We start from the raw sequence: 52,032 nt of genomic DNA, 5'->3' as shown, positions 1-52,032 counted from the left end.
AGTGCTCGACCGGTAAATAGAAGAAGTTTCTAATGCCCGAGCTAAAGGAAAAAGTGCTCGACCGGTAAATAGAAGAAGTTTCTAATGCCCATTGCAAGGTTGCCTGGCTACTAAAGGATAAGGACTTTTGTACTCATATGTACGACTAGGTCTATCTGCGCTCCGCTAAATCTACACGTCTTCTTGATCGGGGATGACCAAGACACTTGCGCTTTTTCTTATTTCCTTGTTTGTTTATTGATGTTCGCTTTTGGGATTATGGAGAAAGTTAGAGTATAATGTGAATGATTAGGAAAAAGGAGGGCTTTTACATGAAATACATAAACATTGCCAATACAGATTTAAAAGCATCCAATATCATAATGGGAAATATGCGCTTGCCTCAACTTTCCTTGGTTGAAGCAGAAGAGCTGATACGTACAGCCATGGACGAAGGGATTAATTTCTTTGACCATGCAGATATTTATGGCAAAGGAAAAAGCGAAGAGATCTTTTCAGAAGCTATTCAGATGAATGCAAGCATCCGTGAAAAAATGATTATCCAAAGTAAATGTGGGATTCGTTCCGGCTTTTTTGACTTCTCAAAAGAGCATATCATTTCGTCCGTAGACGGGATATTAAACAGATTAAATACGGAATACCTGGATCTTCTTCTTCTTCATCGTCCCGATCCATTAATGGATCCTGTCGAGGTAGCGGAAGCCTTTGAAGAGCTATATACGAATGGAAAGGTAAAGTACTTTGGTGTGTCAAACCATAATCCAGCTCAAATGGAACTACTGCAGAAGTATATTCCTTATAAGTTGGTGGTAAACCAGCTCCAATTTAGCATTGCACACACACCAATGATTGATTCTGGAATTGCCTTAAACATGAATATTGATCAGTCAATCAATCGCGATAGCAGTGTTTTAGAATATTGCCGTCTTCATGACATTACCATGCAAGCTTGGTCCCCGTATCAACACGGCTTTTTCGAAGGATCATTTTTAGGTGATGTTGAAAAATATCCTGAGTTAAATCAGGTAATTGATACGATTGCTGAAAAATACGGAGTGACCAATACAGCTATCGCAACAGCATGGATTACACGTCATCCAGCTCATATCCAAGTTGTGCTTGGAACAACCAAAGTAGAACGGATGAAGGAGGCATGTAAAGGCTCCGATATCCGCCTAACAAGAGAAGAATGGTATTCCATCTACAAAGCAGCAGGGAATATCGTACCTTAATATAAGGCTATGTTAAACAACATTGTTGATTTTTATTCCCAGTTGATTGGAGCGGAAATCAACAGACACCTTTAACAAATTCTAATATAAAAATAAAACGTAGGGCGAAGATATCTTCGTCCTATTTTTTGTTCTTTCATACTGGTTGAAAAAAAGTGAAACTTTTTAAATAGGTTACCGTATACTTACTAGGAATATTTTACATAAGTGGAAATAGGGGGTTATGAAATGGAATTACAAAATGAGGTTAATGTACAGAAAGAGAAACCTAGTCTGTTTGGAATGTTTACGAATCCGGTGCAACAGTTTGAGAGAATTAGGGAAAATCCAAAAATATGGGTACCGTTGGTGATTGTTAGTATTCTTTACGCTATTGGAACCATCTTTATGGCTTTTTCCATTGATGCTTCAACGTTAATTGATCAGGGTCTCCCAGAAGATCAAGTAGAAATCGTATTAACCATTACTAAAATTACGGTTGCAATTACTGGTATCATTTCTCCCATCTTTGGCGTGCTGATTAGCAGTGCCATCCAATTGGCCATAGCTAAGATTGCTGGTTCATCTGTTACCTTTAAGCAGTTATTTTCCATGAATACTTTTATTATGGTCATCGGGGCTGTTGGTCTAATTTTAAATATGGCAATTAGGTATGCGATAGGTGGAGATGTTGAAATATATGTTACTAGTTTAGCAGGATTGCTCAATCAAGATAAGGCCGGTTTCTTTGGCTCAATTGAAGTATTCGGTATTTGGACATTAATTATAACGGCCTTGGGGCTTCACAAAACAGGGCAATTCTCCAAGGGGCTTGCATGGACCGTTGCGATTGTTTTCTTCTTAATTGGGATCGGCTTTGGTTTAATCGGAACCTTGTTACAAGGGGCACCGAAACTATAATTAACCAATTTTAATCTTAAAAATTATACCTTTTGATTGAAGGGAGAACAGGATAAGGGAGAAGTCCCCCTCTGGTGATGGGGGCTATCCTTTTGTCCGTATAAAATGAAAAAGAAAATATGGATTACCATAGGTGTTGTCAGTCTTATTGTTCTTATGATTGCAGTCAGCGTCTACCGTCAGGTTTTTGCCAAAGGGCCATCTGTAAAAGTGACACAAATATCCCAGGAAGAAGTATCATCATTATTGATGATTCCGGGTACAGTAAAGCTTGAAGAGGAACAAGTGGTCTATTCCTCACCAGAAAAAGGAGAACTGAAAGAACTACTAGTGAAAGAGGGAGAGATAGTAAAAAAAGGGTCCGTCTTAGCTAAACTTCAAAATCCACAGCTTGACTTGGAAAGGGAACAAAATAAATTAGCCATTGAATCGGCCAATTTAAAAATCTCCCAGATTGATAAAAAAATTAAGCAGCTCAAGGAAAAAGAAACAACATTAGCTAAACAGGTCGGAAAAGAGGAAGCAAAAAAACAACTTGCTCCAGAACTTGAGCAGGCAGAAATGGAAAAAAAGTTAGCCAATATTGAGCTAAAGCAAACCTCCCTGCAAAAAGATTTACTTAGTAAGCGCCAAGGTGATTTGGAGATTAAGAGTACAATAGATGGAGTAGTTTTATCAGTGCAAGACCCAAACACGAGTAGCAGGGACGCATCGAATCTTGAACCACTTATACATATCGGAAAGCTTGAAGGATTAACCGCTGCAGGCCTCTTATCTGAATACGATTCATTAAAAGTAAGCAGCGGTCAAAAAGTAATTTTACGTTCGGATGCAGTTCCAGGGCAAGAATGGCAGGGCCAAATCACTACGATTAGCATCCTTCCACAACAAAATCAATCTGGGCTACAAACCGGTAGTCAGGCAGTGCAGTATCCTGTAACGGTTAAGATCTCGGGCGACACAACAGCATTAAAACCAGGTTTCCAGCTTATTATGGAAATCGAAACTGAAAAGAAGATGACCATGGTCCTTCCAGTGAACTCCTTACATGATGACGGTGAACAGCCATATGTTTATCTTGTAAAGGATGGAAAAGCGCGTAAACAAAAGGTGAAAACAGGTATCACTTCTGGAAAGAAGATTGAAATCCTTAATGGGGTTTCGAAAAGTGACAAAGTCATCGTTCAAGGACCTGAACAATTGAAGGATGGGCTGGAAGTGAAGGTCAAATGATTCACTTAGAAAATATCACACGATCGTTTATGCTAGGGAAAGAGAATGTACATGTATTAAACGGAATCAGCATGACAATTGAGCCAGGTGAATTTGTTGCTATTATGGGCCCCTCCGGTTCGGGCAAATCAACACTGATGAATATTATCGGCTGTTTGGATAAGCCAACAGAGGGTGAGTACTTTCTTGCAGGGGAAAATGTATCCCACTACAACGACAAGGAATTGGCGAGGGTAAGAAATCAGTCAATCGGATTTGTGTTTCAGCAGTTTCATCTTTTACCAAGATTGTCTGCTTTAAAAAATGTGGAGCTTCCAATGATTTATGCAGGGATCTCCAAAAAAGAAAGGCAAGCCCGCGCGGAAGAAGCATTGATCAAAGTAGGATTATCTGACCGTATGAACCACCTGCCAAATGCGCTATCTGGTGGACAAAAGCAACGTGTGGCCATTGCAAGAGCGATTGTAAACCTGCCGAAGCTCATTTTAGCTGATGAACCGACAGGGGCACTTGATTCGAAAACAAGCGAAGATATCATGGCTCAATTTAGTAAGCTAAATGAAGAAGGCGTAACGATTGTTGTAGTAACACATGAATCTGAGGTCGCTCAATATGCGAACAGGACGATCATGGTAAGGGACGGTTTACTGCAATCCCCCTCACAATTTGATAGGGGGCTGATGTAATGAGTTTTATGGAAAATTTAATCATGGCCTTAAGCTCGCTAAAGGCTCATAAAATGCGAAGTATTCTTACCATGCTTGGAATTATTATCGGTGTTGCTGCCGTCATCATTGTAGTTGCGATTGGGCAAGGCGGAGAAGCGATGCTGAAAACACAAATCACTGGTTCTGGAAATACAATTGAAATGTTTTATCAACCATCTGATGAAGAATTGCGGGCAAACCCCAATGTGTTCCTGCAAGCTCCATTCAAACAAGAAGATATTCGTGCGTTGGAACAAATCCCAGAGATTAAGAGAGTGGTAGCATCAAGCACAAAATTGTCACAAGCAAGATTTCAAAAGGAAACGGCCGATGTTTCCACAACCGGGATCAATCAGTCATTTTTAAAATTAAACAAATTAAAAGTAACAAAGGGCCGAAACTTCACTACCTCTGATTTTCTCGGTGGAAGAAGAGCGGGGATTATCAGTAACAAAATGCAGGAAGAACTCTTTAAAGGGGACAATCCTGTTGGCAAAATCATTTTGGTTGCCAATCAGCCAATTGAAATCATCGGTGTTCTAGAAAAGCCGAATGGACTTCTTTCTTTTGGGTCAATGGAGGTTTACCTTCCCTTCCAAACATGGAGAAATATGTATGGCAGCAGTAATTATACCCAAGTAACACTCCAAGCTGCATCTGCTGAACAGCTACAGGCTGCTGGTAAAAAGGCTTCCAGACTGTTAAATAAGATGCATAATACGGAAAAATCGTATCAGGTCATTAACATGGAAGAAATTGCTCAAGGAATTGGGCAAGTAACGAAAATTATGACCTTAATTATCGGAAGTATTGCCGGTATATCCTTATTTGTCGGTGGAATTGGGGTTATGAATATCATGCTTGTATCTGTAACGGAAAGAACCAGAGAAATAGGGATTCGAATGGCACTTGGGGCAACGCGAGGCCAGGTCTTAACTCAGTTCCTCATTGAATCCATGACACTCACCTTTATCGGGGGAATTCTAGGAATATTTCTCGGTTGGGGCACGGCAACCATTGTGAGTTTCTTTGCAGGCTGGCCATCCTTAGTTTCCTGGCAGGTAGTATTAGGTGGAGTGATGTTTTCAATGGTAATAGGTATCATTTTTGGACTGCTCCCAGCAAACAAGGCCTCCAAGCTTGATCCGATTGAATCGCTAAGATATGAATAAACCTAATTAAAAAAGTCTGCATATTAGTGTGCAGACTTTTTTTGATGAATATCTAAACCAAATGGGACTATAGATTTGCAGAAAAATAGTAGTGTGTTAAAATGTTTTTATGGAATATTCAGTTAATATTTCACCGTTCTTTCCCAAATTAATAGTTTAGAAGGAGTCGAGTTGAGAATGAAGAGTGCGAGCGTAGAAAATAAAGGATACTTTGGAGAATTTGGTGGAAGTTTTGTACCTGAGGATTTACAGCAGGTCATGAACGAATTAGAGGAGCAATTTTTACTGTATAAAGATGATCCTGAATTCATCGATGAGTTCAACTATTACCTAAAAGAGTATATTGGCAGAGAAAACCCGTTAACCTTTGCGGAAAATTTAACGAAACAAATCGGTGGAGCGAAAATTTATCTCAAAAGAGAGGATTTAAACCACACAGGCGCTCACAAAATTAATAATGCCATTGGGCAAATTCTATTAGCCAAACGGATGGGTGCAAAACGTATTATCGCGGAGACAGGTGCTGGACAGCATGGCGTAGCCACTGCTACTGCCTGTGCGATGTTCGGGATGGAATGTATCATATATATGGGAAAACTGGACACGGAGCGGCAGGCTCTTAACGTGTTCCGAATGGAACTACTAGGAGCAAAAGTGGTTGCAGTTGAAAAAGGCCAGGGGCGCCTTAAGGATGCTGTCGATGAAGCATTAGGTGACTTAGTGCAAAATTATAAACATACTTTTTATTTATTAGGTTCGGCTGTTGGTCCTCACCCTTACCCATCAATGGTGAAACACTTTCAATCTATTATTAGTGAAGAATCCAAACGTCAGATACTTGAAAAAGAAGGAAAACTACCAACAGCGATTCTTGCCTGTGCAGGTGGTGGCAGTAATGCGATTGGTGCGTTCGCTCATTATATTGAGGAACCATCTGTTCGATTAATTGGAGTGGAACCAGCGGAAGCCCCAACCTTAACAGAAGGGGTTCCAGCTGTCATTCATGGCTTTAAATGTTTAACACTATTGGATGAAAAGGGAGAGCCGAAACCAACTTATTCGATCGCTGCTGGCCTGGATTATCCTGGTGTAGGTCCAGAGCATAGCCATTTAAAAACTAGCGGAAGAGCAGAATATGTGACGGTTACGGGGCAAGAGGCGTTAGAAGCGTTTCAACTGCTTAGTAAAACGGAAGGGATTATACCAGCATTAGAAAGCTCCCATGCTGTGGCCTATGCCATCAAACTGGCAAAGAATTTATCTCCTGAAGATGTGTTGATTGTAAACCTATCTGGCCGCGGAGATAAAGATGTGGAGCAGGTATTTAAGATGTTAAAAGATAAATAAATGGAAAGGGCGAGGTAGCAAAATCCTCGTCCTTTTCTTCTGGAGGAACCATATGGAAGGCTTAGTATTTGAAAAGGGATATAAAGAGAATGAAGCGTTAAGAGACAGCTTTAATGAACTGGCCTTAAATACATTTGGAATTGAGTTTGAAACTTGGTATCAACATGGCTACTGGACAGAAAAATATCAGCCATACTCCTTTATTCACCAAGGGAAAGTGATTGCGAACGTCTCCGTTAATCTCCTAAACTTGGTGATTGGTGGAGAGAGTAAGCGAGCTATTCAAATCGGAACGGTTATGACACATCCGGATTATCGTAATCAAGGGCTATCGAGAAAACTTATGGAACTGGTTTTGGAAGATTTTAAATATGTCGACCTTGTCTATTTGTTTGCCAATCAAACGGTGTTGGATTTCTATCCTAAGTTTGGGTTCAAAGCTATGGATGAAATCCAGTTTTCAACAAACTACGATTTTAAGCCTGCGAACCAATCGAGGGTAAAGAAATTAGATGGCACCAACCCAGAAGACTTATCTTTTATCTATACCTTAGCTGCAAATAGAAAAAGCATTTCAAAGACCTTTGGAACCATAGGCAGTGAGGAACTTTTATTGTTTTATAGCATAATGGTATTTAGTCAGGACCTCTATTATTTAGAGGACGAAAAGGTCTTGGTTATTTTTCAAAAAGAAGATGATACCATTCACCTTTATGATATAGTTTTTACTGAGGAAGTAGATATTCAATTAATTATCAACCAGATTGCCTCACCAGAGAGTAGAAAAATCGTTTTTCATTTTCATCTAGACAATCAAGAGTCCCTTCTTACGAATGAAATATACCAATCTAGTAATGTTCTTTTTGTAAAGAATCTTACAAACGTTATATTGCCTGAAAAATTCAAGCATCCGATTACATCTCAGGCGTAACTCTGTAAATATTGATAGGAAGTGTAGTATGTTGATAAATAAAAATTTTGTAGCTCAAAAAATCATCATCACAGGAGCAAATAGTGGTATTGGCTATGAAGCAGCAAAAGCTTTAAGTAAGAGTGGTGCTGAAGTTATTTTAGCTGTAAGGAATGAAGAAAAAGGCAAGGCTGCGGCAGAGTCTATTGTGAAGGAAGTAGCTCAAGCAAAGGTTGCAGTTATTCGACTCGATTTAGCCGATTTAGCTAGTGTTAGAGATTTTGTGGAAAATTATAACAAACGATATGATTCCTTACATATTTTGATAAACAATGCAGGGGTAATGGTACCGCCATATGGTTTAACAAAAGACGGATTTGAATTGCAATTTGGAAGTAATCATTTAGGACACTTTGCTTTAACAGGCCTATTACTACCTTTACTTAAGAACACTCCACAATCACGAGTAGTGTCACTCAGCAGTATTGCCCATAGAGGGGCATCCATTGATTTTGATAACCTAGATGGATCAAAAGGCTATAAGGGTATGAAGTTTTACGGGCAGAGCAAGCTTGCTAATTTACTATTTGCTAAGGAATTAGACTACAGGTTAAAGGAGAATGGTCTTCCAACGATTAGTCTTGCTTGCCATCCGGGTATTTCCTCAACAAATTTATTTAAAATAGGGAAAAGAGAAGCCCCGGGGTACTTGAAAGCATTAATGAAGGTATTTTTTCAACCAGCGGAAATGGGGGCTCTGCCAACGATCTATGCAGCAACAGAATCCAGTTTGGCTGGCGGAGAATACATAGGGCCTGATGGCAGAGGAAATAGAAAGGGACAACCAACGATAGAAATTCCAGCTCCTGGTGTGTACAATACGGAAACCATGAAGAAGCTTTGGGAAGTATCCGAAAGATTAACTGGAGTAACGTACGATTTTTCTAAATAAAAACTTTAAGCGACATGAAGTCCCCTATGACTGCTAAATGGGGGCTTTTTTTCATGTAACAAAGAATTGAATCACAATGCAAAGAATATATATAACCAAGCATGTACTCTATTTTTAATAAAAGGGGAGCCCTATGTTCAGAAAAAGAGTGAACTATTACATAGATAATAATCGGTCGAGTAGCATTTCCTTTTATAAACGGGGCTGTTCTATTTTTTGCGGAGCATCGCTAGTTGCCATATCCTTGCAGCTATTTCTAGTGAAAAATTATGTGATCGATGGAGGCGTAATTGGAATCAGCATTATCCTTTCTCATATTACTCGTCAAGAGGTGGGATTGTTTCTGCTATTATTAAATACTCCTTTTTTCATAATTGGCTATTCTTACCTGGGTAAAAGGTTTCTGGCTTTAAGCCTATTCGCTATTCTCATTTTGTCATTGGGAACCTATGTACTAGAGCCGTATCCGGCTCTAACACATCATCCTTTATTAGTGATTATTCTAGGTGGAATTATCTTAGGTTTAGGAGTGGGGATCACTATACGATTTGGTGGATGTTTAGATGGGACTGAGGTACTCGCCATTCTATTCAGCAAACGTTCCCGGTTTTCAATTGGACAATATATCCTATTTCTAAATTTTTTCATATTCAGTAGTTCTATTTTTATTTTTGGATTAAAGGAAGCTATTTACTCATTAGCAACTTTTTTTGTCGCCTATAAAACCATTGATTTTTCAATTCAGAATACATAAGTAGACTTTCAAGAACTTTGGTAAAGCTTAAAGCCGAAGTTCTTTTTTATTTAGATGATAGCGTTCAAATAAATTTCATAATTTCTTGTTAAGGTTTTGTGAACAACAGCTTGCTTTCTGACAATATTCGACGGCTTTCCTTTTTGATTTTCCTGAATCTCGTGTGGAAATGAAATGTTTACCTATTATTTATGAAATATCAACAAGTGCAAATGAGGAAAGGTGTCGAGATTCGTGCGTTTACAAATTTTCCATTCCTTACAATAATTTAGGTGTAATAAAAAATAAAATGATGAATAAGGAGGCATATGTATGATGTATCAGGAAAAACCTTGGTTGAAGCTTTATGACCCTAGAGTGGAGGAACATGTAAGTGTAAAGCACGAATCACTCTACGATTTCTTAGAAAGTGCTGTCAATCGTTTTGGGGACAAACCTGCGTTCACCTTTTATGGAAAGGTATTCAGTTTCGATGAAACAAAAATGATGGTCGACCGGCTAGCTGCTGAATTACATAAAGAAGGTTTAAAGAAAGGTGACAGGGTGGCTATTATGCTGCCGAACTGTCCACAATACGTGTTCACCTTATTTGCTATTTTCCGCTTAGGCGGGATTGCGGTCCAAGTCAATCCAATGTATGTAGAAAGGGAAATCGCCTACGTATTGGATGACTCTGGAGCCAAGTTCATGGTTGCGCTAGATGCCTTTTATCCAAAAGTAAAGAAGGTTCAATCTGACACCTTCTTGAAAAAGGTGATAGTGGTCAGCTTTGGTGGGGAACGGAAAGACCTAGCTGAAGGGGATCATTATTTTGATGAATGCCTTCAAGCTGATGCTGAGATTCCATTAATCGAAATTGATCCACATGAGGATGTTGCCGTTTTACAGTACACAGGTGGAACAACAGGTGTGCCTAAAGGTGTCATGCTTACACACTATAACTTGCTAGCCAACTTTAATCAGGTTTGTGATTTTATTTATAACACATGTGAACAGATTCCTGAGTCGTTTAAAATGATTACGGTTCTTCCGATGTTTCATGTCTACGGCCTTTCTAGTGTGGCGCTGTGTGGTATTAGAGAGGGGGCCAATCAAATCATCCTTCCTCGCTTTGACGTGAAGGAGATAATAGAAACCATTAAGCGGGAGAAGCCATTTATCTTTGCAGGAGTTCCGACCATGTATTTTGCATTAAACAGTCAGCCTGAATTATTAAAGGACTGTGATTTAAAGGAATTGTGGTATGTAGGCAGCGGTGGTGCACCACTACCGGTTGAACAAGCAAAAACTTTTGAAAAAATAACTGGCGCTACACTAAGGGATGGATATGGTCTCTCTGAAGCGGCACCAACCATTGCGTTTAATCCACCATTTATACCTAGGAAATATGGCAGTATTGGTATTCCGGTTCAAAGTACTGTAGTGAGAATTGTTCGGGAGACGGAAGACGGGGCAATTGTAGATGTTCCTGTCGGTGAAGCGGGAGAATTAATCGTTAAGGGCCCGCAGGTTATGAAGGGGTATTGGAACCGTCCAAAAGATACAGAAGATGTGTTGAAGGATGGCTGGCTGTTTACCGGAGATATTGCTAAAATGGATGAAGAAGGGTATCTTTATATTCTTGATCGAATGAAGGACATGATAATTGCAAGCGGTTACAATGTTTATCCACGAGAAATTGAAGAAGTTCTTTACCAAATGGAGGGCGTAGAGGAAGCGATTGTAATTGGTATCCCTGATGATTATCGTGGGGAAACGGTTAAGGCGTTCATTAAGCCGATTGAAGGATATACGCTATCAACGGAGGAAATTCTCCAGTATGCTAAGGATAACCTTGCTCCATATAAGGCACCAAAAGAAGTGGAAATCCTTTCCGAGCTGCCAAAATCCTCTGTTGGTAAATTACTCAGACGAGTCCTTCGGGACGAAGAGCTTGCTAAAGTGAAAGCTTAATAGAGGGAAGTGTAACAGAAATGCCCGATCACTATTTGAGTTCGGGCATTTTTCTTCATTATTTTAAGAAGTCTAGCACTCTATCATTTACAAAATCATTCGCTTCGGTAACATAAATGTGACCTGCCCCTTGGATCGTTAGGAATTCTGCATTTGGGATTTTTTCTGCTAAGGTGACACCATTTTCATATGGTACCAGTTTATCTGCATCACCATGGATGACTAGGGTAGGAACTTGTATCTGGTCTATTTCATTGTAGGTATCATGGGTGAGACAAGCCTGAAGCTGTAACATGTAAGCATATGGCAGGATTGGGATCTCAATGCGTTTTTGGATATCTTCAGCTACCAACTCACGGTGTTCTTCCAAGAAGGACTGACTATATAGAATCGGAGCAGTAGCCCAAGCCATTTCTTCTGGTGTTGCAATGGAAGAGCCTCTTGAAAGCATGAGCATGCTGACATCTGCACCTGGTTGTACATGATTAACACCGCCCGATGTGGTACAGCCAAGAATCAGTGACCGAGTCCGTTCAGGGTACTTAATAGCCAATTTTTGAGCAATCATGCCACCCATGGAAATGCCGTATATATGGGCTGATTCAACCCCAGCCGCATCTAGGACGGCTCTAGCATCTTCTGCCATAAGATCAATTGAATAAGGCGTATTTGGTTTATCACTTAATCCTACCCCTCGGTTATCAAAAATGATCACTTGGTAGTGCTCACTTAGAGCAGGCAGTGTCCTAAACCAGGACTTGGAATTGAGTGATAACCCCATAATTAGTAGTAAAGGTTCACCTTGACCATGAACCTCATAGTAAAGATTGATTCCATTTGCTTTTGTAACAGGCATAGTTTACTACTCCTCCTTGTTAGATAATGGTAAATTATATGAGAGATTATGCCAGCAAAGAACAAGAGTAAAGGAGGAAAAAATTCCCCCTCTCTTAACTTACTATTCTATGTTTTTTCAAAAAGTTGCGAACGATTCTGTTAAAAGTCTCTTTTGACTCTAACTTGGCAATATGTCCCGTGTTTTTGAATATGACAAACTCCGAGTGGCGAATTTTTTTATGCATGAATAATTGCATCCAAACAGGGATTACTGAATCATACTGACCTCCAATAATGAGTGTTGGAATATTTATTCTCGGAAGTAGTTTCTGATTGTTCACTTGAAGACAGGCCTGAACGGATTTTAGAAAGACATCATGGTTGGGTTTATAGAATTGATGAAATTCTTCGAAGGTCTTGTTGTTCCAAGAGCTAAAAGAAATGCGAGCCGCGGTATCTTTTGACATCCTGGGGCGACTAGAGAGTGACCGAGCTTTACGGTAAGTGATTAAAAGTTTCGCGAGGCGTTTTGGCATGTAATGATACGTGCTGACGAGCAATAAGGAACGACACATTTGAGGGGCCTGACGATATAATTCTTGAGCAACCATTCCACCCATAGATAAACCACAGATGTGAGCGTTTTCAATTTTAAGCTCTTTCAATAAGGAAATAATATCACGGGCAAAGTGTGGGATGGTTATTTCTTTATTAGTAGAATGCTCACCGTGACCTCTTAAGTCAGGAATAATCAATTCGTACTGATCTGCAAACTCAAATTGATTGTTCCAGCCTTCTTTTACTTCACCAAGCCCATGAATTAAGACTAAGGGTTCACCGACACCAAAGCGCAAGTAAGGAATACCTGAGCAACTAGTAAATATTTGTCCCAAATTTCAATCCCTCCTATTGCTACTATAATAAATCTCCTTCCCATCATTTGTAAAGTGTGAAAATTCATAAAATTTTGAATAAATTTCATCATATGATGACAAATGTCCTTTTTTATGCCTTTTGTAGATGTCTAATACCATAGCTAGTCTTATATAAGAATATCATTTTTGCTGAATAGGAAGGAACGGTGGATGGTTTGGTATTTTAGTTTGAAAGTGGAACGGAAGAGAGGAATAGTTGTAATGTGGCAAAAAGCGAGAAATATTACGACAAATTTCGTCATTTTTCCTCCGTGCTGATAGAAACCTAACTTTGAAGAAAGGGATAAATATCAAGAGTAAAGCAACTAGATTGAAATCGAGTCATCCGTGGTACTAGATGATTGAGAAAAATGTCGAGAAGGAAGGGTTTACAAAATCTAATTTTACTACAATAATCATAATTATATTAATATTCTAATTAATAGATTAGTCAACTATGTTCGAAGATATGCACCAGGTTTAGTGGGGATATTGATAAGTAAATTCCTGAGGAGGCATCTGATTTTATGGTTTACCAACAAAAGCCATGGCTGAACATTTATGACCCAAGAATTGATGAACATGTTAGTATCAACCACCATTCACTTTACGATTTTTTACAAGATGCAGTAAATCGTTATAACACCAAGCCTGCATTCACCTTTTTAGGAAGAGTGTGGAGTTACCAAGAAACAAAAATACTAACCGATCACCTAGCGACAGCCCTTCATAAGGACGGTTTTCAAAAAGGCGACCGTTTAGCTATTATGCTTCCTAATTCCCCGCATTACATATTCACTTTATTTGGTACTTTTGCCCTAGGCGGAATCGCTGTTCAAGTGAATCCAATGTATGTTGAGAGAGAAATAGAACATGTTTTACATGATTCCGGCTCTGAATACATAGTTGTACTCGATACTCTTTATCCAAAAGTAAAAAAAGCTCAACCACACACATCTATTAAAAAGGTTATTGTCGTTAGCTTTGGCGGCACTAAAATGGAACTTGCTGACGGTGATTTCTATTTTGATGATTTCCTAGATCGTGAGGGAACCGTTCCTCAAATTGAAATTAATCGGAACGAAGATGTTGCCCTTTTGCAATACACTGGTGGAACAACAGGCTTCTCTAAAGGAGTCATGCTTACTCATACGAACCTCCTAGCAAACTTCAATCAAGTTTGCGATTTCTCCTATAAGGCATGCCATAACAGGCCTGAGAATTTTAAAATGATCACGGTTTTACCAATGTTTCATGTTTACGGACTTTCCAGTGTTGCACTTTGTGGAATCAGAGAGGGGGCGAATCAAATCCTGCTGCCGCGCTTTGATACGAGAGAAGTTATGGAAACAGTCAAACGTGAAAAACCGTTCCAAATGTCTGGTGTTCCAACGATGTTCATAGCACTGAACAGTCAACCGGACCTAGAGAATTATGGGTTTAATGAACTTTATTATATTAGCTGTGGCGGAGCCCCACTCCCAGTAGAAACGGCAAAAACATTCGAAGTCAGAACAGGTGCCAAGCTCTTAGATGGATATGGGCTTTCTGAAGCAGCACCAACCGTTATTTTTAACCCACCATTTGTGCCAAGGAAATATGGAAGTATTGGTATTCCAGTTCAAAGTACCATTGCCAGAATTGTTCAAGAAACAGATGAGGGATTTGTCGATGCGCCCGTTGGAGAAGCTGGGGAGTTAATCATTCAGGGTCCACAGGTAATGAAAGGTTATTGGAATCTCCCTGAAGAAACAGCTGCAGTAATCAAGGATGGTTGGTTATTTACAGGCGATGTTGCCAATATGGATGAAGATGGCTATTTTTATATCCTTGATCGTAAAAAGGACATGATTATTGCCAGTGGTTACAATGTGTATCCCCGTGAAATCGAGGAAGTGCTTTATCAACTTGAGGAAATTGAAGAAGCACTCGTAGTGGGTGTACCTGACCCGTACCGAGGGGAAACCGTAAAAGCATATGTCAAATTGAAAGCGGGTGCAATCATTTCAGAGGAACAAATTAAACAGTTTGGTAGAGAAAACCTTGCCCCATATAAGGCGCCAAAAGAAGTAGAAATACTTCCGGAATTACCAAAATCAACTGTTGGTAAATTACTAAGAAGAGTTTTAAGAGATCAAGAGAAAGCAAAAGTAAAAGCTTAATAAATGAGGTGGAGAAGATGAATATTCAAGAATTGTTTAGTTTAAAAGGAAAAACAGCAATCGTAACAGGTGGAGGAAGAGGCCTGGGTCAGCAAATTGCCGTTGCGTATGCAGAAGCTGGTGCTAACGTGGTGGTTTGTTCAAGGAACCTCGATGCTTGCCAGCAATTTACGGATGCTTTAAAAGAAAAGGGTGTACGTGCGCTAGCAATTAAATGTGATGTGTCCAATCCAGAAGATATTCAGCATGTGGTCGATGAAACAGTAAAGGAATTCGGTCGAATTGATATCCTAGTGAATAACAGCGGGACAAGCTGGGGAGCACCTGCATTAGAAATGCCTGCGGATAAATGGGATAAAGTCATGGATATTAACTTAAAAGCTGTGTTCTTATTTTCACAGGCTGTTGGGAAAATTATGGTTGAACAACGTTCGGGGAAAATTATTAATATAGCTTCTATCGCTGGAATGGGTGGACAGGATCCATTGGTGATGGATGCGATTGGTTATTCTGCAAGTAAAGGGGCTGTCATTACCTTCACCAAGGACCTAGCAGTAAAATTAGCTCCATACAATGTTCATGTTAACGCGATTGCACCAGGTTTCTTCCCAACCAAAATGGCAAAGGCGATTTTGGACTATTCAGGTGAAAAAATTCTTGAACGAACACCTGCGGGACGCTTTGGATCTGATGATGATATGAAAGGACCGGCTCTATTTTTAGCTTCTGAAGCTTCTGACTATGTTTTTGGTCATGTGTTAGTTGTCGATGGTGGAACGACGGCAGGCGTTCAATAAGATTGTTCCTTTGGAAACAAGATGATCTGAACACTAAATTTCTTAAAAGTTTTGTGAATTTTGCAGGACACTACTTGAACACTTATTAAATGTATGTTTTATTTAACATACCAACCGGTTAGTTAGAGGGATTGATATGGATTCTATGCAACGTGATAGGGAAGCTTATTATAAAAAAATAGAAGCACAATTGAATAAAAGAATCCATGCCAGTACCAATAACCGAACTTTTACATTGGCAGCAGGCAGAGCGCTCGATTCACATCTGAAAAGGGTAAAGATTCACAGAAGGTTAACAATTAGATGGCTAAATCATATAGGCTTGGTGAATAAAGATGAACTAGCGGCACTTTCTGTCAGGATCGTTGACTATGAGGGGAAATTAGATAGTCTTGATGAGCAGATGTTTACCATTAACAAAAGCCAGCATAAAAATCAACTCCTGCTAAACACCATTTACCATTCGTTGGAAGAATGGGTAGCTTTTTTAAGAAATGAAATGAAGGAACTACATAGTAGTAAAATGACCAACTTAGAAAAAGAATTACTAGAATTAAAGCAATTATTTAAGGAAGAATCCGATTTGGAGGAGATCGACAATGACAGAAAAAAATGAACAAGTATTGAATCAAAAATCTGAGGATGCAGTGGAAAAGGACTTAACTAGCTTAGATATGCTTTGGAGGCTTGGTTTTGATGAATTAGAGGCATGGAAAGAGCGCTTTAACAAGCGAGATGAGCGTTTCCTTGAGTCTGTAAGAAGCTATGTGGAGAAGGTAAAAAAAGATCAGGAGAATTTTGTCACGATTGCTGCTCAATTTAGTATGGAACTGAAGGATTGGGAAAAGGCTGCACGTGAAGAGCTACTAGCAACCACCACGACTTTACAGTATTTTTTCCCAGTTAAGTCATATGAAGAAATTAATAGGGTAGTAGATGATATTCAAAATAAAACCGCTCATCTATTATTAACCCCTGCACAAGCGATAACCACAGGTCAATTGCAAGCACTTGACAAATATGTGGAAACAGTCGAGCAATATGTTGCTTTTAGAAAAAGTGCGAGAGAAAAATATATTGATAGCGTAATGAAAACAACAAATGTGTTATATGAAAATCAAAAGATGTTTGTGAATCTATTCGCTAAGCAGGTTAAAAACACGATGTTACCATTTCAAAAGTATATGAAAAATATGACAGAATATAGCAAATCATAATGAGGTGAATAACATGACAGGCCAAAAACCTTACGATCCATATGAATATCTACACAAGTTCAGCCAACTTTGGGAAAAGCAAATGAATGATTTTATCTACCTTTGGACAGATAACAAGGAATTTGTGAAAATGTCGCATCTAGGCACTGAAATTCATTCACGGTACCTAGAAGCGTTTAAAAAGAATCAAGAGGCGTTGGCAGGTGCATTAAATTTACCAACTAAAAACGATGTGTCCAATGTAGCTGCATTAACGTTACAAACGGAAGAAAAAATAGAAGCACTAGAAGAGCAAATATGGGATTTACAAGATAGTATAAAATCTCAAAGCAAGGAAATTGGAAGTGTTGTTGAGGTTTCCAAGGAGATTATTAAACTTACAAAGCAACTTAAAACAGAACTGGTAAAAACAAAAAAAGAACTGGCAGATACAAGGGATTTACATGAAGAAATCCAAGAAATGAAATTTGAGTTGATGAAATTAAATCAGTTTAAAGAAGAGTTTGAAACGCTTAAAAACCTTATTGAAAAAAAAGACAAACAATCTGAGCCTGTGTTAACAGGAGCTGGTACGACAATTTAATAGGAGGGGGTGCAGTATAATGGGGACTGAGGCACCATTCAAAGAAGTACTCCCGACTTTTGATTTTGAAAAAGAAATGAAGCGCTGGGAGCATCTATTCAAGGTATTTAGTCAACCTGAACCAACAGTTGGGCATACTCCAAGAAACGAAGTATGGAGGAAAAATAAATCAGTTTTATGGCATTACCCTGCCAAACAGAAAAAATATGAAATACCCTTGTTTTTTGTCTATTCTCTTTTTAACAAGCCATATATTTTAGATATTGCTCCAAAAGCAAGTGTGATAGAAGGGTTAACGAACAAGGGTTATGAAGTGTATCTTTTAGACTGGGGTTCACCAGGATATGAAGATAAGAAAATGGGACTCGATACTTATATTGATAAATACTTAAGAACAGCAGTTAAGCGGGCGATTCGGCACTCTGAAGCAGACGAAATCACTCTTATTGGATACTGCCTAGGTGGAACAATTGCCTCCATTTATGCAGCAATCGCAGAAGAACCTATTAAAAATTTAATTGTTGCTACTGTTCCAATTGACTTTAAGCCATTTATTGGTCCTGAAAAATGGGCTGAAGGAATGAGAAACGGTGATATCAATATCGACCGGTTTATCGATGTGTACGGGCTTGTATCACCTGATTTAGTAACGGGGATGTTCCGCGCGATGGGGGCACCTGTTTATTTTACTAACTATACTATGCTTTTAAGTCGAGCATACGACAGCCGTTATGTTGAAAAATGGCGTCGGATGAATAAATGGACACTTGATCAAGTTCCATTTGCCGGTGAAGCATACAGACAATTAGCCAATGATCTCTTTAAGGAGAACAAGCTGGTTAAAGGGGAATTAGTTATTGGAAATAAAAAGGTTGACCTGAAAAATATTAAGGCAAATTTATACGTGGTGTCAGGGTCTAGAGACAATTTAATTTTAGAAGAACAAAGTAAACCAATTATGGATTTGGTGTCTAGTGAAGACAAGACTTATATTAGTGTGGAGGCAGGACATGTTAGCCTTGCACTATCTGGTTTGTTTGCTGGGATTGTGGACCAATGGGCTTCTAAGAGATCAAACAACTTGTAAAAAGAGTTAGTCATAAAATTAGGTACAAGAACAAATAAACTATGTATGGGCATTGGGAGTGGGAAAGGAATTCTCCTTCCCACTAGCTTGCCTTTTTATGTTTAATTAAAAAGTTACGAAGCACTTGATTAAATGCATCCTTCGCCTCGAGTTTGGCGATATGTCCCGTATTTCTAAAAATAACAAACTCTGATTGAGGAATTTGTTTATGCATGAATAATTGAACCCACACGGGAATGACCGAATCATATTGTCCGCCAATAATTAAGGTAGGAACCTTAATGGTTGGGAGCAGGCTTAAATTATTCACATGAAGACATGCTTCCATCGACTTGAAGTAAAATTCTTTCTTCGGCTGGTAAAATTGATAAAATGAATCAAAGTTTTCTTTTGTCCATGAATAGAGGCAGACCTTTGCTGCGGTTTCTCGAAGGACATCGGGAGATTTATTTTCAACTCGAGCCTGGCGAAACTTTAAGAATAACTTCCCTAATCGCCTAGGAGCATAATGAAAAGTACTTACAAGCATTAATGAGCGGCACATCTCAGGGGCTTGACGATAAATTTCCTGAGCTACCATGCCACCCATCGATAACCCACATATGTGTGCGCTTTCAATCTCAAGCTCTTTTAACAAACATATAATATCTTGAGCAAAGTTTGGAATGCTTATCTCACCTGGTGATATATATTCACCGTGTCCCCGTAAATCTGGAATAATTAACTCATACTGATCGGCAAATTCAAATTGGTTTGACCAACCCTCCTTCACCTCTCCAAGTCCATGAATAAATACTAAAGGTTCACCCACACCAAACCGCAAATAAGGAATTTTGGAACAATGGTTATATACTTCTCCCAATTTTGATTCCTCCTAATGTTTTTATAAACATATGTTGCCAAGATTTGTTAGGTGTAAACATTTATAAAATTCTGACTAATTAAATATATAGAAGTAGTGGTTATATTATTACATATATATGTAAAGTACATATATTAAACGAGCTGTTGAGTTGTATACTTTTGAGTTATAATAAATGGAAAGTACTAATGAAAATGAGGTTTTTTGTATGATTAAAAGGTATATGACATTTCAAAAAAATAATGGGATTGCTCCGTATATTTGGACCGTGCTTGGCATATTACCTTTTTATTTTATTTTTCAAGCACCATCGACTATCGAGATTGTTGTAGGAATTTTACTAACTCTGCTATTTTTTATCCTTTACCGAATTGCCTTTATTTCAAAAGGTTGGCCAGTCTATCTTTGGACATTAATCCTAATTGGCATTTCCATTACTGCGACTAACCTGTTCAACTATGTTTACTTTGCTTTTTTTCTTGCTTATTTTATTGGCAATATTAAAGACAGAGTTGCCTTCCTCACTTTATATTTTATTCATTTAATCAGTACTTCGGCATCAATCAACTATAGCATTGTCATGCAAGAGAAGCTATTTCTACAGCAGCTGCCCTTCGTTATCATCATTTGGATCAGTGTCATTCTTCTCCCTTTTAGCATTTACAATCGGAAGGAGAGGGGGCAGCTTGAGGAAAAACTGGAAGATGCGAACAAAAGGATTTCTGAACTGGTTAAACTGGAAGAGCGTCAGCGCATTGCCCGGGACCTTCATGACACACTTGGACAAAAGCTGTCACTAATTGGTTTAAAGACGGACTTGGCAAGGAAACTAATTTCAAAAGATCCGGACCAGGCTAAATCTGAATTAAAGGATGTTCAGCAAACCGCTAGAACAGCATTAAGCGAGGTAAGGAAGATGGTTTCTTCCATGCGGGGGATTCGTCTAAAGGATGAAATTCAACGAGTGAAACAAATCATTAAGGCAGCTCAAATCCATTTTATCAGCGAAGGTGAATTTACTTTATCGAATGTTTCCCTGTTAACCGAAAATATATTAAGTATGTGCTTGAAAGAGGCCGTGAACAATGTGGTCAAACACAGCGAGGCCAAGAACTGTATTATTTCCATCGAACAATCGTGGAAAGAAACGGTTCTTACGATACGCGATGACGGTAGATTTAAAGGAGACACTGAAAAATTGGCTGAAGGACATGGTCTGATTGGCATGAAAGAACGATTGGAATTTATTAATGGCAGCTTGGAGCTTGTAACAAAGGAAGGTACAACATTAATGATCAGAGTACCAAATGATGTGAAGCAAGCCGTAGAGAAGGAGGACCAGAAATGATTAATATTGTTATCGCCGAAGATCAGCAAATGTTATTAGGAGCATTTGGTTCACTGCTAAATTTAGAGAATGATATGGAAGTAGTCGGGAAGGCGTCAAATGGGGAAGAAGCTGTCACGTTGGTAAAAAAATTAAAGCCGGACGTCTGTATTATGGACATTGAAATGCCTGGAAAGAGCGGGCTGGAAGCAGCAGAAGAATTAAAAGGCTCAGGCTGTAAAGTAATCATTTTAACCACTTTTGCCCGAACAGGTTATTTCCAACGTGCATTAAAGGCTGGGGTAAGCGGTTATTTATTGAAGGATAGTCCAAGTGAGGAACTGGCAAACTCGATCCGCAGTGTGATGGCAGGAAGACGAATTTATGCGCCAGAATTAATGGATGATGTATATGGAGAGGAAAATCCTTTAACGGATCGAGAAAGAGAAGTGTTAGAGTTAGTTGCAGATGGAAAGAATACAAAAGAAATTGCAGAAGAACTCAGTATAAAAACGGGGACAGTTCGAAACTACATTTCAATTATCTTAGATAAGTTAGAAGTGAAAAATCGTATAGAAGCAATTACTCAATCGAAAGAAAAGGGTTGGTTTAAATAAGGTGTGATGACCGGTGCAGCCACCGGTTCATTACACCTTTTTTACTTTATCAATGATCGGCTGTTGCTTGAAAATTTTCTGAAAAGCCTTTGATATATTCGAATACTTCAAAGGGGCGTTCCTCTGGAAGGGCATGGCCTGTTTCTTTTAATACAACTAGTTCAGAGTTTACTAAATCCTTGTTTAACTTCTCCCCAACTGTAAGTGGCATGGAATTGTCATGATCCCCCCAAAGTAATAAGCAGGGGGTTGTTATTTGTTTAAGAGCCTCAGGTGGAAGATCTCCTTCACGATCACGAATCATCCTTGTAAGTGCAATGAAGATTTCATCTTGTAAAAAGGGCTGTAGGTAGCCATTAATCATTTCATCATTAATGATGGAGTGATTATAGAGAGCATCCTGTAGGTTTTTCCTCACACCCGTTCTTGCAAACCAATACTTCACAAAAAGATGGAAATAGGGAATGTAGCTTGTCAGGATTAAGGGCAATTTAGATCGTTTGAGATAAGCAGAGCTACAAAGAAGAATCGCCTTGTCAGCAATTTCAGGCATCATATGAAGAATATTCAACACAATTTGACCACCCATGGAATGGCCGATAAAGGTCATTTTTTTTAAACCTAATGACTCAGTTAGTTTAATTACGGTTTGGGCAAGATTTTTATAAGAATATACATATCGATTGCATTTTGCACTCTTTCCGAAAGGAGGAAGATCAATCGATAACACTTGATATTCCTTTTTCATTAATGATATGAGATGGCGAAATGTAAAGGTGGAAGAAAGAAAACCATGCAATAAAACAAATGTCTTATCTGATTTTGGATTCGGATAAAACTCATAATAAACATCGATGTTATTTACGGGGTGATAGCCAGTTAATGCAGCTTGTTCCATACATATTTTCCTCCTGTTCCCTCAAAAAGATAGTTGAAGTTACTGTTCCCTAAATCTTTGCCCTTCACACCAAAAAGTTGAAAGCCATATCCATAAAAAATTTTTTTGAAATTTCCAAAATAAAATGTTTGAATTTTTAGAAAACTCCTTGTATAATGAAAAAAAGCTCAAGGAGTTGATTTCCATGGAAAAGAAATTATTAAATTCACCACAACATTCGGATGAGAACGCAGATGCTGTAGTTGCTGAGATGTTTCTAAACAATGTCCTGCTTGAATTCAAGAGGGAGAAAATCCGAAAGGAAATCGACCAAACATTACAAGACGGAAACAAGGACCTATTCTTAAAACTAACGGAAGAATTAAAGAAAATTTCTTAGGACATTTACTAATGAACGTACACACTTAAAGGAAGCCCTATCCGAAATGGATAGGGCTTCTTGTCCGTTTAAAACGTTCATTCGGTTTAAACTCATTTTGGACGTCAGGCAGTATTCTTTATGTGGTACCTGATGCCCTTTTCAAGTATGATGAAAAAAGAGTAAAGTTTAGGAGTGAATTGATTGAAGAAACTTCATTTATATAGTAAAAAGATTCCTTATACCTATTCTAGTTTTTTTAGACAATACCGTTCATTAGCGGCAAATGAGACCCATAATGTGTTACTAGAAAGTGGTCGCGGCGGGCGTTACAGTATTGCAGCATTTCAACCTGAGACGGTTTTTAAAGGAAAAAATCATGAGTTGGAAATCGAAAATGAAAGCGGTACCCAAAAGTTGGAAGGGAATCCACTTCACTTACTCAAGGAATGGATGAGTGGTTTTCATGTTGATAAAATTGAAGGACTTCCGAGCTTCCTTGGTGGAGCGATTGGTTACATAAGCTACGATTATGCTCGTTACATAGAAGAACTCCCATCCCTTGCAGAAGATGACATTGGCATTCCGGAAATCTACTTTTTTATTGTAAAGGAATGGTTTGTATTTGATCATAAAGAGGACCTTCTTTGGATCTTTATTTTGGCTGAAAATGATGAAGGTATAGATCAGCGATTAGGATTTTTGGAAAAACGCTGGCTCGAGGAAACACCTTCCGACCCAACGGTTAAAACAAGTCTAAACGAGTTGAATCACTTACAGGTTTCAATGACAGAAGAGGAGTTCCAACAGGCCGTAAGAAAAGTTCAACATTATATTTCACGAGGTGATGTATTCCAGGTAAATCTAGCGGTTCGCCAATCAAAACCGATGGGGGTTCAGGCGATTGAGGTGTATGAAAAATTAAGAGCCTTGAATCCATCTCCATATATGGGGTACCTACATACTCCAGAATTTCAGCTGGTAAGTGGATCACCCGAGCTTCTTGTGAAAAAGGATGGAACAGAAGTAAGCACAAGGCCAATTGCAGGGACGCGTTCAAGAGGGAAGGACCATGAGGAAGATATCGCCCTTGCAAATGAATTAATTGAAAATGAGAAGGAACGGGCAGAGCATGTCATGCTTGTGGATTTAGAAAGAAATGACCTTGGTAGAGTTTGTAAGTACGGAACGGTTGAGGTCAATGAATTCATGACGATTGAAAAATACTCTCATGTCATGCACATTGTTTCCAATGTTCGAGGGGAATTGGCAGAAGGGAAATCATGCTTTGACATTATTGATGCTGTATTCCCAGGTGGAACAATTACTGGTGCCCCGAAAGTTCGAACAATGGAAATTATCGAAGAGCTAGAGTCCGTTCAAAGAGGAGTATATACGGGGTCGCTGGGGTGGATTGATTTTAGTGGAGACTTAGAATTAAATATTATCATTCGAACCATGCTTGTGAAGGATGGGATGGCACATGTCCAAGCAGGTGCAGGTATTGTCATCGATTCTAACCCTAAACATGAATACAAAGAATCTATGAAAAAAGCCGCAGCTTTATGGAAAGCAAAAGAAATGGCAGAGGAGTAAACAGCGATGATTTTTATGATTGATAATTACGATTCCTTTACCTTTAACTTAGTCCAATATTTAGGTGAACTCGGGGAAGAATTAGTAGTGAAACGCAACAACCAAACGACAATCGAAGAGATTGAGAGGCTGCGTCCCGAATTCTTAATGGTCTCTCCAGGCCCATGCAGTCCAAATGAGGCGGGAATCAGTTTGGAGGCTATCAAGGAGTTTGCTGGTAAAATACCAATATTCGGTGTGTGTCTAGGTCAACAAGCGATTGCTCAAGCTTTTGGTGGTCAAGTGGTCCAGGCAGAGAGGCTAATGCACGGAAAAACTTCTGAAATGTACCATGATGGAAAAACGATTTTTCAAGGGTTGCCAAATCCTTTTCCAGCGACCCGCTATCACTCCTTAATTGTAAAAAGAGAAACATTGCCGGATTGCTTTGAAATCTCTGCTTGGACAAAAGTAGGGGAAATCATGGCGATTCGCCATAAGGACCTTCCAATCGAGGGTGTACAGTTTCATCCGGAATCGATTATGACTTCCTGCGGAAAAGAGCTGCTGCAAAACTTCGTTGATCACTATAAACTCGCTGCAGTTCCAAAAGGAATTTAAGATGTTAATTTATTTAAACGGTCAATTTATAAACAAAGAAGATGCATGGATTTCCCCGTTTGATCATGGCTTCTTATATGGCATCGGCTTATTTGAAACGTTCCGGGTGTATGAAGGCCATCCATTTTTATTAGATGACCATTTAGAACGGCTTAACGAGGGGTTGGATGAACTCTTTATTAATCATCGTTTTACACGTGATGAAGTCAATAAAATCTTGCAGGAATTAATAGAAGTCAACAAGCTGACGAATGCCTATATTCGGTTAAATGTCTCCGCTGGAATAGGTGAAGTTGGTTTACAGGTAGAACCCTACCTACAACCGAATCTGATTATTTTTCCTAAGCCCTTACCTCCTGCCGGCGACTTAAGTGAAAAAAAGGCAGTCCTGTTGAAGATAAAGCGAAACAGCCCAGAAGGGAATATGCGTTTAAAGTCACATCATTTTTTAAATAATGTACTGGCAAAAAGAGAAATCGGAAATGAGCCAGACATAGAAGGTATTTTCCTAAATGAGCATGGGTATCTAGCGGAAGGCATTGTTTCTAATCTTTTTTGGATAAAAGGAAATGTCTTATTTACCCCTGCTGTACATACCGGCATCTTAAATGGAATTACTCGCCAGTTTGTCATTCAATTAGGCTGGAAAAACAAATTGCACGTTCAAGAGGGATTATACTCAATGGAACAAGCACTTGAGGCAGATGAAATGTTTGTCACTAATTCTATTCAAGAGATCGTGCCAATTACTTGTTTTGAAGGAACTCACTTCCCGGGGAAAAAAGGGAAGTGGGTTCAGCAGCTCCATCAGGATTATCAACAGTATTGTAATTTTCTGTGGTCCAGACATTCTGTAGGGAGGGAGTAGTTTGCAAGAGCGAATACTAGAAGAAATAAAAAGGCTGGAAGAGCAACACGATATAAAAATTTGCTTTGTAGTAGAATCAGGAAGCAGGGCATGGGGATTTCCATCCAAGGATAGTGATTATGATGTCCGGTTTATCTATGTTCATAGAAAAGAGTGGTATTTGAGCATTGATCAGAAGCGGGATGTGATTGAACTACCAATAAATGACCTTCTCGATATGAACGGGTGGGAATTGCGAAAAGCCCTACAGCTTTTTAGAAAATCCAATCCGCCGTTAATGGAGTGGCTACATTCTGGAATTGTCTATTATCAAGCGTTTTCTCTCGTAGACAAAATGAAGGCGATCCAAGAGAAGGTATTTCAGCCCCATTCTGCGCTTTATCATTATCTAAACATGGCAAAGGGTAACTATCGTGACTATCTTCAAGGAGATCATGTGAAAATAAAGAAATATTTTTATGTCCTTCGGCCCATATTGGCCTGTATGTGGATTGAAAAATATAATACTGTTCCTCCTATTCTGTTTCAAGAATTGGTTATGGATTTACTTGGAGAGGGTGAGCTTAAACAAGAGATTCTTACCTTGCTAGAAAGGAAAATAAGAGGGGATGAGCTGAAACTCGAGCCAAAGGTTACTACGATAAACGAATTTCTAGAAAATGAACTGATACGACTAGAGGAATACACGAAGTCTTTAAAGATAATTAAAGAGGATTTTACCCCATTACTCGATAAGTTATTTAGAGAGGTCATCGAGGAAGTGTGGTTATAATTTCAGACATTTTTCCGCTTGGAATCCAAGCGGTTTTTTTGTGCATAAAAAATTTCCCGGGACAAAAAAACAGGAAATGTGACAAATTTTTTACTTTTATTGTTTACATATAAGGAAACCACTGGTAAGATAAAAACGTATTCAAAAATTGAATGTATAAAATAATAATAAATTCATAAATTGAAGAAAGGGGTGATTATGTGAGTATACCAGTAGTAAAACTAAATGAAAGTAAGAGTTTCATAGCAAAAAAGGAAAAGAAAAAAACCTTCTCCATAGCTCCCTTGTTGTTTATCCTACCAGCTATTGTTCCACTTCTAATCTTCTGGGTTTATCCAATGGGAAAATCCTTGCTTATAAGTTTTACAGATTGGGACTATGTAAGCCCCGATTATGAATTTGTGGGCATTAGCAATTATACAGACCTATTAACGGATCCAACCTTTTACTCCGTTCTCTTAAATACATTTGTGTTTTCAATGGGGGTTGTCGTTCCCTGTGTTGTAGGTGGCTTGTTGTTGGCTTTGTTAGTAAGTGGAAAGAGTAAGGGAATGGGGATTTATCGAACATTAATATTTTCACCATGGGTAACTCCCGCTGTCGCCGTTTCAATTGTATGGTCATGGATTTATGAACCGAAAGTAGGATTTGCCAATTGGGTCCTTAACTTACTTCACCTTCCAGGTCTAGATTGGACTTCCAGCTCAACTTGGGCTATGCCAGCAGTAATCATCGTTAGCATTTGGAAAGGGATAGGTTGGACAATGATTTTTTACTTAAATGCATTGAAAAAGGTTCCCGTTAGCCTTTATGAAGCGGCTTCATTAGATGGAGCAAGTAAATGGCGTCGATTTGTACATATTACGGTTCCAATCATTTCACCAACAACCCTATTCCTGGTAGTCATTACCTCAATTGATGCACTCCAGGCTTATGACCAAATTCAAGTGCTAACTCAAGGAGGTCCAGCTGGAAGTACTAGAACCATGCTATATTTCTATTACCAAACCGCGTTTGAGGAATTTAACATGGGTAAGGCAACCGCAACGGCCATTCTATTAGTGCTAATTACTGCGGTATTCTCGTTCATACAGTTTCTATTATCCAAACGTTGGGTGCATTACCAATAAAAGAAAGGGGGCTAGTGAGTTGAAAAAAGTACCTATTTTACTAGCAAGGCATGTAGTTTTGATCTTCATTAGCATCATGATGGTATTTCCTTTCTTATGGATGGTGGTAAGTGCGCTAAAAACGAAGGATGAAATTTGGCAATTTCCACCTACTTTATGGCCGGAGAAGCCAATGTGGAATCATTTTGCCGAAGCATGGTCCATGGCACCATTTGACCAATATATCTTTAATAGTGTCTTTACCGCAATGGCCATTGTCCTTATTCAAATCGTTAACTCAGCACTGATTGCCTATGCATTTACACAATTGCGTTTTAAAGGAAGAAATTTTTTGTTTTCCATTATTTTGATCACCTATATGCTGCCGGTAGCGGCTACATATGTACCGAGTTATGTCATTTTAGCCGATTTTAATTTACTTGATACCTATAAAGGACTTATTTTATCGAATGCGTGTAGTGTTTTTGGGATTTTCTTGTTCAGGCAGGCATTCCTCCAGGTTCCAAAGGAATTAATTGAGGCGGCAAGAGTAGATGGAGCAACACACTGGACTATTATTTGGAAGATTATTTTTCCAACGACGAAAGCAACGTTCATTACCTTTGCGCTAATCAGTTTTGTCCAAAACTATAATAATTATCTATGGCCAACATTAATTACAACAAGTGAAAGCAAGATGTTAATTACTACAGGTCTAAGGCAATTCTTTATACAAGAAGGTGCCTATGGAATTCAATGGCCACTGATCATGGCTGCAAGTACCTTTGCTGTCTTGCCGCTGCTGATTTTATTTATATTCGTTCAAAAGTGGATTATCTCTGGCATTAGCGATCAGGGGTTAAAAGGATAAAAAGGGGAGAAAAAGATGTTTACAAGAAAGATAGGAATATTTAGTTTAATTGTTTTATTACTAGTCTCGATGATTTCGGGATGCTCTTCAGAGAAGTCATCTGCAAATGGACCAATAGAAATCGAGTTTTGGTATGGTTTAGGTGGAAAGCTTGGTGAAAATGTTGAAAAAAGAATTAAAGAATTTAATGCTAGCCAAAACGAAGTAAAGGTTAAGGGTGTTGCTCAAGGATCATATGATGAAACCTTACAAAAGCTGCAAGCTGCGATTGCAGCCAAAAAGGTTCCAGCTGCCGTTCTTTTGAAAAATGACCCGATGAATGCGTTTGCGAAAAAAGGGACACTAGCGCCTCTAACAAAATACATAAAAGAGGATGCTGACTTCCATCCAGAAGATTTTATTGATGCTTTCTATCAGCAAGGAACGATTGATGGCGACCAGTATGCTTTACCGCTTTATGGAACGACACAAGTTCTATACTATCGTAAGGATATGTTTGAAAAAACTGGCATTACTCCTGAACAATTAAAGACATGGGAATCCCTTTCAGTAGTAGCTAAACAATTAACAAAGAAAAGTGGAAATAAAACAGAGGTTTATGGCTGGGAACCGATGTGGGGACCAGATAACATGATTGATGCGGCACTAAGTAATGGTGCGAAGTATTTAAGTGAAGATGGCAAAAAAGTGTTAATTGATTCTCCAGAGTGGGTAAAAGCATGGGAGTTTTTCAAAAAAGGAATCCATGAAGATCAGACGATGGCTATTCACCACGATGGACAGGGCTGGGAATATTGGTATAAGACCATTGACGATGTCATGCAGGGACGTGCAGCAGGTTACACGGGTTCAAGTGGAGACCAGGGAGATTTAGATTTCTCTATTCTAGCAGCTTATCCTCAGCCTGGCTGGGAAGGTCATGAAGCAGCTCCACATGCAGGGGCACAGATGGGTGCGATTCCTGTTTTAGCATCTGAGAAAGAAAAGAAGGCAGCCTTTAAATGGTTAAAATTCTTCACAAATGCTGAAAACACAGCAGACTGGTCAATTAATTCTGGTTATATTCCAGTTCGGAAATCTGCACAGGATGTTCAGGCATACAAGGATTATGCGGAAAAGAATCCACAAATCAATGTGCCATTACAGCAAGCACAAATCGCTACACCCCCATTTGTCGATCCAACTGGCGGTAAAATTTACGATGCATTGGTTAAAGCTGCAGATAAAGTAGAAATTGAAGGGGTTTCTTCTGAGGAAGCATTGAAGGAAGCTCAAAAAGAAGCACAAAGGGCATTAGATAAAGTGTTGAAAAAATAAAGAGGAGGATTGACGTTGACTGCTTCGTACTCAACAAAGATGGACGGTGTGTTACAGGCACCGTCTTTCTCTTTACCGTTTGATATAGATTCTGAATTTGACTGGCTTGAATTGACCGTCTCTTTTTCGGTTAAAGGATGGTACTCGATTTTAATATGGGATTCTGAGAAAAAATTGAGGGCTCAGTCGCTTGTGATAAATGAACCTAAGACTATAATGATCTCGCAGTCTTCTAAGGATACAAGCTTTGGAGCTGTTACTGGAAAAGTTGCGGCAGGAACGTGGACGCTAGAAATTCTTAGCCCTCCGTCTTCTGAAAATCGTCAATATACGATTGATTATATAGGCGGTTTTGGTCAAAAGGTTGGAAATAGTGTGGAAGGTTCAACTTGGTCGAAGGAAGGAATTACTGATGGTTTTCTTTTAAATGATTATCAAAAAGATCAGGTATTTAATACTGGAACACGATGGTATAAAGGTGATTTTCATACACATACAACGGAATCAGATGGAAAGATGACACCTTTTAATGGAATGGCACAGGCCAGAAAAATGAATTTGGATTTCTTTGTAGCTACTGATCATAATATACTACCAACAAAATGGCTAGAAGATGAAATCATGGTGATTCCTGGGGTGGAGATTACCTCTTCTAAGGGGCACTTTAATGCACTTGGACTAACCAAATGGGTTGATTGGCGCCCCTCTTTTGCGGATGGTGGGATGGAGACAGAAGAAGGCATGAACCGTATTATACGTGACGTGAAGGCTGCCGGGGCTATTGTCAGCATGAATCACCCCATGCTTAAGCCATGGGAGTGGCAGTATCGAACCACTCTGTTATCTGATCTTGATGTGATTGAAATTTGGAATGATCCAACCTATAAGGATAACCCAGAAGCAACTGAACAGGCACTGATATTATGGAATACGTTGTGGAATGATGGGTACCAAATCTATGGCATTGGTGGCTCCGATTCTCATTTATTGCCTACAGAGTCATATGAGGAAGGGGGGCCTCCATCTGTCATTGGGGATCCTGCCACATTCGTTTATTGTGAAGGCCTGACAGCTAGGTCTTTATTAAATGGAGTAAATAGGGGCAGAGCTTATGTATCAAGAGGCCCAGAATTTATTATTAATATTTTTGTAGATGGAGTCTCTTATTTGCCCGGTAGTAATTTAACTGATTGCTATGATGACAAGGAAGAGATCGAGGTATGGTATGAGATTATGCCGATGAAAACACCAGCGAATGCAACCCTTCATTGGATCAAAGACAGTCAATCAGTAAAAGATATCAAGATTGCTGAGGGAAAAATTATTCAAAACCAATTTACGCTAAAGAAGTCAGAAGTAACTTGGATCCGTTTTGAAATTCGATCAGAGGATGGAGAATTACTCAGTTTCGTTAACCCTATATTCACCGGTAAAAAAACACCTACCCTTACCACATGGGGAGACCTGTTAGATACGGTTGATTTTTCATAGTACACCACAAGCTTTTAAAGAGATTTTGACAGATGAAAGACAAAACTGCATAGTTCAAGAGAAAAAGTGTCTTTCATAATTTTTTTGATGTATTACCATTTGAACATGTAAATAAAATCAACGCAGCCGTTATCCGTATGGATAGCGGCCTTTTACATTTTAGTAATCAGGCAAAGGTTAAAACTTGATTAATAAGTTTTTCTTAAGTTAAGTAATAAATATTCCGTTATTTTCCTTATAGCCATTCATTCGTACAATAAGAACGGGCAAAGGATGGGGGATTACAAATGAAAAATAACAAAATACCGTATTTATTAGGTTCTATGATTAGTAATTTTGGGGATGGCATACAACAAATTGCGATTATGTGGTATATCTATCATTTAACAGGTGAAGCACTTTCCATTGGTGTGATGATAGCCATTTATTATTTACCAAGTATTTTGCTAACACCACTTGTATCCGTTTATGTGGATCACCACCACTCAAAAAGGATTGTGCTGTTGACAGATATCTTTCGATTTATCATCGTGCTGACCATGTCTATTCTGATATTTTTACAATTTGAATCAACACTTTTCATCTATTTTTTACAGTTCCTATTAGCTGTCTGTTACACCATCTACAAACCAGCTGAGCAGTCTTTTATAAAAGAATCATTCCAAGATAAAGATATACCCTTTGTTATCTCCAATTCTTCATCGCTTAACGAAGGAGCATTAATTGCAGGGTCTGCTGTTTCAGGTGTGCTACTGATAAAATTGTCATTATCCCTCAGTTTCATGATTAACTCACTAACCTTTCTATTAGCTGCAGTACTCTATTATTTGGTTAAGCAAATCAAAATCAAACAAAAGAAACTGAGTAAAATTCAATACTACTCAGAGTTGATTTCCGGATGGGAATTTATCAAGAGTCGTGACGGAATGAGGTATCTCCTCTTTTTATCTATTTTAAATAGCATAAGCATTCAGATGACCACCACTATTCTATTACCGTTAGCAAATATGTTTAAAGGAGGCAGTGGACTTTACTCAGTCTTTGATATTTCTTTTGCTGTAGGGGGGATTCTGGCTGGAATCGTCGTCACTTCCTTTCTTAAAAAGAATAAACAATGGTCCATTATTTTTACCATGGTCGGAATGGCTTTAACAGCTGTTTTATTACATTTAAATAGTTTTAAAATAGCAACCGCAATTTTAATATTTGTACTAGGATTATTTACGATGTCTCACTTAATTATTACTCAAACCTTGATTCAACTGAACTCAACAAAAGAGTATATTGGGAGAGTCATTGGCTTAAGAACCATCCTAGCTTCCATCGTAAAAATTACTTCTGCCCTGACAACAGGCCTATTACTCTCTAAGATTGGAGTGAGTCATATATTTCTTTTATTTGCCCTGATTATCTTTGCTAGTTGTTTTACCTTAAAAGGGTTAAAGAAAATCAATGTAACAAATATAGGTTAGTAAGGCACATCATTTAATGGATTTTTTTGTAACTTTTTATCCGGATTTCAGTCTGATAATGAGGAGAGTATATACTTCGGGGGGGAAATAATTGGAGAAGAAAAGATTATATTATTTAGACCATTTACGCGTCATTTTAACCGTTTTGGTCTTGATCCATCACACAGCAATAACATATGGGGCTGATGGGTCATGGGTGTATGAAGATGTCGAACCTACCAAAGGATTAAGTGTGACCGTAATTATTTTGACTCTTTTTACCGCTATTAATCAATCATTTTTTATGGGGCTATTTTTCTTTCTATCGGGATATTTCACTCCACCGTCTTTTGAGCAGAAGGGAGCGGGAGTTTTTTTAAAAGACCGATTGATTCGGTTAGGGATTCCATTAATTTTTTATACGTTTATAATAGGGCCATTTATCCAATATATAGTGAGATTCAGGAATGAGTGTTCTTTTGGAAGATATTATCGAAAAGAAATTCTTACTTTCCATAGTATTAATATTGGTCCACTTTGGTTTGTTGAAGCCTTATTAATTTTTTCAATACTTTATATCATGTATCGAAAGTTTTTTTCATCCAGCCACAGGACGACAAGATCGTTTCCTTCGAATAGAAGTTTGTTTTATACTGCTGTTGGCTTAGGGGTGTCCGCATTTTTTATTCGTCTGTTTTGGCCTACAGGCGAGGGACTACTAGGTTTGCAGTTTGGTTATTTTCCTTCTTATATTCTACTGTTTATCGCTGGTACCATCGCTTATAAACAAAATTGGTTAGAGCAATTATGGAAGGAAACCGTAAAACGATGGGGCTGGATAGCAAATACCTATGCAAACAAATGGCTCCCACATTGAATAAACAAAAGCCTGAAAGCCCCAACCACCAGAAACATTCATTGCCCCCTCCAAGGCCCCGGTCGCAATAAGTGCAATTGGTAAAATTGGAATGGTGATAACTGATGGCTGCTTTCAATGTTTAAAACAAGGCATAATGTAACAAAGAAGATGTGGAGAAACTTATCAGAATCAGCTTATACCCTTTATATCATCCATCCTCTTGTTCTTGTCAGTATAAGTTTATATTTACACCAATTTGATTTTCCAGCCCTATTGAAGTTTTTAATCGTTGCAGTAGCCGGACCCGCTATTGGATTTGTATTATCAGGCTGGTTATGCAAGATTCCTGGCATAAAAAGAATTTTATAGAAATAGCCCCACATTTAAAGTGGGGCATTCTTAATATTACAAAACAACACTTTCCTGGCTTTGTTCTTTTCTTTTTTTTAGGGATTCCACCAATGACTTAAACAGTTTTAAGGAACGTTGAAAAACCGGACTTTGAATAAATGTATAAACAAAGGTAGCAATAAACACCGGGCCGCTCAATAGGAAGCCAATTATTAAAACAATGCTTTCTACCATAATCCTTGATTGACTCACCGACAGTCTTGTTTTATCAGAAATGGAAAGCATAAAGCCATCACGAGGACCAGCACCAATTCCTGCAGCCACATACATCCCGCCACCAATCCCTGTTGTGACTATAGCCACTAATAAAATAATGTAATCCATCCAAGTATGTGTTGCCTTCGGGAGAATATCCAACCAAAGGAAAAAATCCATAATGGGTCCAATGCACAAAGCATTTAAGATCGTCCCAATATTGATATAGCTTCTAGCCACGAAGAATGAAACGAGGATTAGAATTAAACCACAGACAACACCCCATGTACCAATGGTTAAACCAAAATGCTGATAAAGAGCAACATTTAGGACTTCCCACGGATGTAAACCTAGATATTTAACTTTAACTGCAATCGCGTTGCCTAAGCCAAAAAAGATTAATCCTAAAAAGAATAAACAATACTGAAAGAATTTCAATTCAGTTACCCCCATGATCACAAAGACTATTCTGAATTTTCACCTATCTACAAATCTTAAATTATGAATAGATATTAATCAATGGTTAATTAGAAATATAGAATACATATCTTTGGACTGTTATAATCTGAATTATGTTAATATAAAAAATTATTGCAGGAAAGATTGCGGGGGGAATAACTATGAATTTCTTTGCATCAGAAAAACTACAAAAAATGTCAGCGAGTATTTTTCAAGAAGTAGCTAACCGTAAAAAAGCAGCCATAAAAAGAGGAAAAGATGTCATTGATTTAAGTGTAGGCTCACCTGATTTTCCACCGCCATCGTTTGTTGTGGAAACATTGATAGAAGCCGCTCAGGACACAAGTCGCTATGGGTACACTCTGACAGGGATTCCAGAATTCCATGAGGCAGTTAGTTACTTTTATCAACAAAGGTATGCAGTTGAACTTAACCCTGTAAAGGAAGTCTTGCAGTTAATGGGGTCACAGGATGGGTTAGCACATTTGGCTACAGCACTCATTAATCCAGGAGATTATGTTTTGGTTCCGGACCCTGGATATCCAATTTATGAGGCAAGTGTAAATATCGCAGGTGGAATCATTTATCCTATGCCATTATTAGCTGAAAATAAATTCCTCCCAAAGCTAGATGAAATTCCGCTAGAGGTCTTAAAGAAAACCAAGATGATGATTATCAGTTACCCTGGGAACCCTGTAACTGCATTAGCAGATAGAGAGTTTTTTGAAAAAGTAGTGGATTTCGCTAAGCAACACGGGATCTTGGTTATTCATGACTTTGCCTATTCAGAATTGATATTTGATGATAACCCGCAGCTTAGTTTCATGTCGGTTCCAGGAGCAAAACAAGTAGGAATTGAGTTTAATTCACTGTCTAAAACATTTAATATGGCGGGCTGTCGAATTGGTTATGTTGTGGGTAATGCACAAGCTATTAAGATCCTAGCTTCATTAAAGTCACATATTGATTATGGTATTTTTTATCCGATCCAAAAGGCAGCGGTAACCGCACTGACCTCTGACTTTCAATATCTTCGTGAACAGGTAAAAGAGTATGAACTCCGTCGGGATGCATTAATTTCTGGGCTAAGGAAAAGTGGCTGGCAGGTGGAAAAGTCTCCTGCCACGATGTTCGTCTGGGCGAAAATTCCCGTAGGCTGGACCTCCCGAGAATTTGTCTTTGAATTAATTGATCAAGCAGGTGTGGCAGTTATTCCAGGTGACGCATTCGGAAAATTAGGGGAAGGGTATGTTCGTATTGCTATGGTACAGCCGCCAGAACAGTTAGTGACCGCTGCAGAAAGAATCCACCAATTTCTTTTAAAACAGGCAATAACAAATTAAGTAACGCAGAGACTGAATCTTTAGGAATAAAGAGCCAGTCTCTTTTTTATCCAAAATAATACAATTTTTTGACATGTGAACGAACGTTAATTAATATATTATTAGTGGTAAAAAAACCCAAATTGTTTTGAAGAAAGGATGATCCATGTGAGTAAATTTGTTTGTACAACGTGTGGAACACAATATCCAGACTCCGCACGTCCTCCTAGCTCTTGCATGATTTGTGAAGAAGAAAGACAGTATGTAAACCCGAATGGGCAAGACTGGACAACACTTGAGAAGTTAATTGAGTCACAACAATATAAAAATAATATTCTATTAGAAGAGAAAAACTTGTATAGTATCACCACGGCACCTTCTTTTGGAATCGGTCAAACAGCTTACCTTATTAAAGGAAATGACTTTAATGTATTATGGGATTGTATAACCTATCTTGATGAAAAGACGATTGAGGAGATTCATCAAATGGGAGGAATTAACGCGATTGCTCTTTCCCATCCTCATTACTATTCAGCACAGATTGAATGGGCTAGAGCTTTTGATGTACCGATTTATATTCATGAGGATGACCAGGAATGGATTGTGAATCCAAGTGATCATATTATTCTATGGTCAGGAGAAAAACTAGTTTTACATGAGGGAATGACTATTTACAGATTAGGCGGACATTTTAAAGGTGGGGCAGTTTTACACTGGGAGGATGGAAACGAAGGGAATGGCGTCCTTTTAACAGGAGATATCATCCAAGTAGTTGCCGATAGAATGTGGGTAAGCTTTATGTATAGTTATCCTAACTTGATTCCATTACCTGCTAAAACAGTTAGAGAGATGGCAGAGAAGGTTAAGCCCTTATCATTTAACCGAATTTATAATGCCTTTCATAAGATCGTGAAGGAAGATGCCAACCAATCAGTTCAATTATCAGCTAATCGATATATTAGAGCCGTTCAAGGAGAATTGTTCCAAACCTAATTTTTTTTACGGACCTCCCCTACATGCAGCGGAGAAATGGTGGCCATTTCAAGCCATATTTGCTAATATCGTCACTTTTCTCAATTGCTGGAGGAATTTCTTTGTTTCTATTTTCTTATGTAATATTAGAATCGTTTACACCGCCTGAAGTGATGTTCCAAATGACTATGAAATAAGAAGGAGTTTTCAGGATGAATCATCCAATAACTGATCTAGACGTAAACAGCACAAAATATAAAATCCTTGAAGCTTCTATTGACTTATTTTCTCATAAAGGATTTACTGCGGTATCCGTTCGTGAGCTAACAAAAGTGGTTGGAATAAAAGAAAGTGCACTTTATAATCACTTCAAATCTAAGGATGAAATTTTAGAATGGATTTATTCATTATTTCGTGAAAACCATTCTAAAACAAGACCGAATCAGGATGCTTTAGAAGCAATTTGTAACAGGGTAACAATCAAGCCATTTTTAACTCAAGGGATTATCAATTTCAAACAGGCAGTAGAAGAACCGTTGCACGAAAAAATGTGGAGAATACTAAATATCGAGCAATTCCGTGACCAAAGGGCAAGAGATATCATTATTAATGATGTATATAAAGGGACTGTTGATTTCTTGGAGGTTGCATTTCAGATTTTTATTGATAAAGGGGAACTTAAACAACAAAATGCTAAGATTTTAGCAACCGAGTATCAGTACCCATATTTTACGATGATGATGGAATACTTGCTCCTGAGGTATGACGGTATAGATACAGCAGAAGTAGAAATGAAAATGGAGAATCATTTAACCTTTTTTCTTGACGCAATTCGTTAGTTCGGGATATTTCTTCTATAAACTGGGTTATAAACATATATATTTAAAAAGGCCTTCAGATACTTGAAGGCTTTTTACAATGATTATGAAAGAGGGATATAAATGCCAAGTGAAATTCAACATGTAGAATTAGATATCCCAATTGAAGTGATTTGGAGATTTATACGCGATCCGGATAACTGGGCACCCTTGGTCCCAGGCTATATTCAACACGAAATAGTAAATGAAAACCAAATTACATGGGAATTTAAAAGCGACCTCTTAGGCATTATGAAGAAAAAGGTCAGTTTAATCATTGATAATATCATATGGAATGAACCTGCGAAGGTAAGTTTCGAATTAAAGCGCTCGAATGAAAAATACCTAGGTGAAGGATATTTCGAAGCTAAAGCAATGAATAGAAACAAAACAAAAGTAACTGGGTTTCTTGAAATTAATGCAACCGGTCCTATGGGCTCTTTAGCTAATACTCTTTTTAAAAAAGCCATTCAAAAGTCTGATGAAGAAGTGGCCGTCGCCATCTCTTCTAAACTGGAAGAATTCAATAGGAGATAGAAAAAAGCCGTAAATCTGGTAAATAAAAAGGATTTACGGCTTTTTTAAAGAAAAAAACCTTTGCTACACTACCGACCTTGATACTTGTTATGCGTTACTGTCATGAATGTGCGAACAAAAGGAAATTGTAGTCACGTAGGAAAGTCCCTGTGACTAAACCGACTTATAGAGTAAGGAATTGGTAGGTCTACGTGCCCGAACGAGCGAAAAAAAGCAGGAACCGGTAACGTAGAAAGGGTCTACGTGCCCGAACCCATGAAAAAAAGCAGAAACCGGTAACGTAGAAAAGATCTGCTTTACAAAAAGTTAAGGTTTTCTTAAGCATCCAGTGGTACCTTTAGTCTACATTATTGATGTGGGAGGAAAAGACATGTTTGCGAAGGTACCAAAAAGAGGAATTAATATTTTACTTGTTGCTTCCATAGTCGGGCTCGGGAACTATTCTTACATACCTATTGCTTATGCTGAAAGTACAAATGCTGTACAGGAAAATCAGTCCGAAAACACACTTTCAAAATTAGAAATTGAAGGGATTCAGCTCGATCGTGATTTTACGACAGAGGTTAAAGAATATTCCACAACTGTAGAAAATGAAACAAGGGAAATGAATTTACTTGTAGAAAGTAGTAATCCAGATGCCAGCATTACTATAAATGACACGTCTATCAAAAGTGGTGTAGTAAGTACATTTTCACTTCAAACAGGAGAAAACAAATTCCTTATTACTGTTTCTGATGGGACACACCAACTGAATACTTATACCGTAACCGTTACTAGAAAACAAAATGGGAATAACCTCTTGCAAAATATAGAATTGTCTAATGGAAAGCTGTCACCAAACTTTTCATCTGAAATTAACAAATATAGTATCGAAGTAGCAAATTACATAGCCTCTCTTACAATTAAACCGACTTCTGTTGAGTCCACATCAACCATTCAGGTAAATGGGACTAGTCTTAAAGAAGGAAGAGTCTCGGTGGACCTTCCCATTGGGAAATCAATCATCACTATCGTCGTTACGGCAGAGAATGGCGAAAAAAAGACCTATACAATAAACGTGGCTAGGGGTAATTCGACTAATTCACAAACTACCATTCCAACACAAAACAATCGAACGAATACATTTCAACCAACCATGAACCAACAGGGTAATACCACAACCACAGCACAAAAAGTCAGTAAAGCAACCCTTTCTTCACTAACCATTAACAATGGAACGTGGGACAGTGCGTTTACTTCTGATGAATTTACTTACCATGTGGCTGTTAGTAGTGATGTGGATTCCATTACATTAAGTCCAACAGCACGCTACAGCAGTTCAACTATTTTAATCGAAGGTGGAACAAGCAAAACGATAAAGTTGGATAATGATAACAAAACCGTTATTTCTATTGTTGTAAGATATAGTGATGATGATCGAAAAACATATGTCCTCGTCATAGATAGAGAAGAATAAATTCTATAGAATCAGAACCTGCAGTGTGCAGGTTTTTTTCTTTTTTTAAAAAAGTAAGTTATTTCTTTCACATGATGGGTAAAGTTATGTTATATTTATATATAAAAATTTAGCGAATTTTTTGACTAAAGGAAGGTGAATGGTATGGCAACAGAATTAAAAGTAAATGACAGCAGTCTTCCGTTGCGTCGCGATGTGAAATTACTTGGAAAAATGCTTGGTGAAATTCTTGTCAATCATGGTGGTTCCGAATTGTTTGAAAAAGTGGAAAAAATTAGACATATGACTAAAACACTAAGAACTCACTTTGATCAGGAGATTTATGCTGACTTAAAAGAAGAAATCGCTAATCTAAGCTCTCCGATGAGGAGGCAAATTATCCGTGCTTTTTCTATGTATTTCCATTTGATAAACGCAGCTGAACAAAACCACCGGATTAGAAGACGTAGGGAATATCAGCTGCAAGATGATAACGTCGTACAGCCTGCTTCTATTGAAAGTGCGATTCTTTCTCTTAAAGAGAATGATATTAATGAAGATGTGATTCAAAAAGTTTTACATACGTTATCCTTAGAATTAGTGATCACAGCTCATCCAACAGAGGCTACTAAGCGTTCAATTCTTGAAATTCAACAGCGTATCGCTGTTATCTTAAAAAGTCTAGATCATCCATTGTTAACTAGCAGGGAAAGAAAGAAACTTGAAGAAAGTTTGTTTAATGAAGTGACGATTCTTTGGCAAACAGATGAGCTGCGCGAGCACAAGCCTACTGTTTTGGATGAAGTAAGAAATGGACTGTATTATTTTGACCAAACACTCTTTGAGGTGCTTCCAGAGATACACCAGGAGGTCGCTGACAATTTAGGTAAGTATTATCCTAATGCTACATGGGGAGTTCCTAATTTCCTTCGTTTCGGTTCATGGATTGGAGGAGACCGTGATGGAAACCCAAATGTTACCCACGAGGTGACATGGGAAACCTTAAACAGACAAAGAAGATTGGTGCTTAAGAAGTATAAGAATGTGTTAGTCGACCTAATGAAGAGGTATAGTCAAGCCACTACACGTGTAGAGGTAAGTGAGGAATTACTCACCTTTATTGAGGAAAAGGAAGATAAATACTTAAGAGAAGAGAAAAAATGGCCAATTAAATCTGAAGTATATCGTCGTACCTTTGCACTTATTATTGAACGAGTAAAACAAGTGGGGAATCCTGAACTAGGATACAAATCTGCAGAGGAATTATTAGAAGACTTATACATTATTAAAAGAAGTTTAAAGATGCATCACCCTGCAGCACATGAATTAAAAATTATTCAGAAACTGATTCGTCAAGTTCAATTATTTGGATTCCATTTAGCAACACTGGATATCCGTAACCATAGCGGGGAACATGAAGCCGCTATTACAGAAATTCTTCGCAAGGTTCGAATTAGTGATAATTATGCGGAACTTCCCGAGGAAGAAAAAGTAAAGATTTTACAGAACATCCTTATGGATCCACGCCCACTCCTATTATTAAATGAAGATTATTCTGCGGAAACGCAGGAGATGATTAAAGTGTTCCAAATGATTCAAGAGGCACATGAAGAGTTTGGGAAACGTTCTATTTCAGTCTACCTTATTAGTATGACTAAATCACCAAGTGATTTGCTAGAAGTTCTTGTTCTTGCAAAAGAGGCGGGAATTTATCGACTTCACGCAGATGGTACTTTAGAAAGTCATTTAAATGTGGCACCATTGCTGGAAACGATAGATGACCTTGTTGCGGGTCCTAAGATCATGGAAACTCTTTTTGACATGCCAATATATCGCAATCATTTGAAAATACTAGGGGATCAACAGGAAATTATGCTTGGATATTCTGATGGCAGCAAGGATGGTGGAACACTAACGGCCAATTGGAAGCTGTATAAAGCCCAAATTGAGATTCATAAAATGGCTAAGCAGTATGAAATAGGTCTTAAATTCTTCCACGGCCGTGGCGGTTCGCTAGGCCGTGGCGGCGGTCCATTAAACAAGAGCATTTTATCTCAACCGGCTGAAACCATTGGAGATGGCGTTAAAATTACCGAGCAGGGAGAAGTTTTATCATCAAGGTATTTGCTTGAGGATATAGCTTACCGTAGTTTAGAGCAGGCAACGTCTACCTTGCTGCTCGCGGCAACACATGTATCAAAAGAGTCAGGTTATCACCGAGAGCCTATTTGGGAAGAGACCATTGAGGAAATTGCTAGTATTTCTTTGGAGAAATATCAATCACTTGTATTTGGCGATTCAGACTTTTTAACCTATTTTAATGAAGCAACACCATTAAGGGAATTAGGTGACTTAAATATTGGATCAAGACCAATGAGTAGGAAAAATCGAGGTCGTTTCGAGGATTTAAGGGCTATTCCATGGGTGTTTGCTTGGACGCAAAGCAGACAGTTGCTTCCTGCATGGTATGCTGCTGGAACAGGATTAGATACATTCGTTTCAAGAAGCGCAGAAAACCTTCAGCTTTTACAACAAATGTATGAGCAGTGGCCATTTTTCCGCTCAACGATTGATAATTTACACATGGCTTTGATGAAAGCTGATATTACTACTGCGAAGGAATATTTAACTCTTGTGCAAGATAAAACCATCGCAGATCGAATTTTTACAAATATTTTAGAAGAATATGAAAGAACGAAAGCTATTTTATTGAAAATAACAGGGGATAAAGAATTGCTGGATCATACTCCAAATATTCAAGAGTCGGTTCACAGACGTAATCCTTATGTTGATCCATTAAACTTCCTACAGGTTGAGTTAATAAAAGAATTAAGGGATCAAGAAGAACCGGATGATGAATTATTAACACAAGTTCTTCTAACAATAAGCGGAATTTCTGCTGGTTTAAGGAATACTGGTTGATATTAAGAGAGGCTGACAAACAAAAGTCAGTCTCTTTTTTTTCTAAAAGAGTGAGTTTGTAATTTTGAATTTTTTATGAATTATCCTGTTATGAATGAGTATTCATTCGTTTTTTAACACGATTCGACATTATTCGGAATTTTTAAATGATATATTTTAGCCAGCAGGAGTAAGGGAGTGAATAAAAGCTATTTTGTGTGAAACCAAACATACCTAATTTCTAAAATCTTGTATTCGATGATGATTCGGAGGGGACAAAAATGTCTGTAAAAGAAAGAGTGGTACTTGAAACTCAAACGGTTGCTGCGATGATTGATTCGTTAGCAAACAATGCTGTGAAGGCACTCGGTGCTTTCCGTTGTTACAACCAGGAAATGGTTGATGAAATTGTAAAGCAAATGGCTCTGACCGCTCTTGAAAACCATAGGGAACTGGCAAAGCTCGCTGTAAATGAAACACGCCGTGGAGTTTATGAGGATAAAGTTTTTAAAAATATGTTTGCTACAGAATTTATTTATAACAATATACGGAACATGAAAACCGTTGGTGTCATAAGCGAAAACGAAAATGAGGGAATGGTTGAGATGGCAGAGCCAGTAGGTGTCATCGCAGGTGTCATTCCAATTACAAATCCAACCTCAACTGTGATTTTCAAATCATTAATTTCGCTTAAAACAAGAAATCCTATTATATTTGCCTTTCCAAAATATGCACAACAATGCTGCAAAGAGACAGCCGAATTGTTAAAGAAAGCCGCCATCAGCGCTGGCGCTCCTGAGAACTGCATCCAATGGATTGAAACTCCTTCCCATGAAGCTTTCCAGGCTCTTATGGTGCATCCAAAGATCTCGCTCATTTTAGCAACAGGTGGACCTAATTTGGTAAAAGCGGCGTATAGCTCAGGTAAACCGGCACTTGGAGTGGGAGCTGGGAATGTACCTTGTTATATCGAGAAATCAGCTCATATCAAACGTGCTGTCAACGATGTAATCTTATCCAAAACCTTCGACAACGGTATGATTTGCGCTTCAGAACAAGCATTGATTATCGATGAAGAAATTTATGATGAAGTTAAACAGGAAATGATAGATAATCATTGCTATTTCCTTAACGAAGAAGAACGCAAGATGCTAGAAAAAGTGGCTATATTCGAAAAAACTAATTCTATTAATCAGTTAATTGTTGGATTACCAGCGTATGTGATTGCGAAAATGGCTGGAATAAACGTTCCAGTAAATACGAAGATTCTTATTGCTGAGTTAGCTGGAGTAGGTCCTAATTTCCCACTTTCCTGTGAAAAGCTAAGTCCAATCTTGGCATGCTATAAGGTTACACATTTTACTGAAGGCTTAAAAATTGCAGAAGAAACACTGGAATATGGGGGGCTAGGACATTCAGCAGCCATTCATACTGCAGATCAAAGCCTTATAGATAGGTTCGCAGCACGCATGAAGGCTGGTCGAATCATCGTTAATACTCCTTCCACACATGGTGCAATCGGGGATATTTATAACACTTCACTTCCGTCCTTAACAATTGGATGTGGAACATATGGAGGGAATTCAGTGTCACAGAATGTTGGAGCCGCTAATCTCATCAACATTAAAAAAGTTGCCAAAAGAAGAACGTTTACACAATGGTTTAAAGTTCCATCTCAGATTTTCTTTGAGAAAAATTCAATCCAAATGCTAGCTTCAATCCCAAATATCTCGAGAGCATTTATTGTCACAAGTGGAAGTCCTGTAAAAAATGGCTTTGTCGACAAAGTTTTATATTATCTTGAAAAAAATCAAAACAAGATTCAATGGGAGGCATTTTCTGAAATTGAGCCAGAGCCTAGTATTGAAACGGTCATGAATGGCGCAGAGAGAATGAGAAGATTTCAGCCTGATGTTATTATTGCCCTCGGTGGTGGCTCAGTGATGGATGCGGCTAAAGCAATGTGGTTATTTTACGAGCATCCAGAAACAGACTTCCATAGTCTAACACAAAAATTCTTTGATCCGAATAAGCGAGTCGTTAAATTCCCGATTCTTCGCCAAAAGGCTAAGTTTATCGCGATTCCTACGACATCAGGTACAGGTTCGGAAGTGACAGCCTTCTCAGTTATTACTGATAAAAAGGCTAACATTAAATACCCACTTGCAGATTTTCAGCTAACACCTGATGTGGCAATTATTGATCCGCAGTTTGTAATGACTGTTCCAAAGCATGTTACTGCTGATACAGGGATGGACGTTTTAACGCATGCGATTGAAGCGTATGTATCGGTATTGGCAAATGATTATACGGACGGGTTGGCACTTAAAGCCATTCAGTTGGTTTTTGAGTATTTACCAAGAGCGTATCAGGATGGCAGTGATGAATTAGCACGAGAAAAAATGCACAATGCTTCAACTATAGCCGGGATGGCCTTTGCCAATTCCTTTTTAGGAATCAACCATAGTTTAGCCCATGTCCTTGGTGCCGAATTTCACATACCACATGGACGTGCAAATGCATTACTTTTACCACATGTGATTCGTTACAATTCAGTCAAACCAAATAAGTTTATGACCTATCCGAAATACGAATATTTTATTGCGGATAAGCGGTATTGTGAAATAGCCAAAATGCTTGGACTATCTGCCAGTACGACAGAAGAAGGAATTGAGAGCCTAATTACGGCCATTATAAAACTTGCTGAAGAACTAGATATTTCCATGAGTATTCAGGCTAACGGGGTTACAAAGTCAGAATTTGAAAGTAAGGTTGATGAACTTGCCGAACTTGCTTTTGATGATCAAGACACCATTGCTAATCCAAAACAGCCATTTGTAAGTGAACTTGCTGAAATTTACCGACGAGCGTATGTAGGTGTATAGGAATTGTGAAATAAGAAGAAGGATTATAAGGAGGGGGAAAATGTGGTATATCAAAAAAAGCCATGGTTAAAATTTTACGATCCAAGGGTTAGTGAAAATGTATCCATTGAGTACGATTCATTATTTGACCTTTTGAAGCAGGCAGCCAATATTCATGATGAAAGACCTGCCCTTACCTTTTATGGAAGGTCTTGGAGCTATAAAGATACAAAAATGATATCTGAATGGTTTGCTGCCTCATTGTATCGAATTGGACTCAAAAAGGGAGATCGTTTAGCGATTATGTTGCCCAATTGTCCTCACTATATTTTTAGTTTATTTGCAGGGTTTAGATTAGGTGGAATTGCTGTTCAAGTGAACCCAATGTATGTCGAACGAGAAATTGAATATGTGTTAAATGACTCTGAGGCGGAATATATGGTTGTATTTGAAGACTTTTATACAAGAGTAAAGAAGGTTCAGCCAAATACATCATTAAAGAGGATGATTGTCGTGGGCTTCGGCGGAAACCGAATTCAGCTTTCTGCTGGGGATATTTACTTTGAGGATTTTCTTACACATGACAATGTCATTCCTGATATTCCAATTGACATACATGAAGATGTCGCCATCTTACAATACACAGGCGGCACCACTGGAGTATCTAAAGGGGTTATGCTTACCCACCATAATCTTTTAGCAAATATTATTCAGGTATGTGATTTCACTTATAATGCAGTAGATGAGAAACCAGAGAACTTCAAGATCGTCAGTGTCCTGCCTATGTTTCATGTTTATGGATTATCATGTAATGCACTTTCGGCAATCAGAATTGGTTGTAATCAGTTAATATTACCAAGGTTCGATGTCAATGAGGTATTAGATCTAGTAAAAAGGGAAAAGCCATTTCAAATGACAGCGGTCCCAACCATGATCTTCGCTTTCAATAGTCACCCAGACTTAGAAGCAAGTAAACTTGGAGATATATATTATCTAAGCAGTGGGGGTGCGCCACTTCCTGTCGAACAGGTGAGGTCTTTTGAGAAAAGAGTGGGTGTAAGATTAGCAGACGGCTATGGTTTATCAGAAACGGCACCTTCTGCAATCTCTACGCCTCCATTCTTACCAAGAAAATTAGGTAGTGTTGGTATTCCTTTACCAGGAACTGAAGCGAGAATTATTACACAAACCCCTCAAGGAATCGAAGACGTTCCAATTGGGGAGGCAGGTGAACTCATTCTCCGCGGTCCACAGGTAATGAAGGGGTATTGGAAACGGCCTGGGGATACGGAAATGGTATTGAAGAACGGTTGGCTCTTTACAGGGGATATCGCCAAAATGGATGAAGATGGCTATTTTTATATTTTGGACCGGAAAAAAGATATTATTATTGCGAGTGGGTATAACGTTTATCCAAGAGAAATTGAGGAAGTACTTTACAAGCACGAGGCAGTTGAAGAAGCCATTGTTATTGGTGTTCCGGACAGCTATAGAGGGGAAACGGTTAAGGCATTTGTTAAGTTAAAAATAGGTGCTGTAGAAACGCCGGAGAACCTAATAGAATTTGCAAAGATTAACCTAGCACCTTATAAAGTTCCAAAAGAGATTGAAATTCTAAATGAACTTCCCAAATCATCTGTCGGCAAGCTTTTAAGACGAATGTTACGTAAAGAGGAAGAAAAACTACAAGTTTAACCACTATAATCTACTTCCACATGAACTACTTCAAAGATCATTTTTAATAAACCACCCAAGAAAAATCCAAAATCATGTACTTGTTTCTAATAGTAAGTTAAAAAAAATTATAGAAGGGATGAAATAAAAATGCCTGATAAAAAGGAAGTTGAAAAAGAATCATTGGAAGAAAAAACACTAAATAAGGTTATGCAGACAAACCTGGTAGAAGAAGAGCAACTAGTTGAAAATGAGGATATGGAACAGCTTTCTAGTTTAGATGTTCTATGGCAGCATGCCTTCGGAGAGATAGATGAATGGGCTAAACACGCTGAATTTCGCGATGAGATCTTTTTAAAAGAAGCAAAGCATTTCGCTGAGAGTATTAAAAGGAATCGGGGAAACGTAAAAGACATTGCTGAGAGATTTAATAAAGAATTTGCTGAATGGGAAAGAACTGCAAGAGAGGAATTTTTAATGTCAACGACTAGTTTGCAGCATTTTTTCCCGATCCGATCCTATGAAGATATTAATGCTCAAATTGATCAAATTCAGCAGAAAACGATGTCTATTCTTTCTGCACCCTGTCAAACATTAAATAATTACTTAACCATGGAAAAATATCTCGAAATGATAGACCAATATATCGCATTGCGGAAAAAAGGGAGAATGCAATATATTAAAACGGTTAAACAAGCCGGGAATATAATTTATGAGAGTCAGAGGGGCTTTGTTAATCTTTTTGCCAGACAGATTAAATCAGTTATGTTTCCTCTCAATAAATATTTGGAAAAAACAGAAGAACTTTCAAAATCATAGATTTAAAGGGGAGAAGCAGGATGACTAAAGATAAAATTTATGATCCTTTTGAAGGATTCAAGCGAGTAAGTGGAATGTGGGAAAAACAATTAAATGGTCTATTGTATATGATGACTGACAACAATGAGTTCGTACGGTTAATGAAGGTTGGTACTGAGAGTCATGCACGATACATGGAGCTTTTAAGAAAAAACCAAGAGCTAATGGCTGGATTAATGAATATACCGACCAAAAAAGATGTAGCTAATGTAGCTAAACTTTCCGTCCAAGCTGAGGAGAAAATAGATATTTTAGAAGAACAAATTTGGAATGTACAGGATAGCTTAAGCGCATTAAATAAAGAACATGTTGAGATGTTTCAAGAACTGGTCAGTATAGTTAAACAAATGAAAGTTGAATATCATCAAATCTCCCAAGATTTAGAGGATACTAGAACGTTAAAAGCAGAGATTCAGAGTTTAAAACAGGAGATGTCACAGTTAACAGACATTAAAGCGGAACTAGCGTCCATAAAAAATTTAATGCATAAAGGTAAGGGGAAAGAAAAAGAGCTAGTGCTCACAAGTTCAGTAGCATCTAAAGCATAGTGAAAGGAGAGAAAAAGATGAGTGGAAGTTCAGCACGTTTCAATTTTATTCCTCAGCTTGATCTTGAAAAAGAAACCTCAAGGTGGAATCAAGTTTATAAGGTACTCACAGAACCGAAACCAGATATTAAACAGACACAAAGAGAAATTGTTTGGAAAAAGAATAAATCAACGTTATATTATCACCCGGCAAAAGAAAAAAAATATGAGATTCCCATATTTTTAGTTTATTCACTACTAAATAAATCATATATTTTAGATGTGGGTGAAGGTAGCAGTGTGGTGGGGGGGCTAACAGAACGCGGGTATGATGTATACTTTCTAGACTGGGGCTCACCAGGATATGAAGATAGTGATATTACCCTTGATGTTTACATCTTAAATTATCTTGAAAATGGTGTGAAGCGTGCACTTAGGCATTCTGGTGCAAAGGGTATTTCAATGGTAGGCTATTGCCTGGGTGGAACCATTTCAGCCATCTTTACCTCTATTACAAAACTACCAATAGTGAATTTAGTTCTAGCGACAGTTCCCATTGATTTTAGTGTGGGAATTGTGCCGGATAAATGGTTAAAAGGACTACAAAAGGGAACCATCGACTTTAACCGCTTCTCAGATGTATATGGGGTCATTCCATCCGAATATATGTACCTGATGTTTAGGGGACTTTCACCAGTCTATATTAGTCCATGGATTAACCTAATCACTCGCGCACACGATCCACATTATGTGGAAAAATGGCGTAGGATGGATAAATGGACAAAAGATACCGCCTCTTTTGCAGGTGCAGCCTTTAAGCAGTTATTTAATGATTTTTATAAAGACAACAAGCTCCTAAAGGGTGAGTTGGAAATTGGCGGTAGGGTGGTAGATTTAAAGAATATTAAGTGTCCTACTTTTGTGTTCTCGACCTCTAGAGATACACTTGTATTAGAACAGCAGAGTCTCCCTATTATGGATATGATTTCAAGTGAAGATAAAACATATCAAGTATTCGAGGGAGGGCACGTTTCACTTGCCTTAACTGGTATGTTTGCCAAATTTGCTGATCAGTGGCTTACTACTCATTCACAAAAAATTCAAGAAGCAGTTGTATAATATAAGAGGAATGAAATAAATTAATAACGGGAAGGACGGTGCCCTTCCCGTTATTCTTATGCAACTAATTTTTGTTGATTAAGGAACCTACGTAGTAGGTTATTAAACCGGTCTTTAGCCTCAAGTTTAGCAATATGTCCAGTATTTCTCATGATTATAAATTCGGAATCTGGAATTAGCTTGTGCATGCATGCTTGAATCCAAACAGGTAGAACAGAGTCATATTGACCGCCAATAATTAGTGTTGGAACGCTGATTTTTGGCAGTAAAGATAAATTATTCACATCCAGACAAGTGTTTAAGGATTGTAGGAAAATTTGGTGTTTTGGGTGAAAAGAATGTCCAAACTTTTCCTTCATTTCTTTATTCCATGAGTAAAGTGCCATTTTGGAAATAAACTCTGTTTGTTTCCCTGCAGCAGTAACGGAATCAAATTTAGCTTTTCGATTATTAAATAATAATTTTTTTAGTTTTTTTGGGAAAAAGTGAAAGGTGCTTATCAACAAGAGAGAACGGCAGAGGTTGGGAGCTTGGCGGTAAATTTCTTGTGCAACAGCTCCACCCATTGATAAACCAAGGATGTTAGCGTTTTCAATTCCTAACTCTTTTAATAAACCAATGATATCTAAAGCAAAATTCTGAATTGAAATACCATCGGTTTTTGTACACTCACCATGACCTCTCAAATCTGGAATAATAAGCTCGAATTGATCGGCTAACTCAAACTGATTTTGCCACCCTTCTTTCACTTCACCTAAACCATGGATAAGTACTAAGGGTTCTCCGCTACCAAAATGCAAATAGGGTACACCTGATTTACTCCTTTTAGTTTTTTCCATTTTACACCACCTTTTTGTTTTTATTAAGTTTATAACCAAGTTTAGTATATTGTAAACCGATAAATTTTGCTTTTAATCATATTTATTTCCAGTATTGACAAAATATTACCTATAGGTGTAAAATACATATAGGTGAGGTGATAAAGATATGGTGAATCAAGACAATCCAACAGTTAATCCATCCAAAAATTTTGTGTTGCCATTTATTTTATTACTTCTTAGTAAAGTTTCTCTACACGGGTATGAACTTAGCCAAAGGTTAGAAGCATTCGGGTTCAAAACGCTTGACCAAGGAAATCTATATAGACTACTAAGACAATTGGAAAAAGATGAGCTTGTATCCTCTGAATGGGATACAACTGGAAGTGGTCCGGCAAAAAGAAGATATTCTATTACAAAAGCTGGGGTTACATATTTAAAAGGCTATGCCAATCAACTAGAAACATACCAATCCCTCTTAGATCAATTTTTTAAGATGTATACCAGTTTCCTTGAGCTCTATATTCCTTCATTTCAAAAGAAGGATCCCATAGAGAAAGTAAACAATAGAAAAAGGAGGAGGAAGGACGATGGCACAGAAGAAGAATGAAACGGTTCAAGCTGTTGACGAAAAAGTGCTGCCAATAGCAGAGGAATCGATGCATGTAGGTTCATTTGTAAACACATTTTGGGATCAGTTTGAACAGTCACGTGAGCGTGCACAGCAACTTAGGGAAAATCGTGAGGATGCATATATTAATGCATTAAAAGAGGTTATTAAGTTCAATAAGCAGTACAGAAATTCAATTGCAAAACTGTATAATCAAACAAAAAAAACCAATAAAGAAATGGTTTCAGAATTAATGCATCAATTTAATACAGGTAAAGAGGAACCGAAAGACGAAGTGATTTTCTCCAACGATCGTGAAGAGCTTAAAAATCAGTTGAAAGAAGTGTCTGGACAATTAGAAAAATTGGCTTTGACTCCAATAAAATCTGTCTTCCAGATGGTTGATCGCTTGGAGGATAATTTTGAAAGAAATGCTGAATCCAGTATCACTTATGCTCGTGAACGTAGAAATGCATGGCTTGAAGTAAGAAAAGAATATATTAAACTTGCTCGAAATACACATTTAAACCTTGTTGAACGGGGAAAAAACAGTATAAAAGAGCTGGTCAAAACACCGTAACTATTATTAGATAAATAAGGAGTTTATACAACATTGAATAACATAAAAAATCTTCATAAAAGCTAGGACCACGATCTCTATTTAATAGTGAAGATTGTGGTTTTTTTATATTCTTATATTGAAAGAAGCGATGCTTGCTAT

General features: G+C 38.1%; 49 protein-coding genes. 43 read left to right on the top strand and 6 right to left on the bottom strand.

The genetic code is table 11. The features are described from left to right. Window positions 1-311 precede the first annotated feature (311 nt). The 10 genes from ABES03_RS09655 to ABES03_RS09610 all read left to right on the top strand — a co-directional run bounded on the left by ABES03_RS09655 (window position 312) and on the right by ABES03_RS09610 (window position 11,160). Window positions 312-1,232 carry an aldo/keto reductase gene (locus ABES03_RS09655; RefSeq protein ID WP_430117081.1) on the top strand — a complete coding sequence of 307 codons (921 nt, stop codon included), beginning with the start codon at window positions 312-314 and terminating at the stop codon, window positions 1,230-1,232. Between the two features lie 228 nt (window positions 1,233-1,460). Beyond that, complete coding sequence (locus ABES03_RS09650; protein ID WP_430117080.1) at window positions 1,461-2,132, top strand: Yip1 family protein; 672 nt, start codon at window positions 1,461-1,463, stop codon at window positions 2,130-2,132. A gap of 105 nt (window positions 2,133-2,237) precedes the next feature. Then, window positions 2,238-3,365 carry an efflux RND transporter periplasmic adaptor subunit gene (locus tag ABES03_RS09645; protein ID WP_430117079.1) on the top strand — a complete coding sequence of 376 codons (1,128 nt, stop codon included), beginning with the start codon at window positions 2,238-2,240 and terminating at the stop codon, window positions 3,363-3,365. After that, window positions 3,362-4,051 carry an ABC transporter ATP-binding protein gene (locus tag ABES03_RS09640; RefSeq protein ID WP_430117078.1) on the top strand — a complete coding sequence of 230 codons (690 nt, stop codon included), beginning with the start codon at window positions 3,362-3,364 and terminating at the stop codon, window positions 4,049-4,051. Before ABES03_RS09645 ends, ABES03_RS09640 begins: the two co-directional genes overlap by 4 nt. After that, window positions 4,051-5,244 carry an ABC transporter permease gene (locus ABES03_RS09635; RefSeq protein WP_430117077.1) on the top strand — a complete coding sequence of 398 codons (1,194 nt, stop codon included), beginning with the start codon at window positions 4,051-4,053 and terminating at the stop codon, window positions 5,242-5,244. Before ABES03_RS09640 ends, ABES03_RS09635 begins: the two co-directional genes overlap by 1 nt. 177 nt (window positions 5,245-5,421) lie before the next feature. Further along, window positions 5,422-6,591: a tryptophan synthase subunit beta gene (gene trpB / locus ABES03_RS09630; protein ID WP_430117076.1), complete on the top strand. Its 1,170-nt coding sequence runs from the start codon at window positions 5,422-5,424 to the stop codon at window positions 6,589-6,591. A 52-nt stretch (window positions 6,592-6,643) separates the two neighbouring features. Continuing rightward, window positions 6,644-7,522: a GNAT family N-acetyltransferase gene (locus tag ABES03_RS09625; protein ID WP_430117075.1), complete on the top strand. Its 879-nt coding sequence runs from the start codon at window positions 6,644-6,646 to the stop codon at window positions 7,520-7,522. 28 nt (window positions 7,523-7,550) lie between these two features. Further along, entirely contained in the window at window positions 7,551-8,453 is a 903-nt protein-coding gene (locus ABES03_RS09620) for an oxidoreductase (protein ID WP_430117074.1), read from the top strand. Window positions 8,454-8,586: 133 nt separating this feature from the next. Continuing rightward, window positions 8,587-9,207 carry a YitT family protein gene (locus tag ABES03_RS09615; RefSeq protein WP_430117073.1) on the top strand — a complete coding sequence of 207 codons (621 nt, stop codon included), beginning with the start codon at window positions 8,587-8,589 and terminating at the stop codon, window positions 9,205-9,207. 312 nt (window positions 9,208-9,519) lie between these two features. After that, a complete protein-coding gene (locus ABES03_RS09610; protein ID WP_430117072.1) occupies window positions 9,520-11,160 on the top strand; it encodes a long-chain-fatty-acid--CoA ligase in 1,641 nt (546 codons plus the stop codon). A 58-nt stretch (window positions 11,161-11,218) separates the two neighbouring features. Here ABES03_RS09610 and ABES03_RS09605 read toward each other — a convergent pair whose 3' ends face one another. Further along, entirely contained in the window at window positions 11,219-12,016 is a 798-nt protein-coding gene (locus ABES03_RS09605) for an alpha/beta fold hydrolase (protein WP_430117071.1), read from the bottom strand. Between the two features lie 94 nt (window positions 12,017-12,110). Next, the gene (locus ABES03_RS09600; protein ID WP_430117070.1) at window positions 12,111-12,890 is read right to left on the bottom strand and encodes an alpha/beta fold hydrolase; all 780 of its coding nucleotides are present in this window, start codon (window positions 12,888-12,890) and stop codon (window positions 12,111-12,113) included. 548 nt (window positions 12,891-13,438) lie between these two features. Here ABES03_RS09600 and ABES03_RS09595 point away from each other — a divergent pair. The 6 genes from ABES03_RS09595 (at window position 13,439) to ABES03_RS09570 (ending at window position 18,757) form a co-directional block, all read left to right on the top strand. After that, entirely contained in the window at window positions 13,439-15,073 is a 1,635-nt protein-coding gene (locus tag ABES03_RS09595) for a long-chain-fatty-acid--CoA ligase (protein WP_430117069.1), read from the top strand. A 17-nt stretch (window positions 15,074-15,090) separates the two neighbouring features. After that, window positions 15,091-15,870 (top strand): SDR family oxidoreductase, encoded by a 780-nt coding sequence (locus tag ABES03_RS09590; RefSeq protein ID WP_430117068.1) that lies wholly within the window; start codon window positions 15,091-15,093, stop codon window positions 15,868-15,870. A 136-nt stretch (window positions 15,871-16,006) separates the two neighbouring features. Beyond that, the gene (locus ABES03_RS09585; protein ID WP_430117067.1) at window positions 16,007-16,486 is read left to right on the top strand and encodes a hypothetical protein; all 480 of its coding nucleotides are present in this window, start codon (window positions 16,007-16,009) and stop codon (window positions 16,484-16,486) included. Then, a complete protein-coding gene (locus ABES03_RS09580) occupies window positions 16,470-17,087 on the top strand; it encodes a hypothetical protein (protein WP_430117066.1) in 618 nt (205 codons plus the stop codon). The genes ABES03_RS09585 and ABES03_RS09580 overlap by 17 nt, the downstream gene beginning before the upstream one ends. Window positions 17,088-17,100: 13 nt before the next feature. Further along, the gene (locus ABES03_RS09575; RefSeq protein WP_430117065.1) at window positions 17,101-17,670 is read left to right on the top strand and encodes a polyhydroxyalkanoate biosynthesis repressor PhaR; all 570 of its coding nucleotides are present in this window, start codon (window positions 17,101-17,103) and stop codon (window positions 17,668-17,670) included. 19 nt (window positions 17,671-17,689) lie between these two features. Further along, the gene (locus tag ABES03_RS09570; protein ID WP_430117064.1) at window positions 17,690-18,757 is read left to right on the top strand and encodes an alpha/beta fold hydrolase; all 1,068 of its coding nucleotides are present in this window, start codon (window positions 17,690-17,692) and stop codon (window positions 18,755-18,757) included. A gap of 82 nt (window positions 18,758-18,839) precedes the next feature. On the opposite strand, the gene ABES03_RS09565 is transcribed toward ABES03_RS09570, so the two are convergent. Further along, window positions 18,840-19,619 (bottom strand): alpha/beta fold hydrolase, encoded by a 780-nt coding sequence (locus tag ABES03_RS09565; RefSeq protein ID WP_430117063.1) that lies wholly within the window; start codon window positions 19,617-19,619, stop codon window positions 18,840-18,842. A 208-nt stretch (window positions 19,620-19,827) separates the two neighbouring features. Here ABES03_RS09565 and ABES03_RS09560 point away from each other — a divergent pair, with 208 nt between their 5' ends. Together ABES03_RS09560 and ABES03_RS09555 are read left to right on the top strand one after the other, a co-directional pair. Beyond that, window positions 19,828-20,967 (top strand): sensor histidine kinase, encoded by a 1,140-nt coding sequence (locus ABES03_RS09560; RefSeq protein WP_430117062.1) that lies wholly within the window; start codon window positions 19,828-19,830, stop codon window positions 20,965-20,967. Next, window positions 20,964-21,563, top strand: coding sequence for a response regulator (locus tag ABES03_RS09555; RefSeq protein ID WP_430117061.1), 600 nt, complete (start codon window positions 20,964-20,966; stop codon window positions 21,561-21,563). Before ABES03_RS09560 ends, ABES03_RS09555 begins: the two co-directional genes overlap by 4 nt. 49 nt (window positions 21,564-21,612) lie before the next feature. On the opposite strand, the gene ABES03_RS09550 is transcribed toward ABES03_RS09555, so the two are convergent. Continuing rightward, on the bottom strand, window positions 21,613-22,461 hold the full coding sequence (locus ABES03_RS09550; RefSeq protein ID WP_430117060.1) for an alpha/beta fold hydrolase: 849 nt from the start codon (window positions 22,459-22,461) through the stop codon (window positions 21,613-21,615). Window positions 22,462-22,645: 184 nt separating this feature from the next. Here ABES03_RS09550 and ABES03_RS09545 point away from each other — a divergent pair, with 184 nt between their 5' ends. The 12 genes from ABES03_RS09545 (at window position 22,646) to ABES03_RS09490 (ending at window position 34,122) form a co-directional block, all read left to right on the top strand. Continuing rightward, a complete protein-coding gene (locus ABES03_RS09545; RefSeq protein WP_335527214.1) occupies window positions 22,646-22,840 on the top strand; it encodes an IDEAL domain-containing protein in 195 nt (64 codons plus the stop codon). A 183-nt stretch (window positions 22,841-23,023) separates the two neighbouring features. After that, window positions 23,024-24,415, top strand: coding sequence for an aminodeoxychorismate synthase, component I (gene pabB / locus ABES03_RS09540; RefSeq protein ID WP_430117059.1), 1,392 nt, complete (start codon window positions 23,024-23,026; stop codon window positions 24,413-24,415). Window positions 24,416-24,421: 6 nt separating this feature from the next. Next, window positions 24,422-25,015: an aminodeoxychorismate/anthranilate synthase component II gene (gene pabA / locus ABES03_RS09535; RefSeq protein WP_430117058.1), complete on the top strand. Its 594-nt coding sequence runs from the start codon at window positions 24,422-24,424 to the stop codon at window positions 25,013-25,015. Window position 25,016: 1 nt separating this feature from the next. After that, window positions 25,017-25,883: an aminodeoxychorismate lyase gene (gene pabC / locus ABES03_RS09530; protein WP_430117057.1), complete on the top strand. Its 867-nt coding sequence runs from the start codon at window positions 25,017-25,019 to the stop codon at window positions 25,881-25,883. Between the two features lies 1 nt (window position 25,884). Continuing rightward, on the top strand, window positions 25,885-26,655 hold the full coding sequence (locus ABES03_RS09525) for a nucleotidyltransferase domain-containing protein (RefSeq protein ID WP_430117056.1): 771 nt from the start codon (window positions 25,885-25,887) through the stop codon (window positions 26,653-26,655). A 275-nt stretch (window positions 26,656-26,930) separates the two neighbouring features. After that, complete coding sequence (locus ABES03_RS09520) at window positions 26,931-27,785, top strand: carbohydrate ABC transporter permease (protein WP_430117082.1); 855 nt, start codon at window positions 26,931-26,933, stop codon at window positions 27,783-27,785. 19 nt (window positions 27,786-27,804) lie between these two features. After that, on the top strand, window positions 27,805-28,635 hold the full coding sequence (locus ABES03_RS09515; protein WP_430117055.1) for a carbohydrate ABC transporter permease: 831 nt from the start codon (window positions 27,805-27,807) through the stop codon (window positions 28,633-28,635). Window positions 28,636-28,650: 15 nt separating this feature from the next. Continuing rightward, a complete protein-coding gene (locus ABES03_RS09510; RefSeq protein WP_430117054.1) occupies window positions 28,651-29,952 on the top strand; it encodes an ABC transporter substrate-binding protein in 1,302 nt (433 codons plus the stop codon). Window positions 29,953-29,967: 15 nt separating this feature from the next. After that, a complete protein-coding gene (locus ABES03_RS09505) occupies window positions 29,968-31,443 on the top strand; it encodes a CehA/McbA family metallohydrolase (protein ID WP_430117053.1) in 1,476 nt (491 codons plus the stop codon). A 287-nt stretch (window positions 31,444-31,730) separates the two neighbouring features. After that, window positions 31,731-32,915: an MFS transporter gene (locus ABES03_RS09500; RefSeq protein ID WP_430117052.1), complete on the top strand. Its 1,185-nt coding sequence runs from the start codon at window positions 31,731-31,733 to the stop codon at window positions 32,913-32,915. A 91-nt stretch (window positions 32,916-33,006) separates the two neighbouring features. Continuing rightward, window positions 33,007-33,771 carry an acyltransferase family protein gene (locus tag ABES03_RS09495; protein ID WP_430117051.1) on the top strand — a complete coding sequence of 255 codons (765 nt, stop codon included), beginning with the start codon at window positions 33,007-33,009 and terminating at the stop codon, window positions 33,769-33,771. A 117-nt stretch (window positions 33,772-33,888) separates the two neighbouring features. Then, window positions 33,889-34,122 carry a hypothetical protein gene (locus ABES03_RS09490; RefSeq protein WP_430117050.1) on the top strand — a complete coding sequence of 78 codons (234 nt, stop codon included), beginning with the start codon at window positions 33,889-33,891 and terminating at the stop codon, window positions 34,120-34,122. 36 nt (window positions 34,123-34,158) lie between these two features. Here the strand turns inward: ABES03_RS09490 and ABES03_RS09485 are convergent, their stop codons facing one another. Then, complete coding sequence (locus tag ABES03_RS09485) at window positions 34,159-34,812, bottom strand: YczE/YyaS/YitT family protein (protein ID WP_430117049.1); 654 nt, start codon at window positions 34,810-34,812, stop codon at window positions 34,159-34,161. A gap of 167 nt (window positions 34,813-34,979) precedes the next feature. On the opposite strand from ABES03_RS09485, the gene ABES03_RS09480 reads away from it, so the two are divergent. The 11 genes from ABES03_RS09480 (at window position 34,980) to ABES03_RS09430 (ending at window position 49,883) form a co-directional block, all read left to right on the top strand. After that, on the top strand, window positions 34,980-36,161 hold the full coding sequence (locus ABES03_RS09480; RefSeq protein WP_430117048.1) for an LL-diaminopimelate aminotransferase: 1,182 nt from the start codon (window positions 34,980-34,982) through the stop codon (window positions 36,159-36,161). 147 nt (window positions 36,162-36,308) lie between these two features. Next, window positions 36,309-37,133, top strand: a complete 825-nt coding sequence (locus ABES03_RS09475) for an MBL fold metallo-hydrolase (protein ID WP_430117047.1) — start codon at window positions 36,309-36,311, stop codon at window positions 37,131-37,133. A 191-nt stretch (window positions 37,134-37,324) separates the two neighbouring features. After that, window positions 37,325-37,951 carry a TetR/AcrR family transcriptional regulator gene (locus ABES03_RS09470; RefSeq protein ID WP_430117046.1) on the top strand — a complete coding sequence of 209 codons (627 nt, stop codon included), beginning with the start codon at window positions 37,325-37,327 and terminating at the stop codon, window positions 37,949-37,951. Between the two features lie 102 nt (window positions 37,952-38,053). Continuing rightward, window positions 38,054-38,506 (top strand): CoxG family protein, encoded by a 453-nt coding sequence (locus ABES03_RS09465; RefSeq protein ID WP_430117045.1) that lies wholly within the window; start codon window positions 38,054-38,056, stop codon window positions 38,504-38,506. A 370-nt stretch (window positions 38,507-38,876) separates the two neighbouring features. Beyond that, on the top strand, window positions 38,877-39,962 hold the full coding sequence (locus tag ABES03_RS09460; RefSeq protein ID WP_430117044.1) for a cadherin-like beta sandwich domain-containing protein: 1,086 nt from the start codon (window positions 38,877-38,879) through the stop codon (window positions 39,960-39,962). 144 nt (window positions 39,963-40,106) lie between these two features. Beyond that, window positions 40,107-42,863 (top strand): phosphoenolpyruvate carboxylase, encoded by a 2,757-nt coding sequence (gene ppc / locus ABES03_RS09455; RefSeq protein ID WP_430117043.1) that lies wholly within the window; start codon window positions 40,107-40,109, stop codon window positions 42,861-42,863. 260 nt (window positions 42,864-43,123) lie between these two features. Continuing rightward, a complete protein-coding gene (gene adhE, locus ABES03_RS09450) occupies window positions 43,124-45,727 on the top strand; it encodes a bifunctional acetaldehyde-CoA/alcohol dehydrogenase (protein WP_430117042.1) in 2,604 nt (867 codons plus the stop codon). Between the two features lie 42 nt (window positions 45,728-45,769). Beyond that, window positions 45,770-47,401 (top strand): long-chain-fatty-acid--CoA ligase, encoded by a 1,632-nt coding sequence (locus tag ABES03_RS09445; protein ID WP_430117041.1) that lies wholly within the window; start codon window positions 45,770-45,772, stop codon window positions 47,399-47,401. A 129-nt stretch (window positions 47,402-47,530) separates the two neighbouring features. Beyond that, window positions 47,531-48,199, top strand: a complete 669-nt coding sequence (locus ABES03_RS09440) for a hypothetical protein (protein WP_430117040.1) — start codon at window positions 47,531-47,533, stop codon at window positions 48,197-48,199. A gap of 20 nt (window positions 48,200-48,219) precedes the next feature. Then, window positions 48,220-48,786 (top strand): polyhydroxyalkanoate biosynthesis repressor PhaR, encoded by a 567-nt coding sequence (locus ABES03_RS09435; RefSeq protein WP_430117039.1) that lies wholly within the window; start codon window positions 48,220-48,222, stop codon window positions 48,784-48,786. Between the two features lie 17 nt (window positions 48,787-48,803). Next, on the top strand, window positions 48,804-49,883 hold the full coding sequence (locus tag ABES03_RS09430) for an alpha/beta fold hydrolase (RefSeq protein WP_430117038.1): 1,080 nt from the start codon (window positions 48,804-48,806) through the stop codon (window positions 49,881-49,883). A 56-nt stretch (window positions 49,884-49,939) separates the two neighbouring features. Here ABES03_RS09430 and ABES03_RS09425 read toward each other — a convergent pair whose 3' ends face one another. Continuing rightward, window positions 49,940-50,722, bottom strand: coding sequence for an alpha/beta fold hydrolase (locus ABES03_RS09425; protein ID WP_430117037.1), 783 nt, complete (start codon window positions 50,720-50,722; stop codon window positions 49,940-49,942). A 148-nt stretch (window positions 50,723-50,870) separates the two neighbouring features. Here ABES03_RS09425 and phaQ point away from each other — a divergent pair, with 148 nt between their 5' ends. Both phaQ and ABES03_RS09415 read left to right on the top strand, forming a co-directional pair. After that, window positions 50,871-51,311, top strand: a complete 441-nt coding sequence (phaQ, locus tag ABES03_RS09420) for a poly-beta-hydroxybutyrate-responsive repressor (RefSeq protein ID WP_308080407.1) — start codon at window positions 50,871-50,873, stop codon at window positions 51,309-51,311. Next, complete coding sequence (locus tag ABES03_RS09415; protein ID WP_430117036.1) at window positions 51,292-51,891, top strand: hypothetical protein; 600 nt, start codon at window positions 51,292-51,294, stop codon at window positions 51,889-51,891. The genes phaQ and ABES03_RS09415 overlap by 20 nt, the downstream gene beginning before the upstream one ends. Window positions 51,892-52,032: the final 141 nt, after the last annotated feature.

The sequence above is a fragment of the Neobacillus rhizosphaerae genome (genome assembly GCF_050477885.1).
Classification (GTDB): domain Bacteria; phylum Bacillota; class Bacilli; order Bacillales; family Cytobacillaceae; genus Neobacillus; species Neobacillus rhizosphaerae_A.
The sequence above is the reverse complement of the archived record's forward strand: the minus strand, read 5'-3'. Positions and strand labels throughout refer to the sequence as shown.

Coding starts and splice junctions, on each gene's coding strand:
- ABES03_RS09655 (WP_430117081.1), top strand. CDS start 312: ATGAAATACATAAACATTGCCAATACAGATTTAAAAGCATCCAATATC.
- ABES03_RS09650 (WP_430117080.1), top strand. CDS start 1,461: ATGGAATTACAAAATGAGGTTAATGTACAGAAAGAGAAACCTAGTCTG.
- ABES03_RS09645 (WP_430117079.1), top strand. CDS start 2,238: ATGAAAAAGAAAATATGGATTACCATAGGTGTTGTCAGTCTTATTGTT.
- ABES03_RS09640 (WP_430117078.1), top strand. CDS start 3,362: ATGATTCACTTAGAAAATATCACACGATCGTTTATGCTAGGGAAAGAG.
- ABES03_RS09635 (WP_430117077.1), top strand. CDS start 4,051: ATGAGTTTTATGGAAAATTTAATCATGGCCTTAAGCTCGCTAAAGGCT.
- trpB (WP_430117076.1), top strand. CDS start 5,422: ATGAAGAGTGCGAGCGTAGAAAATAAAGGATACTTTGGAGAATTTGGT.
- ABES03_RS09625 (WP_430117075.1), top strand. CDS start 6,644: ATGGAAGGCTTAGTATTTGAAAAGGGATATAAAGAGAATGAAGCGTTA.
- ABES03_RS09620 (WP_430117074.1), top strand. CDS start 7,551: ATGTTGATAAATAAAAATTTTGTAGCTCAAAAAATCATCATCACAGGA.
- ABES03_RS09615 (WP_430117073.1), top strand. CDS start 8,587: ATGTTCAGAAAAAGAGTGAACTATTACATAGATAATAATCGGTCGAGT.
- ABES03_RS09610 (WP_430117072.1), top strand. CDS start 9,520: ATGATGTATCAGGAAAAACCTTGGTTGAAGCTTTATGACCCTAGAGTG.
- ABES03_RS09605 (WP_430117071.1), bottom strand. CDS start 12,016: ATGCCTGTTACAAAAGCAAATGGAATCAATCTTTACTATGAGGTTCAT.
- ABES03_RS09595 (WP_430117069.1), top strand. CDS start 13,439: ATGGTTTACCAACAAAAGCCATGGCTGAACATTTATGACCCAAGAATT.
- ABES03_RS09590 (WP_430117068.1), top strand. CDS start 15,091: ATGAATATTCAAGAATTGTTTAGTTTAAAAGGAAAAACAGCAATCGTA.
- ABES03_RS09585 (WP_430117067.1), top strand. CDS start 16,007: ATGGATTCTATGCAACGTGATAGGGAAGCTTATTATAAAAAAATAGAA.
- ABES03_RS09580 (WP_430117066.1), top strand. CDS start 16,470: ATGACAGAAAAAAATGAACAAGTATTGAATCAAAAATCTGAGGATGCA.
- ABES03_RS09575 (WP_430117065.1), top strand. CDS start 17,101: ATGACAGGCCAAAAACCTTACGATCCATATGAATATCTACACAAGTTC.
- ABES03_RS09570 (WP_430117064.1), top strand. CDS start 17,690: ATGGGGACTGAGGCACCATTCAAAGAAGTACTCCCGACTTTTGATTTT.
- ABES03_RS09560 (WP_430117062.1), top strand. CDS start 19,828: ATGATTAAAAGGTATATGACATTTCAAAAAAATAATGGGATTGCTCCG.
- ABES03_RS09555 (WP_430117061.1), top strand. CDS start 20,964: ATGATTAATATTGTTATCGCCGAAGATCAGCAAATGTTATTAGGAGCA.
- ABES03_RS09550 (WP_430117060.1), bottom strand. CDS start 22,461: ATGGAACAAGCTGCATTAACTGGCTATCACCCCGTAAATAACATCGAT.
- ABES03_RS09545 (WP_335527214.1), top strand. CDS start 22,646: ATGGAAAAGAAATTATTAAATTCACCACAACATTCGGATGAGAACGCA.
- pabA (WP_430117058.1), top strand. CDS start 24,422: ATGATTTTTATGATTGATAATTACGATTCCTTTACCTTTAACTTAGTC.
- pabC (WP_430117057.1), top strand. CDS start 25,017: ATGTTAATTTATTTAAACGGTCAATTTATAAACAAAGAAGATGCATGG.
- ABES03_RS09510 (WP_430117054.1), top strand. CDS start 28,651: ATGTTTACAAGAAAGATAGGAATATTTAGTTTAATTGTTTTATTACTA.
- ABES03_RS09500 (WP_430117052.1), top strand. CDS start 31,731: ATGAAAAATAACAAAATACCGTATTTATTAGGTTCTATGATTAGTAAT.
- ABES03_RS09490 (WP_430117050.1), top strand. CDS start 33,889: ATGTTTAAAACAAGGCATAATGTAACAAAGAAGATGTGGAGAAACTTA.
- ABES03_RS09485 (WP_430117049.1), bottom strand. CDS start 34,812: ATGGGGGTAACTGAATTGAAATTCTTTCAGTATTGTTTATTCTTTTTA.
- ABES03_RS09480 (WP_430117048.1), top strand. CDS start 34,980: ATGAATTTCTTTGCATCAGAAAAACTACAAAAAATGTCAGCGAGTATT.
- ABES03_RS09470 (WP_430117046.1), top strand. CDS start 37,325: ATGAATCATCCAATAACTGATCTAGACGTAAACAGCACAAAATATAAA.
- ABES03_RS09465 (WP_430117045.1), top strand. CDS start 38,054: ATGCCAAGTGAAATTCAACATGTAGAATTAGATATCCCAATTGAAGTG.
- ABES03_RS09460 (WP_430117044.1), top strand. CDS start 38,877: ATGTTTGCGAAGGTACCAAAAAGAGGAATTAATATTTTACTTGTTGCT.
- ppc (WP_430117043.1), top strand. CDS start 40,107: ATGGCAACAGAATTAAAAGTAAATGACAGCAGTCTTCCGTTGCGTCGC.
- adhE (WP_430117042.1), top strand. CDS start 43,124: ATGTCTGTAAAAGAAAGAGTGGTACTTGAAACTCAAACGGTTGCTGCG.
- ABES03_RS09440 (WP_430117040.1), top strand. CDS start 47,531: ATGCCTGATAAAAAGGAAGTTGAAAAAGAATCATTGGAAGAAAAAACA.
- ABES03_RS09435 (WP_430117039.1), top strand. CDS start 48,220: ATGACTAAAGATAAAATTTATGATCCTTTTGAAGGATTCAAGCGAGTA.
- ABES03_RS09430 (WP_430117038.1), top strand. CDS start 48,804: ATGAGTGGAAGTTCAGCACGTTTCAATTTTATTCCTCAGCTTGATCTT.
- ABES03_RS09425 (WP_430117037.1), bottom strand. CDS start 50,722: ATGGAAAAAACTAAAAGGAGTAAATCAGGTGTACCCTATTTGCATTTT.
- phaQ (WP_308080407.1), top strand. CDS start 50,871: ATGGTGAATCAAGACAATCCAACAGTTAATCCATCCAAAAATTTTGTG.
- ABES03_RS09415 (WP_430117036.1), top strand. CDS start 51,292: ATGGCACAGAAGAAGAATGAAACGGTTCAAGCTGTTGACGAAAAAGTG.